55 protein-coding genes, 1 tRNA gene and 1 pseudogene (2 of these 57 cut by a window edge) are annotated in these 55,772 nt (G+C 61.7%); 26 read left to right on the plus strand and 31 right to left on the minus strand.

Annotation, left to right across the window (positions count from 1 at the left end; all coding sequences use genetic code 11):
• From CKW24_RS13355 to CKW24_RS13375, 5 genes are all read right to left on the minus strand, one after another.
• On the minus strand, nt 1-767 hold the 5' portion of the coding sequence (locus CKW24_RS13355; RefSeq protein ID WP_095168622.1) for an OprD family porin. Its footprint begins 580 nt before the window's first position; 767 of the gene's 1,347 nt are visible here — the first part of the coding sequence; its start codon is at nt 765-767; the stop codon falls past the left edge of the window.
• Nucleotides 768-968: 201 nt separating this feature from the next.
• The gene (locus CKW24_RS13360) at nt 969-1,991 is read right to left on the minus strand and encodes a histone deacetylase family protein (RefSeq protein WP_095168623.1); all 1,023 of its coding nucleotides are present in this window, start codon (nt 1,989-1,991) and stop codon (nt 969-971) included.
• An 88-nt stretch (nt 1,992-2,079) separates the two neighbouring features.
• On the minus strand, nt 2,080-3,012 hold the full coding sequence (locus CKW24_RS13365) for a glyoxylate/hydroxypyruvate reductase A (protein WP_095168625.1): 933 nt from the start codon (nt 3,010-3,012) through the stop codon (nt 2,080-2,082).
• Nucleotides 3,013-3,014: 2 nt separating this feature from the next.
• Complete coding sequence (locus CKW24_RS13370) at nt 3,015-3,767, minus strand: class II aldolase/adducin family protein (protein ID WP_095168627.1); 753 nt, start codon at nt 3,765-3,767, stop codon at nt 3,015-3,017.
• The gene (locus CKW24_RS13375) at nt 3,767-5,077 is read right to left on the minus strand and encodes an MFS transporter (protein WP_095168628.1); all 1,311 of its coding nucleotides are present in this window, start codon (nt 5,075-5,077) and stop codon (nt 3,767-3,769) included. The genes CKW24_RS13370 and CKW24_RS13375 overlap by 1 nt, the downstream gene beginning before the upstream one ends.
• Nucleotides 5,078-5,237: 160 nt before the next feature.
• Here CKW24_RS13375 and CKW24_RS13380 point away from each other — a divergent pair, with 160 nt between their 5' ends.
• The 5 genes from CKW24_RS13380 (at nt 5,238) to CKW24_RS13405 (ending at nt 10,893) form a co-directional block, all read left to right on the plus strand.
• Complete coding sequence (locus tag CKW24_RS13380) at nt 5,238-6,212, plus strand: LysR family transcriptional regulator (protein ID WP_095168630.1); 975 nt, start codon at nt 5,238-5,240, stop codon at nt 6,210-6,212.
• A 304-nt stretch (nt 6,213-6,516) separates the two neighbouring features.
• The gene (locus tag CKW24_RS13390; RefSeq protein WP_095168634.1) at nt 6,517-7,860 is read left to right on the plus strand and encodes a gluconate:H+ symporter; all 1,344 of its coding nucleotides are present in this window, start codon (nt 6,517-6,519) and stop codon (nt 7,858-7,860) included.
• 38 nt (nt 7,861-7,898) lie between these two features.
• A complete protein-coding gene (locus CKW24_RS13395) occupies nt 7,899-9,251 on the plus strand; it encodes a D-serine ammonia-lyase (RefSeq protein ID WP_095168636.1) in 1,353 nt (450 codons plus the stop codon).
• A 56-nt stretch (nt 9,252-9,307) separates the two neighbouring features.
• The gene (gene dsdC / locus CKW24_RS13400; RefSeq protein ID WP_095168638.1) at nt 9,308-10,255 is read left to right on the plus strand and encodes a DNA-binding transcriptional regulator DsdC; all 948 of its coding nucleotides are present in this window, start codon (nt 9,308-9,310) and stop codon (nt 10,253-10,255) included.
• Between the two features lie 134 nt (nt 10,256-10,389).
• Nucleotides 10,390-10,893, plus strand: a complete 504-nt coding sequence (locus tag CKW24_RS13405; RefSeq protein ID WP_095168640.1) for a signal peptidase II — start codon at nt 10,390-10,392, stop codon at nt 10,891-10,893.
• Here the strand turns inward: CKW24_RS13405 and CKW24_RS13410 are convergent.
• From CKW24_RS13410 to soxR, 6 genes are all read right to left on the minus strand, one after another.
• Nucleotides 10,890-11,330 (minus strand): hypothetical protein, encoded by a 441-nt coding sequence (locus CKW24_RS13410; RefSeq protein WP_095168642.1) that lies wholly within the window; start codon nt 11,328-11,330, stop codon nt 10,890-10,892. The genes CKW24_RS13405 and CKW24_RS13410 overlap by 4 nt on opposite strands.
• A gap of 119 nt (nt 11,331-11,449) precedes the next feature.
• Nucleotides 11,450-11,740, minus strand: coding sequence for a hypothetical protein (locus CKW24_RS13415; protein ID WP_095168644.1), 291 nt, complete (start codon nt 11,738-11,740; stop codon nt 11,450-11,452).
• A gap of 48 nt (nt 11,741-11,788) precedes the next feature.
• On the minus strand, nt 11,789-13,066 hold the full coding sequence (locus CKW24_RS13420; protein WP_095168646.1) for a flavohemoglobin expression-modulating QEGLA motif protein: 1,278 nt from the start codon (nt 13,064-13,066) through the stop codon (nt 11,789-11,791).
• 152 nt (nt 13,067-13,218) lie between these two features.
• Entirely contained in the window at nt 13,219-13,653 is a 435-nt protein-coding gene (locus tag CKW24_RS13425; RefSeq protein WP_095168648.1) for an HIT family protein, read from the minus strand.
• Between the two features lie 96 nt (nt 13,654-13,749).
• Nucleotides 13,750-15,924 carry a TonB-dependent siderophore receptor gene (locus CKW24_RS13430; RefSeq protein ID WP_177440640.1) on the minus strand — a complete coding sequence of 725 codons (2,175 nt, stop codon included), beginning with the start codon at nt 15,922-15,924 and terminating at the stop codon, nt 13,750-13,752.
• Between the two features lie 142 nt (nt 15,925-16,066).
• A complete protein-coding gene (soxR, locus tag CKW24_RS13435; protein WP_095168650.1) occupies nt 16,067-16,531 on the minus strand; it encodes a redox-sensitive transcriptional activator SoxR in 465 nt (154 codons plus the stop codon).
• 108 nt (nt 16,532-16,639) lie between these two features.
• Here soxR and CKW24_RS13440 point away from each other — a divergent pair, with 108 nt between their 5' ends.
• Nucleotides 16,640-18,097, plus strand: coding sequence for an MFS transporter (locus CKW24_RS13440; RefSeq protein ID WP_095168651.1), 1,458 nt, complete (start codon nt 16,640-16,642; stop codon nt 18,095-18,097).
• 101 nt (nt 18,098-18,198) lie between these two features.
• Nucleotides 18,199-18,633 (plus strand): GFA family protein, encoded by a 435-nt coding sequence (locus tag CKW24_RS13445; RefSeq protein WP_095168653.1) that lies wholly within the window; start codon nt 18,199-18,201, stop codon nt 18,631-18,633.
• On the opposite strand, the gene CKW24_RS13450 is transcribed toward CKW24_RS13445, so the two are convergent.
• Complete coding sequence (locus tag CKW24_RS13450; RefSeq protein ID WP_095168655.1) at nt 18,589-19,155, minus strand: AAA family ATPase; 567 nt, start codon at nt 19,153-19,155, stop codon at nt 18,589-18,591. The two genes, CKW24_RS13445 and CKW24_RS13450, sit on opposite strands and share 45 nt — an antisense overlap.
• A gap of 240 nt (nt 19,156-19,395) precedes the next feature.
• Between CKW24_RS13450 and CKW24_RS13455 the strand changes: the two genes are divergently transcribed.
• From CKW24_RS13455 to CKW24_RS13465, 3 genes are all read left to right on the plus strand, one after another.
• Complete coding sequence (locus tag CKW24_RS13455; protein ID WP_095168657.1) at nt 19,396-20,133, plus strand: hypothetical protein; 738 nt, start codon at nt 19,396-19,398, stop codon at nt 20,131-20,133.
• Nucleotides 20,130-20,555 (plus strand): hypothetical protein, encoded by a 426-nt coding sequence (locus CKW24_RS13460; RefSeq protein ID WP_095168658.1) that lies wholly within the window; start codon nt 20,130-20,132, stop codon nt 20,553-20,555. The genes CKW24_RS13455 and CKW24_RS13460 overlap by 4 nt, the downstream gene beginning before the upstream one ends.
• 170 nt (nt 20,556-20,725) lie before the next feature.
• A complete protein-coding gene (locus tag CKW24_RS13465; RefSeq protein WP_095168660.1) occupies nt 20,726-21,364 on the plus strand; it encodes a LysE family translocator in 639 nt (212 codons plus the stop codon).
• A 23-nt stretch (nt 21,365-21,387) separates the two neighbouring features.
• On the opposite strand, the gene CKW24_RS13470 is transcribed toward CKW24_RS13465, so the two are convergent.
• The gene (locus CKW24_RS13470; protein WP_095168662.1) at nt 21,388-22,863 is read right to left on the minus strand and encodes an L-lactate permease; all 1,476 of its coding nucleotides are present in this window, start codon (nt 22,861-22,863) and stop codon (nt 21,388-21,390) included.
• Nucleotides 22,864-22,992: 129 nt separating this feature from the next.
• Between CKW24_RS13470 and CKW24_RS13475 the strand changes: the two genes are divergently transcribed.
• Nucleotides 22,993-23,481: an Lrp/AsnC family transcriptional regulator gene (locus tag CKW24_RS13475; RefSeq protein WP_095168664.1), complete on the plus strand. Its 489-nt coding sequence runs from the start codon at nt 22,993-22,995 to the stop codon at nt 23,479-23,481.
• 75 nt (nt 23,482-23,556) lie between these two features.
• Here the strand turns inward: CKW24_RS13475 and CKW24_RS13480 are convergent, their stop codons facing one another.
• Entirely contained in the window at nt 23,557-24,012 is a 456-nt protein-coding gene (locus CKW24_RS13480) for an isoprenylcysteine carboxylmethyltransferase family protein (protein WP_095168666.1), read from the minus strand.
• Nucleotides 24,013-24,346: 334 nt separating this feature from the next.
• Here CKW24_RS13480 and CKW24_RS13485 point away from each other — a divergent pair, with 334 nt between their 5' ends.
• Nucleotides 24,347-25,252 (plus strand): LysR family transcriptional regulator, encoded by a 906-nt coding sequence (locus tag CKW24_RS13485; RefSeq protein WP_095168668.1) that lies wholly within the window; start codon nt 24,347-24,349, stop codon nt 25,250-25,252.
• Between the two features lie 39 nt (nt 25,253-25,291).
• On the opposite strand, the pseudogene CKW24_RS28415 reads toward CKW24_RS13485, so the two are convergent.
• The 3 genes and pseudogenes from CKW24_RS28415 to CKW24_RS13500 form a co-directional block, all read right to left on the minus strand.
• A pseudogene (locus CKW24_RS28415) lies at nt 25,292-25,496 on the minus strand (VOC family protein); the annotation flags it as partial.
• 96 nt (nt 25,497-25,592) lie between these two features.
• Nucleotides 25,593-26,315, minus strand: coding sequence for a hypothetical protein (locus CKW24_RS13495; protein WP_095168669.1), 723 nt, complete (start codon nt 26,313-26,315; stop codon nt 25,593-25,595).
• A 71-nt stretch (nt 26,316-26,386) separates the two neighbouring features.
• The gene (locus CKW24_RS13500; RefSeq protein WP_095168671.1) at nt 26,387-26,893 is read right to left on the minus strand and encodes a DMT family transporter; all 507 of its coding nucleotides are present in this window, start codon (nt 26,891-26,893) and stop codon (nt 26,387-26,389) included.
• A gap of 342 nt (nt 26,894-27,235) precedes the next feature.
• Here CKW24_RS13500 and CKW24_RS13505 point away from each other — a divergent pair, with 342 nt between their 5' ends.
• Nucleotides 27,236-28,144 carry an MBL fold metallo-hydrolase gene (locus CKW24_RS13505; RefSeq protein WP_095168673.1) on the plus strand — a complete coding sequence of 303 codons (909 nt, stop codon included), beginning with the start codon at nt 27,236-27,238 and terminating at the stop codon, nt 28,142-28,144.
• Here CKW24_RS13505 and CKW24_RS13510 read toward each other — a convergent pair.
• Nucleotides 28,138-29,034: a LysR substrate-binding domain-containing protein gene (locus tag CKW24_RS13510; protein WP_095168675.1), complete on the minus strand. Its 897-nt coding sequence runs from the start codon at nt 29,032-29,034 to the stop codon at nt 28,138-28,140. The two genes, CKW24_RS13505 and CKW24_RS13510, sit on opposite strands and share 7 nt — an antisense overlap.
• 190 nt (nt 29,035-29,224) lie before the next feature.
• Entirely contained in the window at nt 29,225-30,322 is a 1,098-nt protein-coding gene (locus CKW24_RS13515; RefSeq protein ID WP_371917592.1) for an NAD(P)/FAD-dependent oxidoreductase, read from the minus strand.
• A 171-nt stretch (nt 30,323-30,493) separates the two neighbouring features.
• Between CKW24_RS13515 and CKW24_RS13520 the strand changes: the two genes are divergently transcribed.
• Nucleotides 30,494-30,961 carry an acetyltransferase gene (locus CKW24_RS13520; RefSeq protein WP_095168679.1) on the plus strand — a complete coding sequence of 156 codons (468 nt, stop codon included), beginning with the start codon at nt 30,494-30,496 and terminating at the stop codon, nt 30,959-30,961.
• Entirely contained in the window at nt 30,954-31,457 is a 504-nt protein-coding gene (locus CKW24_RS13525; RefSeq protein WP_095168684.1) for a hypothetical protein, read from the plus strand. Before CKW24_RS13520 ends, CKW24_RS13525 begins: the two co-directional genes overlap by 8 nt.
• A 176-nt stretch (nt 31,458-31,633) precedes the next feature.
• On the opposite strand, the gene CKW24_RS13530 is transcribed toward CKW24_RS13525, so the two are convergent.
• The 3 genes from CKW24_RS13530 to CKW24_RS13540 form a co-directional block, all read right to left on the minus strand.
• On the minus strand, nt 31,634-34,120 hold the full coding sequence (locus tag CKW24_RS13530) for a TonB-dependent siderophore receptor (RefSeq protein ID WP_095168685.1): 2,487 nt from the start codon (nt 34,118-34,120) through the stop codon (nt 31,634-31,636).
• Nucleotides 34,121-34,236: 116 nt separating this feature from the next.
• A complete protein-coding gene (locus CKW24_RS13535; RefSeq protein WP_095168686.1) occupies nt 34,237-35,187 on the minus strand; it encodes a FecR domain-containing protein in 951 nt (316 codons plus the stop codon).
• A gap of 1 nt (nt 35,188) precedes the next feature.
• Nucleotides 35,189-35,698, minus strand: a complete 510-nt coding sequence (locus tag CKW24_RS13540) for a sigma-70 family RNA polymerase sigma factor (RefSeq protein WP_095168763.1) — start codon at nt 35,696-35,698, stop codon at nt 35,189-35,191.
• Between the two features lie 239 nt (nt 35,699-35,937).
• On the opposite strand from CKW24_RS13540, the gene CKW24_RS13545 reads away from it, so the two are divergent.
• A tRNA-Phe gene (locus CKW24_RS13545) sits at nt 35,938-36,013 on the plus strand.
• Between the two features lie 148 nt (nt 36,014-36,161).
• On the opposite strand, the gene CKW24_RS13550 is transcribed toward CKW24_RS13545, so the two are convergent.
• On the minus strand, nt 36,162-36,968 hold the full coding sequence (locus CKW24_RS13550; protein ID WP_095168764.1) for a glycosyltransferase: 807 nt from the start codon (nt 36,966-36,968) through the stop codon (nt 36,162-36,164).
• Between the two features lie 58 nt (nt 36,969-37,026).
• Nucleotides 37,027-37,488 (minus strand): helix-turn-helix domain-containing protein, encoded by a 462-nt coding sequence (locus CKW24_RS13555; protein ID WP_095168687.1) that lies wholly within the window; start codon nt 37,486-37,488, stop codon nt 37,027-37,029.
• 79 nt (nt 37,489-37,567) lie between these two features.
• On the opposite strand from CKW24_RS13555, the gene CKW24_RS13560 reads away from it, so the two are divergent.
• The gene (locus CKW24_RS13560; RefSeq protein WP_095168688.1) at nt 37,568-38,074 is read left to right on the plus strand and encodes a DUF2938 domain-containing protein; all 507 of its coding nucleotides are present in this window, start codon (nt 37,568-37,570) and stop codon (nt 38,072-38,074) included.
• Between the two features lie 118 nt (nt 38,075-38,192).
• Nucleotides 38,193-39,062, plus strand: a complete 870-nt coding sequence (locus CKW24_RS13565; RefSeq protein ID WP_095168689.1) for a sensor domain-containing diguanylate cyclase — start codon at nt 38,193-38,195, stop codon at nt 39,060-39,062.
• A 15-nt stretch (nt 39,063-39,077) separates the two neighbouring features.
• Here the strand turns inward: CKW24_RS13565 and CKW24_RS13570 are convergent, their stop codons facing one another.
• Nucleotides 39,078-39,992, minus strand: a complete 915-nt coding sequence (locus CKW24_RS13570) for a LysR family transcriptional regulator (RefSeq protein WP_095168690.1) — start codon at nt 39,990-39,992, stop codon at nt 39,078-39,080.
• Nucleotides 39,993-40,184: 192 nt separating this feature from the next.
• On the opposite strand from CKW24_RS13570, the gene CKW24_RS13575 reads away from it, so the two are divergent.
• From CKW24_RS13575 to CKW24_RS13590, 4 genes are all read left to right on the plus strand, one after another.
• Nucleotides 40,185-41,360 (plus strand): M20 aminoacylase family protein, encoded by a 1,176-nt coding sequence (locus tag CKW24_RS13575; RefSeq protein WP_095168691.1) that lies wholly within the window; start codon nt 40,185-40,187, stop codon nt 41,358-41,360.
• Nucleotides 41,361-41,408: 48 nt separating this feature from the next.
• Complete coding sequence (locus CKW24_RS13580; protein ID WP_095168692.1) at nt 41,409-42,188, plus strand: ABC transporter substrate-binding protein; 780 nt, start codon at nt 41,409-41,411, stop codon at nt 42,186-42,188.
• Between the two features lie 10 nt (nt 42,189-42,198).
• Nucleotides 42,199-43,053, plus strand: a complete 855-nt coding sequence (locus CKW24_RS13585; protein ID WP_095168693.1) for a phytanoyl-CoA dioxygenase family protein — start codon at nt 42,199-42,201, stop codon at nt 43,051-43,053.
• A gap of 76 nt (nt 43,054-43,129) precedes the next feature.
• On the plus strand, nt 43,130-43,459 hold the full coding sequence (locus tag CKW24_RS13590) for a hypothetical protein (protein WP_095168694.1): 330 nt from the start codon (nt 43,130-43,132) through the stop codon (nt 43,457-43,459).
• Nucleotides 43,460-43,502: 43 nt separating this feature from the next.
• Here the strand turns inward: CKW24_RS13590 and CKW24_RS13595 are convergent, their stop codons facing one another.
• Complete coding sequence (locus tag CKW24_RS13595; protein WP_095168695.1) at nt 43,503-44,015, minus strand: PaaI family thioesterase; 513 nt, start codon at nt 44,013-44,015, stop codon at nt 43,503-43,505.
• A gap of 176 nt (nt 44,016-44,191) precedes the next feature.
• Between CKW24_RS13595 and CKW24_RS13600 the strand changes: the two genes are divergently transcribed.
• The 3 genes from CKW24_RS13600 to CKW24_RS13620 all read left to right on the plus strand — a co-directional run bounded on the left by CKW24_RS13600 (nt 44,192) and on the right by CKW24_RS13620 (nt 48,751).
• Nucleotides 44,192-44,701, plus strand: a complete 510-nt coding sequence (locus CKW24_RS13600; protein WP_095168696.1) for a sigma-70 family RNA polymerase sigma factor — start codon at nt 44,192-44,194, stop codon at nt 44,699-44,701.
• Complete coding sequence (locus CKW24_RS13605) at nt 44,698-45,648, plus strand: FecR domain-containing protein (RefSeq protein WP_095168697.1); 951 nt, start codon at nt 44,698-44,700, stop codon at nt 45,646-45,648. Before CKW24_RS13600 ends, CKW24_RS13605 begins: the two co-directional genes overlap by 4 nt.
• A gap of 727 nt (nt 45,649-46,375) precedes the next feature.
• A complete protein-coding gene (locus tag CKW24_RS13620; protein ID WP_371917590.1) occupies nt 46,376-48,751 on the plus strand; it encodes a TonB-dependent siderophore receptor in 2,376 nt (791 codons plus the stop codon).
• Between the two features lie 9 nt (nt 48,752-48,760).
• On the opposite strand, the gene CKW24_RS13625 is transcribed toward CKW24_RS13620, so the two are convergent.
• The 4 genes from CKW24_RS13625 to CKW24_RS13640 all read right to left on the minus strand — a co-directional run bounded on the left by CKW24_RS13625 (nt 48,761) and on the right by CKW24_RS13640 (nt 54,813).
• Nucleotides 48,761-49,747 (minus strand): helix-turn-helix domain-containing protein, encoded by a 987-nt coding sequence (locus CKW24_RS13625; RefSeq protein ID WP_095168701.1) that lies wholly within the window; start codon nt 49,745-49,747, stop codon nt 48,761-48,763.
• A gap of 97 nt (nt 49,748-49,844) precedes the next feature.
• Entirely contained in the window at nt 49,845-51,935 is a 2,091-nt protein-coding gene (locus tag CKW24_RS13630; RefSeq protein WP_095168702.1) for a hydantoinase/oxoprolinase family protein, read from the minus strand.
• A 37-nt stretch (nt 51,936-51,972) separates the two neighbouring features.
• A complete protein-coding gene (locus CKW24_RS13635) occupies nt 51,973-53,718 on the minus strand; it encodes a hydantoinase B/oxoprolinase family protein (RefSeq protein WP_095168703.1) in 1,746 nt (581 codons plus the stop codon).
• Between the two features lie 810 nt (nt 53,719-54,528).
• Nucleotides 54,529-54,813, minus strand: coding sequence for a hypothetical protein (locus CKW24_RS13640; protein ID WP_095168704.1), 285 nt, complete (start codon nt 54,811-54,813; stop codon nt 54,529-54,531).
• A gap of 193 nt (nt 54,814-55,006) precedes the next feature.
• Between CKW24_RS13640 and CKW24_RS13645 the strand changes: the two genes are divergently transcribed.
• The gene (locus CKW24_RS13645) at nt 55,007-55,594 is read left to right on the plus strand and encodes a LysE family translocator (protein WP_095168705.1); all 588 of its coding nucleotides are present in this window, start codon (nt 55,007-55,009) and stop codon (nt 55,592-55,594) included.
• 3 nt (nt 55,595-55,597) lie between these two features.
• Here CKW24_RS13645 and CKW24_RS13650 read toward each other — a convergent pair whose 3' ends face one another.
• A protein-coding gene (locus tag CKW24_RS13650) for an AraC family transcriptional regulator (protein ID WP_095168706.1) crosses the window boundary here: on the minus strand, nt 55,598-55,772 show its end. It continues 659 nt past the right edge of the window; only the last 175 of its 834 coding nucleotides appear in the window; its start codon lies beyond the right edge, outside the window; its stop codon occupies nt 55,598-55,600.

The following is a 55,772-nucleotide window of genomic DNA, read 5'->3' on the forward strand; positions in this document are numbered from 1 at the left end:
GGCAGGCGGTAGTCAAGCGAGGCGAACTGCTGATTCCAGATGTCATCGAGTTCGGAGCCAAATAGCTTGATCTTGAGGTTGTTGACCCCCGTGTAAATACCGCCGTAATAACTGACGAACTCGCTGTCGGCCTGGCGCCCGCTGTAGGCCGTGCCCAGATGCCCACCATGATTGGGTTGCGCGCGGTCGCTGCTGGAGACAAAACGCCCGGCATTCAGGGTCAGGCCGTCGAGCGAGCGATCCGTGGCGTTGAAACCCCTTAATGTTTGCGGCAACAGACGAATGTCGCCGTATTTGAGCACTGGCGAATCGGGAAACAGATCGCCGTAGGCCAACTCGGTATGGCCGACCCGCATCTTCACCGCGCCACCGGCCTTGGAGTAGCCACTTTTAGGCTCTCCTTGATTGTCCCGTGCAACGATGCCGCCATTGCCGATGCCATCCCCGACGCGTCCGTTGCCGCCGTCGAGTTTGAGCGCCCCCATGTAATGCAGATCCATGCCGAAGCCAATCAGCCCCTGGGTATAACCTGAGTTGAACTTGGCCAGAACCCCTTGCGCCCACTCCTGACGATAACTTTGGCGTTCGCCTTCGGGGTTGCGGTAGCTGCCGCTACGGTTGTCGGCATTCCAGTAAAAGTTACGCAAACCTACCGACGTCGTGCTGTCTTCAATAAAGCCGCTGGCCGACTCTGCCGCGCCCACTACGGTACTGCTCAGGCAGACGCTGGCGCCGGCCATCCCCAGGGTGAAAAGTTTGAACCACATGGTGCACTTCCTTTTTGCCAACGTTTAAGAGTGGCAGCGTGAATTTTTATTGTTCTGGACCAGGTGTGTTTGCTGCGGGCAAGGTCAAGCCCGACCGCTAACTTGCGCCGAGGCGTAAGTTGCACCCTTGTTGTTTTAGGTATTGCTCGGTAAGCCCAGGCTGCAACCCTTGGTGGGTTAACCAGCCCGGGCGATTGAGGCTCAGCGCGAGGCGGTCAAGCCGTCGAAGAACCGCGCAGCGTTTTCGTCGAGGGTGGCGATGTCGTAACCGCCTTCCTGCACCACCACGCATGGCAGGCCCAGCGCCTTGATTCGCTGGCCCAGCACCCGGAAACCTTCATGGGTTACCGCGACCTTGGACTGCGGGTCGTTTTCGTAGATATCAAAACCCAGTGACAGCACCAGTACGTCTGGGGCGAAGGCGCGCAAGGCGGCCTCGGCCTGGTCCATGCACGCGAAGAAATCCGCCTCGCTGGAGCCGTGGGCCATCGGCAGGTTCAAGTTAAAACCTTCACCGCGGCCAGTGCCGGTTTCGTCGTCGAAGCCGGCCACCACCGGGTAGAAGTTGGTGGGGTCGCCATGGATCGACACGTAGAGCACGTCGTCGCGGTCGTAGAAAATCTCCTGGATGCCCTGGCCGTGGTGCATGTCGGTATCCAGCACCGCGACCTTGGCGAACGTGCCCCGCAACGCCTGGGCAGCAATTGCGGCGTTATTCAGAAAGCAGAAGCCGCCAGCGCCTTCGGCACGGGCATGGTGTCCTGGTGGACGGCACAGGGCGTAGGCCGCCTCATCGCCCTGGATAATCGCCTGGGCGGCGGCCACCGCACTTTGCGCTGACCAGTAAGCAGCCTGCCAGGTGTGTTGGCCAATCGGGCAACTGCCGTCGGCCAGGTAGCGGGCGGTCTTGCCCAGGATCCCGCGCAGCGGATTGCCTTCGCGGATAAAAATGTTCGACATCACCTCATCGCCCCAGTCTTCCGGCACCTCGTGCCATTGCTGGTACGCGCTGCTCAGGTATTCCAGGTAGGCCGGGCTGTGCACCGCGGCCAGTGGCGCCTGACCGTAGTCGAGCGGTTCCTGCAGCGGGTAGCCGAGCTTCTTGATCACCGCCAGCAGTGGGTCGATACGCGCGGGCACCTCTTGCGGCTCGCGCATCTGCCCGCGCGAGAGGTAGGAACGTGGATGGTGCAGACGTTGTGCCGGGTGGAAAAATGTTTTCATGGATGACCTCATGCCAAGACAATTCGGGTTGCATGTGCGTTGGCCGATAACGCGGCACACAACGCGCAGTGATTAATTCGTGGTCCGCTCAATATCCCTGTTCGGGATCGACCAGATTGTTCAATGCCAGTCCCGCCGCGAGCCGCGAAACGTTGTCGGCGACCTGCTGGGCGATGCATTGGTCCGAGGCGGCGGACGCCATGTGCGGCGTTACCCAGACCCCAGGGGTGTGCCACAGCGGCGAGTCCACAGGCAACGGTTCCTGCTCGAACACATCCAGCAAGGCGCCACGCAATTGCCCGCTCGCCAGGGCTTGTTGCAAGTCCGGATGATTGAGGTGCTGGCCACGCCCGCAATTGATCAAGGCACTGCCTCGCGCCATGTACTGGAACACCTCGCGACCCAACACACCTTGAGTGGCGGCGGTCAGCGGCAGCAAGTTGACCAGTACATCCAACTCCGAAAGAAACCCCTGCAGTGCACACGCTCCGCTGAAGGTGCTCACGCCATCGATTGCTCGCGGTGTGCGCGCCCAACCGCGCACGTCGTAGCCGGCCTCGGCGAGCCGCATGGCCACCGGTGCCCCGATCGCTCCCAGGCCCATCACCCCGACCCGGAACCCTTGCGCACGGCGCTGCAGCGGACGCTGCCAGCGTTGTGCAGCGTTGCCGGTTATCACTTGGTCGAAGCCGCGGTGAAAATGCAACACCCCCCAGTGCACGTACTCGCTCATACCCTGGGTGTGATCCGGGTCGACCACCCGGCATACCGGCAGCGCCGGATCACGCGAAGGATCCTGGGCCAGGTGGTCGACCCCCGAGCCAATCGAGTACACCAGGCGCAAGTTCGGCAAGGCGCCGAGGCTGCCCGCTGGTGGGAACCAGCACACCGCAACCTGGGCCTGCTGTGCGCCTGAATCTTCAGGACGCAGCACCTGCAAGTGCGGAGCATGGCTGGCGAACAGCGCGGCCAGCCAATCGGTCAGCGCAGGGTTCTGGCACAACAACACGAGACTGGCCATGGTCAACGGCACCAATCGGCGCGCTGCTCGTCGATCAGACTGAGCGCGGCCTGCCAGGCCAGATCAATGATCCCCTCGATACCCTCACGGCCAAACTGCGCGGCGGTGTGCCGGCACACGGCTTCGTCGGGGATGTTCAGCGCTACCCCGGCGGACATCGCCTGGATCTGCGCCTGGCAGGCGCGCTCCAGGAAGTAGATTTCGTGGAACGCTGCCGCCACGCTGTCACCGGCCGCAAGCAGGCCGTGGTTACGCAGGATCATCGCTTTGTGCGAGCCCAGGTCAGCCACCAGCCGCTCGCGCTCGTGCATCGACAACGCGATGCCTTCGTAGGTGTGATACGCCAGGTTGCCGTAGAACTTCAGCGCGTGCTGGGTCAGCGGCAACAACCCGTCGCGCTGGGCAGCCACCGCCATACCGGCAGCGGTGTGGGTGTGGATGATGCAGTGCAGATCCGGGCGAGCCTCATGAATCGCCGAATGGATGACGAACCCGGCCGCATTGACGTGCCCACCGTGCTGACCATCGACCACGTTGCCCTCGAGGTCGATCAGGACCAGGTCACTGGCGCGCATTTTCTCGAACGCCACGCCGTAGCGATTGATCAGGAAATGCCGCTGCGGCCCGGGCACACGCAGGGTGATGTGAGTGTCGATCAGGTCGGTCATGCGGTAGTAGGCGACCAGCCGATACAGCGCGGCTAACTCGCAGCGCGACTGCCACTCGATGTGCGACATAGCGCTTGGCTTGCTCATTAAACAACTCCTTGGGAAAGGGGCAGCCCGACCGGCTTGGCATTGACGCCGCGCAAATAAGCCAGGCCCAGTACACCGATCAACGACATCAGCGCCAGCCCGCTGAAGAAGACTGCCAGCGGCCACCATTGACCGGCGAAATGCCCCGCCAGGAAGGTGCCGATCAGTGGCGTCAGGCCACCACTCACGCCGCTGCCCAACTGATAGGCAATCGAGATGCCCGAGTAACGCACCCGCGCCTGGAAGGCTTCAGCCATGTAGCCGGCGATCACCGCGTACAGTGCTGCCAGCAGCAGTACCGCCAGGGCAATCCCCGCGGTCATGTAGAACAGGTTGCCGGTCTGCACCAGCAGGAACATCGGGTACGGCACCAGGATGCACAGCGACGCCACCCACTTGAGGAAGCGTCCCTCGCCCAGGCGTTCGGCCAACAGCGCAGAACAGGGTTGGGAGAGAAATTGCAGCACGGTGACCACGAACAGACAGTCGAGGATCGTGGTCTTGGCGATGCCCTGGTACTGCGTGACGTAGGTGATCATGAAGGTGTTGGTGAAGAAGAAACCGCCCGAGCCGATAGTCACTGCCAGGGCCGCGAACAGAATGCTCTTCCAGTCCTTGCGGATAACTTCCAGCACCGGGTTCTCGGCGGTCTGGCCGCTGTCCTGGACCGCGGCAAACTCCGGCGACTCAGGCACGCCGAAACGAATCGCCAGGCCGACCATCATCAGCACGCCGCTCATCAGGAACGGAATACGCCAGCCCCAGCTCATCAGTGCGTCCTGCTCCATTTCACTGATGCAGCGGAATGCGATCAGCGCCAACAGCAGGCCCGCCGGGCTGCCCCATTGGGCGAACGAGGCGAAGAACACCTTGCGGCCCTTGGGCGCGTGTTCACTGGCCATCAGCACCGCGCCACCCCATTCGCCACCGACCGAAATCCCTTGCAGTAAGCGCAGGACCACCAGGCCGATCGGGGCCCAGATACCCGCCTGGGCATAAGTGGGTAGCAAGCCGATGCAGGTGGTCGCCACCCCCATCAGCACGATGGTCACCAGCAACATTTTCTTGCGCCCCAGGCGGTCGCCCAGATGGCCGAAGACCATGCCGGCGAACGGGCGGGCAATAAAGCCGACCGCGAAGCTGCCGAACGCCGCCATGGTGCTGAGCATCGGGTTTTCACTGGGGAAGAACAGCTGGCCGAGGACCAGCGCTGCCGCGAAGGCATAGATGTAGAAGTCGTAGAATTCGATGGTGGTGCCGATAAAGGCCGCTGCCGCGGCACGTCGCGGACTTGAGGTAGTGCTCGTCATCTGTAGCTCCTGGACGTCATTGTTATAAGCAGGAGGAAATGTGTGTCATGCGCAGGCACGACGTTCGCACTCTGGCGGTGCGTTGCTGGATCTTGCGCCAGCCCCTATGCTAGGAAAAGCTTCTAATCTAAATACTCAAGTATAAGCACCAGGAATAATGATGATCCCTGCCGGCCCTTCGTTACGCGATCCCGACGCCAAGCGCTTCCTCAACGACCGCCTGGACTGGAATCTGTTGCGCACCTTCCTGGTGATCGGCCAGGAAGGCAGCATCAGCCGGGCCGCCGCGCGCCTGCACTTGAGCCAGCCGGCCATCAGCCAGGCCCTGCGGCGCCTGGAGGAGCAACTCGACAGCGCGCTGGTGGTGCGCCGTGGGCCGCGTATCAGCCTGTCCAAGGCCGGTGAAGAAGTCATGCAGATCGCCGCCGAACTGTACGGCACGGTCTCGCGCCTGGGCCCAGCCCTGGATTCACCCGCCGAGACGGTGGTGGGCAAGATCCGCATGCTGACCATCAGTCGTATTCAATCACGCTGCTACGATGAGTTCCTCGCGCAATTTCACCTTGAATACCCGCAGGTGGAGTTCGAGGTCGATGTGCTGCGTAGCTCGGATGTGGCCAGCGCACTGCTGCAAAAAACCGCCTCGTTCGGCCTGAGCCTGTGCCGCACCCCACAGCCCAAGCTTGAGCAACGGGTGTTGCTGCAGCAGCGCTATGCGTTTTTCTGCGGCAAGCGGCACCGGCTGTTCGGTCGCACGAACCTGACCCTGGCGGATTTGCAGAGTGAAAACTTCGTCAGTTTTACCAGCGACCAGATTGGCGGCAACCTGTCGCCGCTTACGGTGTTTCGTGATCAGCAAGGGTTCACTGGGCGCATTGTTGCTTCGTCTCCGAGCCTCGATGAAATCCGCCGGCTGGTGGGCGCCGGCTATGGCATCGGTTGCCTGCCGGAGCACATCGTCGCGGCTGATGTGCTGGCTGGAGAAGTCTGGCGCTTGCCGCCATGGGAGGGAGTGATTGACGTGAATGTCTACTTGCTGTGGAACCGTGAACAGAAACTGACTCAGGCTGAGTCGGTATTTCTCGAGAGGTTCCAGCAGATGCTCATGACCACGGATCTGGCTGAGCGGTTTTAGGTTCGGTACTGCGCGTTATCGTAGACGGTCATTGCGAGCAGGCTCGCGATGGTCGCCAACGATAACGCGCACAACCTGATGCACCGCGCCGTCCTTGCAACCATCGCTGGCAAGCCAGCTCCCACAGGTCCCTGCATACACCAGACCCTGTGGGGCTCGGCAAGCCAGCCCTCCCATAGATGACCCCACGTCATCCATCCATTGAAGAACCATCCTTTGTAAGCCCCCAGACCCCTGGCGCTTAATCGCCGCGGACCGCGATCCGCGCGGTCTCATGCGCTCACTACAATAACAAGGGGATGTCATGCACGAAGAGGCGGGTTTACTACTGATTTTGATGGCGGCTATCGGCTTGATTGTAGTGCTGGTGGTCAAGTTTCGCGTCCATTCCTTCCTGGCGTTGATGCTCGCCAGTTTTGTCGTCGGGGCGGGTGCGGGCATGCCGCTGTCGTCCATCGCCGACTCCTTTGAAAAGGGCATGGGCGGCACCCTGGGGTTTCTTGCGGCGGTGATTGGCCTGGGGAGCATCCTGGGTAAAATGCTGGAAGTGTCCGGTGGCGCCGAGCGTATTGCCCGCACGCTGCTCAGCACCTTGGGCGAGCAACGTGCCTCCTGGGCGATGATGCTGGTGGGCTTCATTGTCGGCATTCCGGTGTTCTTCGAGGTCGGCTTTGTGTTGCTGATTCCGCTGATCTATGTGGTCGCCCGGCAAACCCGCTTGAACATCCTGTATGTCGGCCTGCCCCTGGCGATTTCGTTGATGACCGTGCACTGCATGTTGCCGCCGCACCCGGCAGCCATGGCGATCACCCAACTGCTGGGCGCTGACGTCGGCAAGGTGATTATCTATGGGCTGATCGTCGGCCTGCCTACCGCCATCGTGGCGGGACCGGTGTGGGTCAAGCTGGTGTGCAAGCGCCACGAGCCGGCCAGCGGCCAGAGCTTCGCCGCGGCGCCCACCAGCCTGGCAGACACCCGCGTGATGCCAGGCCTGGGGCTGACGTTGTTGGTGATCCTGCTGCCGTTGTTGCTGATGGTCGGCAAGACCCTGGTGACCATGAGCCTGCCCCAGGGCAGTGGCTTCTATCAACTGATGAGCTTTCTCGGCAATCCGCTGACCGCGCTGGCCATTGCGGTGGTGTTCGCCTACGGTTCCCTGGGCCTGTATCGCGGGCTGGGCATGGCCGAGCTGCAGCGCCTGACTGAGCAGTCCTTCACGCCGTTGGCCAATATCCTGTTGATCATCGGTGCCGGCGGGGCCTTCAATGGCGTGCTGATCGACAGTGGCGTAGGCAAGGTCCTGGCCAGCACGCTGTCGCAATGGGACCTCAATCCGATTCTGCTGGCCTGGTTCGTCGCCGGCCTGATGCACCTGGCCGTGGGCTCGGCCACCGTGGCGATGATCAGTGCCGCGGGCATGGTCCTGCCGCTACTGGATGCGATGCCCGGGCAGAACCGCGAAATCGTGGTGATTGCGATCGGCGCCGGCGCCATTGGCTGGACCACGGTGACCGACTCGGCGTTCTGGGTGGTCAAGGAATACCTGGGGGTGTCCCTGGGCGAGGCGCTGAAAAAATTTACCGTTGGAACCTTGCTGGCCTCGGTCGTGGCCCTGGGTATGACGTTATTGGTATCGCAGTGGGTTTGAGCACACCCGCGATGCTGTCCACTGTCTGGAGTAGAACCATGATTCACAACAAATCCCTGGCTGACTGGTGCCAGAGCCATCCCCTGATTGGACCGTTGACCCGGGTCGAGCCCGTCACCTGGTTCAACCCGTCCCTGGCGCCGACTGCGCAGGCCTTGAGTGATGTGCCCCTGGGCTTGGCCGACGTGGATGACGCCAGCGCCCGGCTCGAGCGGTTTGCCAGCTACATTCAGTCGGCGTTCCCCGAGACCCAGGCGAGCGCGGGCATCATCGAGTCGCCGCTGATCGCGCTGCCGCGCCTGCAGGCTACCCTCTGTGCCGAGGCGCAACTGCCGGTGCAGGGCGCACTGTGGCTGAAGGCCGACAACCTGCTGCCGATTTCCGGGTCGATCAAGGCCCGCGGCGGCATCTATGAGGTGCTCAAGCACGCCGAGGACCTGGCGCTGGCCGGCGGCCTGATTCAACCGGGCGCTTGCTACAGCAGCCTGGACAGCGATACCGCCCGGGCCTTTTTTGGCCAGTACAGCATCGCCGTTGGCTCCACCGGCAACCTCGGCCTGTCCATCGGCATCATGAGTGCGCGCCTGGGGTTCAAGGCCACCGTGCACATGTCCGCCGATGCCCGGCAATGGAAGAAAGATCGCCTGCGCGCCTGCGGAGTGACGGTGGTCGAGTATCAATCGGACTACAGCGTCGCCGTCGAGCAGGGCCGGCAGCAGGCCGAGAGCGATCCCAAGTGCCATTTCGTCGACGACGAGAACTCGATCAATCTGTTCCTCGGTTACGCGGTGGCGGCGCGTCGCTTGCAGCACCAACTGGTGTCCGCGGGGATTACGGTCGACGCGCAACACCCGCTGTTTGTCTATCTGCCGTGCGGTGTCGGCGGCGGCCCTGGTGGCGTTGCCTTTGGCCTGAAGCAGATTTTCGGCGACGCGGTGCACTGCGTGTTCGCCGAGCCGACGCACTCGCCATGTATGTTGCTGGGGGTCTACACCGGGCTGCACGACGAGGTCAGCGTCTATGATTTTGGCATCGACAACCGCACCGCCGCCGACGGCCTGGCGGTGGGGCGGCCGTCGGGGTTTGTCGGGCGTTCGATGCAACGCTTGCTCGACGGCTACTACACCCTCAGCGACGAGCAGATGTACCGCCTGCTGGCCCTGCTGCATGCCGAGGAAGGCCTGAAGCTGGAGCCCTCGGCGCTGGCTGGATTGCCCGGGTTCCTGCGGGTGCTGCAAGAGCAACAGGGCTATCGTCAACGCCTGGGTCTCGATGCACAGCGCCTGGCCAACGCCACGCACCTGGTGTGGGGCACGGGCGGCAGCATGGTGCCGGCGCAAGAAATGGACGCGTACCTGGAGCAGGGACGTACACTGTTGGCCGCACACTAGCCATTGCACCCGGGGCCGCGCGGCCCCGGGTTTCTCGCCCGCGGAAAAACGCCCCGATGCTGAACCTGCCTCCTCGATTGAGCTCCCGGCTCAACAGCTCACAGTTTGCCAACCTGCACACCTTTTTGGTCGCCGCCCGGCACCTGAGTTTTGCCTTGGCTGCCGAAGAATTGTGCGTCACGCCCAGCGCCGTCAGCCATCGCATCGCCCGCCTCGAACAAGCCCTGGACCTGCGCCTGTTCGAGCGCCTGACCCGTCGGGTGCGCCTGACGGGGGAGGGCGAGCGCGTGTTTGCGATCCTCGAAGGGGTGATGGAGCAGTTGTCCGAAGCCCTGCAACAGTCGCCCCAGGCCGAGCTGTGCGGGTCGGTGGCGCTGTATGCCCGTCCTTCGGCTGCGCAATGCTGGCTGGTGCCACGCCTGGCGGACTTTCACCAACGCTACCCGAACATTGCCCTGGACATCCGCGTCGGCAACGACGCCATCGATTTTCGCACGCAAAACGTCGACCTCGCGCTGCTCTACGCCAATGGCGAATTCCCTGGGCTGGCCAGTCATGCCTTGATGAGCGAGACCATCGCGCCGGTCTGCAGCCCGCTGTATGCCGAGCGTCATGGCCTGCTTGAGGCGCCGCACAACCTGCGCCATTGCACGCTGTTGCACGATGCCCTGGCCTGGGACAACGCGGTCTACGATGCCGAGTGGCAACTCTGGGCTCGGCAGCAGGGTCTGCTCGAGGTCTTGCCGCAACGCGGGCTGACCTTCGATCGCTCCGACTTGTGTGTGACAGCGGCCATCAATCACGCGGGCATCGCCATCGGCCGCCAGCGCCTGGTGCAGAGCCGCATCGACCAGGGCGAACTGATCCTGCCCTTTGGTGGATTTTCCCAGCCGGGGCGCTACGACTATTTTCTCGTCCACCCCCATCGCGATCCCATGCCCCCTCGGGTGCAGGTGCTGATCGACTGGCTCAAGGAAAAGGCCGGTGCAGGCATGGCGGATTGAGTCGCCAGCGGAACCGACCGCTCCCGGTTGGCGGTGGATGGACGACACTCGTCAGCTGCGCTATCTTGCCGCCGCTGCCAAAACGGCGGTGCGTGCCTCCTGTCCAGGCATGAGAGTCAGCCCAAGGATTGTTCATGGAACGAGTCACAACGAGTCGCTGGTTTGCCGTACTGCTCGGCCTGGTATTTATCGCGTTCGACCAGTGGATCAAGGTGCTCGCGCTGCTGTCTCTGGCGGCGCAGAGCTTCAAGATCGGTGGCAGTTTCGCCTGGCTGGATATCGCCCTGAGCCTCAATCCGGGTGCGTTCCTGAGCCTGGGGGCCGGCCTGGCACCGGCGGTCAAACAACTGATTTTCATCGTCGGTGTGGGCGCTGTGGTGTGCTGGGCGATCGGCTGGGCGTTGTCGCGCTGGGCCAGTTCGCCAGGCAAGGCGCTGGCGGTGTACTGCGTCGCACTGGGTGGGGCGTCGAACCTGATCGACCGGGTGCTGCGTGACGGGCACGTGGTGGATTACCTGGTGCTCAACCTGGGATCGCTGCATACCGGGGTGTTTAACCTGGCCGATATCGCCATCATGGCCGGGGCCGCGGCCTTGCTGGTGGCGGAATTGCGCAAGCCGCGCCAGGCCCGAGGCTAGTCACAGGTCACGCTGACGGCCTTCGCCGCGCGCTGCAGTTCCTGTTTCACGTCCACGGTGATGCGCTGTTCCATGCGGCGTTGTTCGAGGAAGACCTGGTCGCCCCGGGTGTCCACCTGCGCATCGATCGCCGCCGCCTCGGCCTCGATGGCGGCAGCATGCGCGGCAATCACCGCATTCACCTCGGCCTCGTTGCTGGCGGCGTCGAGCGCCTTGATCAGCGCCGCCACTTTGGCTTCCTCCTCCTGGCTGTAAGCGTCCAGCGACAAACCGGCCGCCAACGCGCGCGCCCGAATCTGCACATCCTTGAGCGCCTGCCGGGCCTCGGTGCACTGCACCTCGCGCTTGTGCTGGTTGACCATCTGCCACTGGACCAGCACGTAACTGGTCACGCCGATAAGCGCCACGGTGAGGCCAGCCATCAGCCGACGGCTCATGGCCGCGTCCAGGCAGATGATGTGGGGAGGGGGATACACCAATACATCGTATTAATCCATTCGGAGGAGATCAAAGCGTAGCAGCAGAATCGATCCACTCCGTTTGCTGGCCGTCGGTGTTAGCGGGTTTTGCACTGGGCCAGCACCACTTTGCAGGTGCTCGGCGTGCCGCCGGATCGACCGGCGTATCGTTGACAACTCACCATGGATTTTTGCCGCGCCACACCCAAGGTCGAGCCCCAGGCCAGGCCGCCTTCCCCGGCAGTGGGCAGCGCCTTGGCATAGCAGTTGGAGCCCTGGCTGCTGCTCGCATAGGTGCTCCGGTTGGGTTTGCTGCTGCATCCCGCCATCAGCAGCAGTTGCAGGGCGAGCAGGCAGGTCGCCCATTTCCCCACGGTTGTCGCGTTCATCTGGCTTCCCCTGAATGGACTTTGGTTGCCGCCCAATACGTGCATGGTTCACATGGCGCTGGCATCGCTTTCGTGTTCGTCGGCGAAGGCCATCAGCACCTGCAGATCCAGCACCTCAAGCTTTATCCGCGAGATGAAGGCTGAAAACGCCAGGTTCGCCGCCAGTCGCCGCAGATCACTGGCCCAGGCGGGCAGGTAGGTCGGTCCCTGGAGCCAGCCGGATTCGAACAGCGGTGCCAAGCGTACGGTATCACCGAGGGTCAGGCGCCCGGCAAATAAATGTCCGACCAGGTCCGGGCGGTTGTCGCGGATGGCGATGCGCAGCAGGGTATGCACACCGAGCAATCCGGTCAGGTAGGCCGCGTCCTTGGTGAACGCCGCGCCGCCACGCAGGTCGGCCCCGCGGAACACCCGTTGGGTTGAGCGGAACGATTCCTCCTGCGATTGGCCGGCCGCCAGGAACCCTTCGAATACCTGGATGAAATCGGCGCCATCCAGCGCTTGCTGGACCGCCAGCACTCGCAGGGCCAGGCGGCGCAAACGGTTGATGTCCATGCTGGCGGTGAATAGCTCGGCGAGGGTAGCAATGCCTTCCTGGGTCTGGGTGGTGCGAGGGGCACCGAGGCCGAGGCTTTTCAGATTGGTCTGGCGGGCGCCGTTCTGCGCCGTGGCGACATGTACGAAGGCCTCGTGTTGCAGCAACTGCTGTTTGTCCAGGTCCGAGAACAGCGCGCTGGCACGCAGGCGGATCCGGCTTGCGCCGGCAATCGCCTTGGCGGCCAGGCTCGGGTCGAGCACGACGCTGATCTGGCCGGCGCCGAAAAAGCTGTCCAGTTCCGGTTGCATCCAGGCGGCGAAAGCCTCGGCCGGGATGTCGGCCTGGCTTGGGGGAATCCGCGCGCCGCCCAGCAGCGCGTCGGTGGTCTTGAGGAAGAACTGGGCCGCGTCGAGCATGCTCAAGTGCAGGTTCGTGTAATAGAAGTCCGGACGCCGGTACAGCGCCGAGGAGTAACGGGTGAAATCGGGAGTCCCGATGGCGCCCAGCATGCGCCCGGCCGTGGCGTAGCTGCGGGCGGTCATGGCCAGGTAATTGCCGGCCGGATGGCCCTCGTCACAGCGTCCGGCAAAGCTTTGCAGGGCGGCAATCTCGGCGCTGTGCTCACGCGCTTGTAACTCGACTCTGGGCAACGCCGCCTTGCCGGCGCGCCAATCGGCCAGGAACACCTGTTCAATCCCGACCGGCCAGGACAGCGCGTCCAACACACGGATCCTGCGGGCCAGACCAGGCAGGGCAGCATCGAGTTCTGACAGCGCAGCCGTGCTCATGGCAGTCACCTGGGCAGTGTCGGGTGTTCAATAAAAGCGTAGCAGCTGCCGAGCCCGCGAGGCTGCGTTCGAGGACGCAGTCCTCGCCGGGGGGGCGTGGGTCCTTAGCGTCTGCTACGCAGCCGAACGCAGCCTCGCGGGCTCGGCAGCTGCTACGGGGTAGTCAGCAGTTCGGCAATTTTGCGGCGCAGCTCACCGTGGGTTTCTTCGGCGTAGGGTGGGGCGGTTTTCCAGTCGTAGAACCAGGCGGGCATTTTGCGATGTTTTTCCGGTTCTGAGGCGTAGCGCGGGAATAGGTGGCAATGCAGTTCTGGCTCGGAATTGCCGAGGATCTCGTAATTCATCCGTAGCGCCCCGGTAGCCTGCAGAACGGCGTCGCCGATGCGGGCCATGTCGAGCAGGTAGGTGGCCCTGGCCTGGGCATCCAGATCGTTCAGGCTGGGCACCACAGGGTCGGGCAGCAACAAGCAGTATCCCGGCAGGAACTGCACGTCGCCCATCACCACCCAGCCAGATGCCAGGCGACAGATAACCTTGTCGTTGGCGCCGTTGCGCGCCATTTCTACTCGTTGCGAGATCAGAGCCATGTGCCTGTCCTTGGAGTGGGGGAGAAGAAGTACCGTCAATCCGTGCGCTATTCAAACATGCATCAGCAATCGTGCGCGTCCCTGCGCCCGGGCTATCTAGAAGCTGTATTTGGCGGTCAACATCATGTTGCGCGGAGCGCCGTAGGTGTCGCCACCGTAGCTGGTGGAGTTGGAGATGGACGAGTAGTACTCGCGGTCGAAGATATTGTTGGCGTTGAGTTGCAGGTCCAGGTTCTGGTTGACCCGGTAGCCGGCCATCAGGTCAGTAATGGCGTAGGCACCTTGCTCCAGGCGGTAGGTGCTGCCATCTGCCAGCGCGACGTCGTTGTACATGCGGCTCTGCCAGGAGATGTTGCCGCCGACCCGCAGTTTTTCCAGCGGGCCCTGGAAGCGGTAGCTGGTGGTCAGCTTGAACAGGTGCTCCGGGGTGTCCGTGTCGAAACGCTGGTTTTCGTTCTGCGGGTTGGCCGCATCCTTGAGGGTGTGCAGGCGTGCATAGGTGTAGCCGCCGCCTACCTGCCAGTTCTCGGTCAGTGCACCTTGCAGTTCGAAGTCGATACCCTGGCTGCGAATCTCACCGGAGGCCTCATAGCAGGTAGCTTGCGGGCAGTTCGGTACGTACACCTGCACAGCGCGGTTTTCCTGGTCGATGCGGAACACTGCCAGGCTCGCATTCAGCGCACCGTCGAAGTATTCGCCCTTGATGCCGATCTCGTAGTTCTTGCCGACGATGGGCTTGAGCGGAGTACCGGAGGTGCCCTTGGAACTCTGGGGGGTGAAGATGTCGCTGTAGCTGACGTAGACCGAGTGATGCTGGTCCAGGTCGTAGATCAGGCCGGCGTAGCGGGTGACGTTGCGGGTGACCTTGTAGTCGCCGTCGCCATCGCGGTTGTCGTAGTCGTACCAGTCCAGGCGGCCGCCGAGGATCAGCTTCAACGGGTCGGCCAGGCTCAGGCGGGTGGTCATGTACAGACCGTCCTGGGTGGTCACTTCGCGGCTGTTGTCGGTGTGCACGAAGTCCGGTTTGCCGGCATTGATCGGCCAGTTGGTGTCGTACGGGGAGTAGTTGTGGGTGGTCATGTCGTAGATGCGCTTGCTGGCGCCCACCACCAATTCATGGCTGCGCCCGAGCGCTTCGAACGGACCACTGAGAAACGCATCCACACCGGCCTGGTTTTCATCGTGGCCGGATTGGTAGACGGTACGGGCCAGGGTGTTGTTGACCCAACGCGACTGGTAAGACCCGGTGAACATTGCGTTCTGTTCGGCGTAGTTGGCGTTGAACTGCAGCTTCCAGTCATTGGCCAACTGCTGGCGGACTTCGGCGAACAGGGTGTTGATCTCCTGGTCCTTGTTTTCCCAGTCAGTCCCGGGGTTGTAGGAGCGCGGCAGGTCCAGATGATGACCATCCAGGCCGATCATCGAAGAGCCCCAGAAGTAGTTGGTCTTGTCCTTCTGGTTGGAGAAACCGAGGGTCAGGGTGGTGTCTTCGCCAAGGTCTGCTTCGGTGACCGCGTAGAACAGGCCGTGCTGTTCATCGACATCATCGACGAAGCTGTTGGTGTCGCGGTAGGACGTCACGACCCGGCCGCGCAAGGTGCCGTTGTCGTTGAGCGGGCTGGAGGCGTCGACTTCGCCGCGGTAGTTGTCCCAGGTGCCGGCGGCGCCGGTGAGGGTGACTTGCTGCTCGGCCAGTGGCCGCTTGCGGACCATGTTGATGGCTGCCGAAGGGTTGCCGGCACCGGTCACCAGGCCGGTGGCCCCGCGTACCACCTCGACCCGATCGAACATCGCCAGGTTCGGCTGGGCGCCGACCACCGCGCCTCGATAGCCGCTCGGGATGCCGTCATACATCAGGTTGTCGATGTCAAAACCGCGTGCCGAGTAGGACTGCCGGCCGGGGCCACCGGAGTAATCGAGGAACAATCCAGGGGTCGCATTGACCACATCGTTGATGCTGGTCATGGCCTGGTCGTCCATGCGCTGGCGGGTAATCACGGTGACGGCCTGGGGCGTTTCACGCATGGTCAGCGGCAGTTTGGTTGCCGTGGACATGGCGCCGGTGGTGTAGGAACTCGTGCCTTCGGTCGTGCTACCCAGTTGGGTGCTGGTAATTTCGGTAGCGCCCAGTTCCAGGGTGGTCGGCCTGGAGGTTTCTGGCATAGCGCTGCTGTCATCGGCACAGGCTGGCGCCAGGGTAGCCATGCAGATGGCCATGGCCAGCAGATTTCGGGGCGCATTCAAATAACGCAGCGGGGTAACGCGCGGCATAAGGTAGGTTCCTGGTTGTTAATGATATAAATAGGGCTATTGAGAATCATTAACAAACATTCTCTCAGGTATTGCAGCGGCGAAGAAGCCTGCCATGAAAAAAATCTATGGGAGAGCTACAGCGTGGGGCAGGTCGCGGTACTCAGTTGTTGGCCGGCGTGTCCTGGTCGAGCAGGACCGCACCGCTGCCCAGTTGGCCCAGGCGATCACCGGGATTGCGCAGCGGGCAGTCGTCGATCGACAGGCAGCCGCAGCCGATACAGCCGTCGAGTTGATCGCGCAGCTGGGTGAGGCTGTGAATCCGCTCGCTGAGCATGTCGCGCCAGATCGTCGACAGGTGTTGCCAGTCGTGCGCGGTCAAGGCGCGCCCGGTCGGTAGTTGGTCGAGCGTCGCCTTGATGGTCGCAAGGGGGATGCCTGCGCGCTGGGCGATCTTGATAATGGCTACCCGGCGCAGCACTTCGCGCGCATAACGCCGCTGGTTGCCGGCACTGCGCTCGGCGTGGATCAAGCCCTTGGCCTCGTAGAAGTGCACGGTGGCAACCGTCACACCGCAGCGCCGGGACACTTCCCCTACCGATAGAGGCACGCGAACATCGATCGACATGGCAGCTTTCTCTTGACCTCATCTATGGATGAGGTTTTATAAGGAGGTCGGCTTGCCGTTGCAAGCGCCCATTCGCGGTGGCGAGTGGGATCATTGACTGGAGCTGACATGGACACGTGTGAAGGACCCACTGACGATCATCTGCAATCTGTGGCACCGGCAGGCACCGGCTGGGCCGACCTGCTATCGGGGGCCAATGGCGTGCGCTCGCTGGCACTCGCCGGTGGCGTGGTGCTCCATGCGATCAATGTCTATATCGCTACCACCATCCTGCCCTCGGTGGTCAAGGACATCGGCGGCCTCGACTACTACGCATGGAACACCACGCTCTTCGTCGCGGCTTCGATCCTCGGCTCGGCGCTGTCGGCGCGCTGGCTGACTGGCATGGGACCTCGTGGCGCGTACATTGGTGCGACTCTGGTGTTTGCCTGTGGTGCGCTGATCTGCGCATTTGCCCCGTCAATGGCCGTGATGCTCACGGGCCGGCTTGTCCAGGGGCTGGGCGGCGGGTTGTTGTTCGCCTTGTCCTACGCGATGATCCGGCTGGTTTTCGCTCAAGCCTTATGGCCGCGGGCGATGGCCCTGGTCTCCGGCATGTGGGGGGTGGCCACCCTGGTCGGTCCCGCCGTCGGGGGGATCTTTGCGCAACTGGGCGTGTGGCGGGCGGCGTTCTGGTCGTTGATCCCGGTCGCCATTCTGTTCGCCCTGCTGGCGGCACGCATACTGCCCAAACGCAGCGCGGACCAACCGTCGCGCGTGCCATTGCCGTTGGTCCAACTGGTGCTGCTGACAGCGGCGGTACTCTGCGTGTCGGCGGGCAGCGTTGGGTCGATGCTGTCGTGGAATATCCTCGGCCTTGGCGCGGCCGCGATCCTGACAGCCCTATTGATCTGGAGCGAAAGTCGCGCCTGCCAGCGATTGCTTCCGGCCGGTGCATTTTCCATGACCTCGGCGCTCGGTGTGCTCTACGCAACGATGTCGTTGCTTGCGGTCGCGGTCACCAGTGGCGAGATCTTTGTGCCGCTGTTCCTCCAGGTCCTCCATCAGCAGTCGCCGCTGATGGCCGGTTACCTCGCGGCGCTCATGGCGGCGGGTTGGACGCTGGGATCGATTGGCAGTTCAGGCGCGAGCGGCAGGGCAGTGGGCCGGGTGATCCTCGCCGGTCCACTGCTTGGATTCACCGGCATGGCGGCGCTGGCCGTTCTGCTGCGCAGTGAAAGTGGCGGCGACTGGCAGGCACTCCTGCCAATCTGCCTGGCGCTGGTGATCATCGGCTTGGGCGTCGGCCTGGCCTGGCCCCATCTACTGACCCGGATATTCCAGGTGGCACCGGCGGGAGAGCAAGACCTGGCATCGGCGTCTATCACCACCGTGCAATTGTTCGCGACCGCGCTCGGTGCGGCGCTGGCGGGAATGGTGGCGAACCTCGCCGGCCTGACTGTTCCCGGAGGTGTCGCTGGTACGGCGAATGCCGCAAGCTGGCTGTTTGGCGTGTTCGCTCTCGCACCGCTGCTGGGCATCCTGACGGCCCGGCGGGTGGTGCGGGGGATCGGCGCGAACTCGTAGCGCAGGTGCAGGACATCTCGTTGCCGACTGGTGTTTTTTCTGGTCCTCGGCCAGTCCAGCCTGTAGAAATGCCGAACTATCGTTGTACAAAGGAGCTATCCATGACATCCGGGCAGTGCCTGTGCGGGGCCGTACGTTTTACCCTGGAGGTAGAACCGCGCTATTTCTATCGCTGCCATTGCACCCTGTGCCGCAAGCAAACCGGGGTCGGCCATAACCTCGCGACGCTGGTCAAGGCGGCTGATTTTCGCTGGGTCGCAGGGCAGGAGCAGATCAGCAGTTGGCAAAAACCCAGCGGCTACCGCAACGACTTTTGCTCGTCATGTGGTTCCACGGTGCCGAATCCTCTGCGCCAGACCCCGTACTTCTGGATTCCCCTGGGGCTGCTGGAGGCTGAGCTGAGCATCGCGTGCATCGGCGATTTTTGCACCGATGACGCCATGCCCTGGGACCAGCACCGCTCGCCGAACAATCACCGTGCGGCCCCGGAATCACTCGGGTTTATCCTGCAGGCCCTGCAGGTCGACGCTGATTGATTGCGGCGTTGCCGGCAAGCTGTCGACAAAGGCGCGGATCTGCCGGGAACCGCGCAAGTGCAGGGTAGGGATGTGGGGCCCGATGGCCTGGCGCACCATCTCGATGCCTGGACGGTAGCCACGGTCGAAGTTCCACACGAAGTTCAGGAAGGTCAGGAACGCCCGGTCGATCTTCTCGCTGCAGCCTGCGGGAAGGTCGGGGCGAGGGCGGTTCATGACGCTGCGCCGGATCACTCGGGTGAAGCAGGTGAGCCGCGGTGTATCGAGCCAGATGATCAGGTCGGCACCGGGCAGGCGCAGGTCGAAGGTGCGCCGGGCATAGTTGCCTTCACAGACCCAGGCCTTTGGCGCAACCGCGGCCTTGACCCGGGCGCGGAATTGCTCGGCGTCTGGCTCGACCCAGCCAGGCTCCCAGAACAGCCTGTCCAAATGCACCACGGGCAGGCCAAGGCGGCTGCCGAGGGCGCGGGCCAGGGTAGATTTGCCGCTACCGGCGTTGCCGAGAATTACAATCCGTTGCATGGTCGCACTGCCTGTCGCGAAAAAAGCCGGCGATTGTGCCTAATGCCGATCAGTTAAGCGACAACAGGAACCTGTAGCAGCTGCCGAAGGCTGCGTTGGGTGGCGCAGCGACCCCAGCAATACCAAGTCAAGCGAGCGTCCTGTGGACTTTGACGCAGCCTGAGTGGTACGGGCTTGAGCTTGCAGGTATCTTGCGCTCCATCAGGAATGGTTCAGCAGAACCCCCAACCAAGGAAGACCATGAACAACAGTACGGTGCGCTTTGCACCTTGGGTCGGCCCGCACTACGAGCGAGGATGTGGCGGGTTACGCATTCTCCTGGTGTGCGAGTCTCACTATGGCGCCAAGCAGCACGAGCGCCCCACCGTTACACCCGAAATCATCAAGGCACTTGCCCTAGGCCAGAGGCACCCTAAAGCCACCGGTAAACTTCGGCGCCATCCCCATTTCACGAAAATCATGACGGCGGTGCAGAACGTTCGGCAGGCCTTCACCGGCGCGCAAAAAGCAGACTTCTGGAGCAGTGTTGCCTATTACAACTTTCTGCAGGAGTTCCTGCCAGACAGTCGAGTTCCGCCGCCGCAAGGCGCTTGGCAGCGGGGTGAGCGAGCATTCAGCGAAGTCTTGGCGGTGTTGGCACCGGATCTGATTGTCTGCTTCAGCGTACGTAACGGTAAGTTGATTCGCTCGCTTGCCGGTGATGTGCCGGTGGCCGTGGTGAACCATCCCTCTTCGCGGTTTACCTATGCCAAAGTCAATCCAGTAATCGCTGAGCAAAAAGACCAAGCCTTGGTGCGCAAGACCCAAGGCCCCGCGTTCGTTGCCACTGCGGCCTTCGACCGCTGGAGCGAGGCCACCGCTTGTGCCTTGCCGACCCCCGGCCAACATCTTTGCGCGCAGGACAAAGCCGCACTCATTGCGCAGCGCAGGGAAGCAATGGCAGCACTTGATCAATCTTCAATGGCCTGGACCCAATGACAACCAACATCGCTAAACATACGCAAGCAGAGCAGAAACAGAGAGCCATCAAGCGACTTGCACAAATATTCCGCGATCATTGGGAAGAGGGCAGGGTTGGTAGTACGCGGATTTTTGAGCACGTCGTTCCTGATGCGTGGCTGATATGCGCCAGGTCATCCAGCGGCGGCAGGTATAGAGAACACATCGTGCCCTGTGTCCTGATCCGCGACCAAAGCATGAAGATGTATCAGGCCGGCGAGTTGGTCGAAGCTGTGGCAATGATGATTGAGCGCCATCTGGCGATTGTTCTGATCTCGGAAGAAGAAAAAAACCGGATGGATAAGCAGCGTGGCTGGAAAACCACCATGCCTGAAGGTTGGGAGTTCGGCTCGGGAGATCCCTTTGCGCGACTCACCTCATGTGGCATTGAGTTCTCCTGATCAAACGCCTGGATGGATGGCTGCGTTCACCCGCAGCCTTTTAGGCGCACTCGAGCTAATCCCGCAAAAAACCGGATGAACCGTTGGGCGCTTGCTCCCGAAGATGATTTTTATCATCAGGCGATGAAACATTCGGTAGCATACCCGCCATTCTCAAGGAGGCTGGAACCATGGACCCGAACACAATGTTGGCTTTTACCCTGGTCGCTGCGATTGCCATCGCCAGCCCGGGGCCTGCGACCTTGATGGCGATCAACAACAGCCTGGCCCATGGTCAACGCAGCGCAATCTGGTCGTCGCTGGGCAATGCCAGTGGGCTGTTCTGCCTGTCGGCGGCCGCGATGCTGGGGTTGGGCGCGCTGCTTGCCAGTTCGGAATGGATGTTCAATATGGTCAAGATCGCTGGCGCCGGGTATTTGTTCTACCTGGGGGTCAAGCAGTTGCTCAACAAGACGCCATTGCTGGCTGATGGGATTGAGCAGGGGCAGAGCGTTCGCCCCAGCCCCTTTAAACTGTACCGGTCAGCGGTGGTGACCGCGCTCGCCAACCCCAAGGCGACGCTGTTCTTTACCGCGTTGTTCCCGCAGTTTATCGATCAAGGCGCAGCCCTGTTTCCACAATTCCTGATCCTGACCGGGATATTCATGGCGCTTTCGTTGCTGTCGTTGAGCCTGTATGCCGCGCTCGCCTCGCGCGCCAAGGGCATGTTGGCGCGACCTGAGTGGTCGCGCTGGGTCAGCCGCGTGGTGGGGGTAACTTTCATCGGGTTTGGTGCGGCGATTCTCGCGATGCGCCGGCAAACCGCCTGATCGTCTGGCGTTGGCACAAAGGCTCACCACACCAGCGCCCAGCTGAACCAGCCGCTGAGCAACGCGGCCGCCAACGCCACCAGCACCGTATTGAGGCAAGCGAGGGCGAAGCCGAACCTGATCAGTTCGCCTTCTTCCTTCGCCTGAGTTTTTGCCAGCCCCACGATCAGCATGACAATCGATATCGAGCCGAGTGCGGCATGCCCTGCCGAACTGTTCTGCACCGCTGCCAACAATAGGCGCGCGGATTCGGGCAGCAGGGCGATGGCCGGCATGAAGATCGCGTTGCCGCCCACGTTCGAGCCGGTCATGTAGCCCGAGAGTGCACCGAACATCGTCACCAACGGCATCGCGGCGGCGGGTGAAAGGCCGGCCAGCAGTTGCATCAATCCCGCCAGGAAGCCGGCCTTGACCATGATCTGCGACATCGCCAGGAAGAAAAAAATCGTCAGCAACGGCCGCTTCGCCCGCGCCATCAGTGCCACCGGCAGACTGCCGTCCGACCCCACCTTGTGTGGTGTGGCCCGCGCATGCAGCCACACGCCGACCAGCACCAGCAGCAGGGCTACGCCAGGGGAGGCCAGGGGTTTCCAGGTGACCTGGGCACCAGACACCAGCCATTGATCCTGCCAGGAAGTCAGGGTCAGGATCAGCTTCAAGGAGACGATGCAGACAATCAGCACCAGGTACGGCCATGCCTGACGCGGCCAGTGCACGGCAATGCGCGGACTGGCGCTGCGTCGCACGCGCCACACTCCGCCAGCCAGCACCGCCAGGGCCGTCACCAGGGCCGCGGCAACACCGGCCACTTCCGGGCCCAGCCAGCGACTGGCGCTGTACAGCGCCGCCATAAACAACAGCCAGTAAATCCCCAGCGCCGCCCATGCCCGCAACTCACGCACACCCGCCAGATACAGCGCCAATCCACTGAGCAGCAAAAACACCGGCGCGCTGGTCAGTGCCGAGGTCGATGACAGTGCCCGGGCATCCAGGTGCGCCAGCGAAGCGCCTATCACCGAGGCCAGGCCGAGCGTGCCCCACGGCATGATCGCCATGCCCACCAGCGCAATGCGCAGCGCGACCCGGCGCTCGAAGAGGCTCAGCAGCAAGGGCACCGTGGCGATCAAGGACACGCCGAACCCGGTCATGGCTTCCAGCAGCGGCGCCAGGCCGAGCACGATGAACACCACCTGATCGCCGCTGCCCAGGCCCAATGAACGCACCCATTGGCTCAGCGCCAGGTTGACTCCCAGGCGTTCGATCACGATCACGAAGGCCAGGCCCGGCACAATCACGAAGGCGGTACTGGCAAACAGCACCGCCGTGTCCTTGAGGGCGGCCACCATGCTGCCCAGGTGCCAGGCATCGGCTGCACCGGCGAGCCACAGCAGCAGTACCAGCAGAGTGCCGGCGACGGCGGCCTGCACAGGTGGCCGCCGCAGCACGACGAGCATGGCGGTGACCAACAGGAACGGGGACAGATGAAACAGCGCGACCATGCCAATAATATCCTGTGTGGGTGCCCGGACAGCCGCGGGTGCGGCGTGTGGCCAAGATAATATTTCGCGGCAGTGGATAAAGGGTCGCGGTTTTCTGCTAGTTTTCGAGAAAATTTCTCGCGAGCCAGCATGATAAAAACCACTGCAACAAGCCAAGCCCTGGACAAATTCGACCGCGCGATCCTCGACCTGGTCCAGCGCGACAACACCATGGCGCTGCGCTTGATCGCCGAGCAGGTCAACCTCTCGACCGCCGCTGTCCAGCGACGCCTCAAGCGCATGGAGGAGGGTGGCGTGATCACCGGCAACGTCGCCATCGTCGACCCAACCGCCGTTGGCCGACCGATTACCATCATTGTCGAAGTGATGGCCGAGCGCACCAGCCTGGAGGCTCTGGAAGCCATGAAGGCCCACTTCGCAGTGCCCGAGGTGCAACAGTGCTATTACGTCACCGGGGAAGTGGACTTTGTCCTGGTGCTGACCGTCGCCAGCATGCAGGAGTACCAGGCCCTGGCAAGGCGCCTGTTTGCGGAGAACACCAACGTCACCTGGTTCAAGACGATTGTGGCGCTGGATCGGGTGAAGGTTGGGTTGGATGTGCCGAGTGGGGGTGGGTAATGGGTGGTTTGGTTTCTGGCGGCCTGTGGCTTATTGCGCTGGGCTGCTATTGGCCAGAAACCGAGGTTCTCTGTTCTAGAGCCAACGTCTGACCTGGCTGCAGTATTGCGTGAACTCTCTGCCGAAAAGGCTGGCGAGGGCTCGCTCCTCCGGCCCGATCTGGAAGCGGTTCATGTACATCACGAAGCCCAGCACGCCGAGGAGTGCCGGCGGCCAGGCGAGGAAGATTGACCAGGCTATCAGGACTGTGGCGAAACCTAAGTACATCGGGTTGCGTGTGTATCTGTAGACGCCCGAGCTGACCAGGGCCGAAGCGGTTTGCGGCTTCAGCGGGTTGACCGTGGTGCGGGCACGGCGAAACGACAGTACGCCGGCTAGACAAATGGCTACGGCTGCCAGCGCCACCACCAGCGCCAGGGCAATGCGCCACTCGATAGTCAGCTCCAGGGTGCCCGGTGAGTGTCGAGCTGCGAACCACATCAACAGACCGAACAGGGCAGCAACCAGCGGCGGAGGGATGCGGTTGTCCATGAGCAATTCCTATTTGAGACGAACTGGCTACTAGCGTGAGGGTTATAGCCGCTATAGGGTCAAGCCCCTTGAGTGCGATGGAGACTGCGGGGCACGTTGGAAGTCAGGCACGGGCAAACGCATCAGGACGATCACTATCAATATCGCAGTACAACCGATACTGGGCGCGACAGCGGCTCTTCATAAAGGCTGTCAGCATCGGTAAAAAAGATAAAGCGCTGTTTCGCCCACCCTAAATCTCTCCGTTAAACAGCTCGCTCAACGCTCGGTATACGGGCCTGTTCATGTGTTAAATTTATTGAATTCACTATCTAGCGACTCGAGTATTCATTCCATGGATGAACTGCGCAGGATTGACCTCAATATGCTGGTAACGCTTCATGCGTTGTTGGCTGAGAAACACGTCACGCGAGCATCAGTACGTCTGCATAAAAGCCAGCCGGCAGTCAGCCACGCGCTCGGTTTGCTCAGAGCACATTTCGATGACCCTTTGCTCATTCGTCGCAATGGGGCGATGGTTTTGACAGCGAGGGCACAAGCGCTGGCTCAACCGCTTCAGGATGCCTTGGGCCACCTGAATTCGCTGTTGGGCGCTCCGTCATTTGAGCCATCAACAGCAAGAGGCCGTTTCAGATTGTCGCTATCGGACTATGCCGCGCGAATCCTTCTACCACGGCTTGCCCAGAAGGTTCGTCGAGAAGCTCCAGGTATTGATTTGGCTATCAGCCAGGCCAGTCGAGAAATGATGATTTCTCAGCTGCTGGATGGTGAACTCGACCTTGCACTAGGCATCTTTCCCGAGGTTGCGGATGCCATTGCGCTTCAAGATCTGTTTTGCGAAGGATTCATCAGTCTTGCAGATAAGCAAGTACTGCCAGCGAAGGGTGGCCTATCACTGGACGATTGGTTGTCGCGCCCGCATGTGATGCTCGCACTACGCCCCGATGCGAACGATGAGATCGAGCAGGCGTTAGCCGCCCAGGGTTTGAAGCGTCACATTGCGTTGGCTTTGCCGCACTGGAGTGCGGCGGTTGAAGTACTGGCGGGCACTGATCTGATTCTTACGGTTGCCAGTCGCGCGGTGGGCTCGATGCGCAATCACAAATCGCTACGGCAATTCGAACCGCCCATTGATATCCCGCGATTCGCCTACCAGCAGGCCTGGCATACCAGGAAAGAGGGTGATGCCGCACACCGCTGGCTGCGGGAAGCCGTTTTCGAGTGCTCTCAGCCAAGCTGACATCAAACTGAAGCATTCAGGTGCGTTCCATCACGACTAGTGGCGGAGAATGGCCTGTTCATCAAACGGCTCAACCCGAAGGCAAAAGTGATCGACGTTGTGTCTTTGCTTACCCGCCGGTTGACCACCCTGACGGCCGATAGGCCCATTCACATCAACCAGGTCAATCATGGATGTCCCTGCGCTCAATGTCCTGTACCCGCAGTACAACATGGTCGATACGTTGAATTGAAAAACTGCGCATTACGATCACTCCTGTCGGATCACTGATTTGAGTCCCCATCCAGTTTCGAATCCTCAGTTGGGCACTCTTCATAGTGCGGGCACCCAGTTCGACGACTCAGTTAACCTTCGAAAACAGTTGAGGCACCTCACCCGAGAAGTCGACCCATGGGTTGGTATCGAGCAACTCTGCATGCGCTACGCTGGGTTCATCGAAGCGAATGGTGAAGCTTTCCGGCCCATGGGCGTAGGCAACAATCAAGCCCTGGTGCGGGTCCATGTAGCCGGCGTGTATGCCGAAACCAGGATAGCTGAGGCGCACGGCAGGCCCTTGAGGATTGATTTCATGCACAGTCAGACGCGCAAGGACGCCATCTGGCAGCACAAACATCCAGGTGAAAGCACCTCCAGATACCACTGTCATCACCTCATCAATGCCCGCGCCATTGTCCGAAGTGTTTACATGAAGACGACCATAACGATTCAGAGCCCAAGTTCGCATCTCTGGAGTCATGGCCTTCATGTCGTAAACTTTTGGATAGGGCGCTGTATCTCCCTCACGGGTACCCAGGTAGCCACCACGGTGCAGCTCGGGAGTCCGGCCTGCGAGGTGGATTTGCTCCAGCAGTTCAGCACGGTTGAGACTGAATATTGACAGCAACTGGTTTTGGTCTTCTTCACTGATGGCGTTAGTCAGCGATGCTTTGAGAATCCGCTTGGCCTCTTCGGGAATAGAAACAGTGCTGGCGCGTACTCCCACGCTGCGCAAGACAGCGTTGACGCTATCAATACCTTCAACATCGGGACGGCCATCGCTGAATTGAAGTTTTACGAAGTTCATCTTTGTATCTCCTATCGTGAGTCAGAAAGTTGCGGTTGCGTTGCGGGTTTACATAAAGCGGGTAGAGCGGGTTACTTGCTGGTTTGGGTAGCGCTGTTATCAACTGTTGGAGTGTTGATACCCTGAACCATCAATACACCTCCAAAGATGAGCACTACCCCTGCCAGTCGAGTGAAGGTGACCGGTTTGTTGGGAAGTCCCATCAATCCGTAATGGTCAACCAGGATGGAAGCCGAAATCTGTCCTGCGACGACGAGCAGTAGAAATCCGCTAGCCCCTAGCTGAGGGGTGATGGCCGTTGCGCTGCCTACGTACACGGCACCCAAAATGCCGCCGATCCATAACCACCAGGATCCCTGCAAAGCCTTGCCGACATCCGGCGCAGATACCCGCATGACTAACAGTGCAATCACCACCACAACGGCGCTGACGAACAGCGACGTTAACGCCCCCCAAAGCGGGTGCCCTAACGCTCGGCCCACGGCTGCGTTACTGGCGGCCTGGAAGGGCAGGACTGCGCCTGCCAGCAATGCGGTACCCACCGGGATAAGTGCGAGAGCTACTGCCTTACTGAACATGGCATTCCCCTTTGGAGATGGCTGGTTTCGATGGGTAAATGCTCTCCAATCCATAGAGATTATGGAAATCACATGTTTGCACATGCATTATTCATATGGTGGATAGCTATGGAGGCAAGGCCTCCTAGCACAACCTGCGCTCAGTAGATTGAAGGGGAATGATTTTCGGCTTTTACTTCCTGGAGTCGAAAAGCTAGCTGACTATTTGACGCATGCTTTAGTTGAGCTGAAGTGTCCTGCTTTAAAAATCATCCATTGATGTGCGCACCGACAGCCAGTCAGATAGGCATTGCCAAAAGCACACTGCCTTCCGCTGACAATAAGAGAAAAGGTTCGCACGCCATGCACAAACTCGTAAAAGTCCTGACCCTGGTTTCCTCCGTTATCCTCTGCGTGCCATTTGCCATTCAGGCCCAGGAAGCCTCCACTGCGCAAAGCCCGGCGTTTGTGGTGCACAAGTTATCGAACTTTCTATACGCGATCGGTGAGCCCAATTACTACCAGAAAAATTTTTCGTATTTGCTGGTGGGCGAGGATCAGGCATTGATGTTTGATTCCGGGGCCAACCAGAAAGAAGACATCACGTCGGTGGCGCGTAAAATCACCAACAAGCCGCTGTCTATGCTGCCCTCACACCTGCATTTCGATCACCTTGGCGGCCTGCACAATTTTAAAAGCATCTACTTAGTGGATACGCCCTTCATTCGTCAGTTCAGGGGAGAGGATGACTTCTACCGTGTCCCCGAGCCGGTTTACCTGGGCAACTTCGATCACATGGTCGTGCCGCCCTTCAAGGTCGCGCGGCTGATAAAACCAGATGAGACGATCGACCTTGGCGGTCTCAAGGTGCGTCTGATCAGCGTGCCCGGTCACACGCAGGATGAAGTGGCACTCTTCGATGAGACGCACAATATTTTGCTGGCAGGGGATCACGTCTACCCGTCCTGGCTATTGGCAGGGAATCTTAACGACTACGTTGCTTCTCTCGACGCCACGCTGAAGGTGATCAACGAGCAGACGGCCATCTATGGCGCTCATGCTGACGAGGATCCAACCAAGGTTCCGGCCATGACATACGCGGACGTACAGGCGATCCGCGACAAGATGGCTCTGATTCTGGCGGGGCGCGCCAAGGGTGAAGCGTTCAGCGATCCGGAACTGATCAAGAGTTCCGAGCTCTATAAGGTGGAGAAGGGCATCAGCATTCTCACCAACATCCAGTTTACTGATGGTCGTGGCTACGGTTACTGATCGGGCTGCCCGGCTGTAGCGAGCAACCAGTCGATGAATGCCCGGATTTCCGGGCGTTCGCGCGTCCCTTCGGAGCAGGCAACATAGTAATTGTGCAACGCAGGTACGGTGATCGACAGCGGACGTACTAATCGGCCTTCGTCGAGATCGCGAGCGGAGACGAGTTCATCGCTCAGCGCCACGCCGAAACCGTCCCGTGCTGCCTGCAAGACCATACCGAAATCTTCAAAGAAGATATCCTCTTCGCCGATACGGCTGAAGCCAACGTCGACCAGCCATTGCTGCCACTGGCGGCCATTATCTTCGTGTAGCAGGCGGTGTTGAGCCAAGTCAGGCACTTCCCGAATGGCTTTAGGCCCTCGCAAGAACTGCGGGCTGCAGACTGGCGTCATGCGAATGCCGTGCAGCAGACGCCACCATAAGCCTGGCCATGGTGGCGAACCGTAGACCACCGCGATATCGGCGCGGCGCCAGTCCACTTGCGGCATGCTCGGAGCGGTGATCACGCTCACCCGCACCGAGCGGGACGCCTCCATGAAGCGTAGCAGCGGCGTGGTCAGCCACTCCACTCCTACCGCAGGAGGAATGGACAAGGTGATCCCGACGACCTCCTGCTCTGCAGCGGAGTCGGTCTGCAATGCTGCCACCGCGTCGCTGATTTCGCTCATTGCGTTCGCTACGTGCTTTTGTAGCAGTCGGCCGTTGTCGGTCAGCACAAGCTGTCGACCGCGTTTGGTGAACAGCGCCACGCCAAGGCTGGCCTGCAACGTTTTGACTTGCTGGCTCACCGCGCCGGTGGTGACGTGCAACTCAACCGCGGCTGCTGCCAGACTGCCCAAGCGGGCTACGCTTTCAAACACTTTAAAATTGTGCAAGGGGGGAAACGTCATTTCATCTCCGTAGCAACAGCACTGCGGTCAGAGCAGGAACCCGACGAGGGTGAGCGTGTGTACATACATCGTCTCGCAATTTGCCATGACATAGGTACCCTGCTGGGACTGACTTTCTGTGCCGTGGCCTCGTCCCGATATGGAGGCAGCTGTCAGCTATTGGCCGACAGTTGCCTCAGAAGAGCATCCACTACGCTCGCAAAAACCGATCGGGCCGGCATGGGCCAAGGGCGCTGGACGCTTTGTCGTCGACGATCTCCTCGCTGGCAAGACGTCCCACTATCGCCGCCAAAGTAACTCCGGGGTGCATTGCACACACATAGACGCCGCTGACTTTTGGTAGATAACCGATGATGGGGATGCCATCGGCGGGCATGGGCCTGAGCCCGACACAAGCCCATTGCGGCTCTATGGAAACAACCCCATGGAGTTCGTTGCGGATGGTCTTGGCAGTGCGGAGCGCTATCGCTGCTGGCTGATTCTCCATGGTGTTGTCCAGGTAATCTTCTGCCGCCAGCAACGCACCATCCGAACTTTGCCTCACTTCCATTTCAGGGCTGGAGATGAGGGTGTGCACGAGGTCGGGTTGGGCCTTGTAACGGATGAAAATGGCAGGCGAGGCCTCTATTGGAAGGGGCACTTCAAGCCTATCTGTCAGCTTCGTGATACCTGTCCCGGCGGCCAATACCACAACATCGGCATCGATGATGCCCTGTGTTGTTTCGACTCCGGTTACCTTTGCACGCTGGGTTACGAAACCAAGAACTCGCGTCTGAGTGAGAATCTTCGCCCCAAACGCCTTGGCACCGGCGATCAACGCATGGGTAGCTGCCACTGCATCCAGCGCCCCTTCTTCAGCCGCATACAAAGCAGACTGAGGGGGATTTTTTAGATTGGGTTCAAGGTCGAGAATCTGCGATCGAGACACCTGGTTAGCTGAAGCCTGCAGCGCTCCATTCGGCATCGCGCTATAAGACAAAGCGCCTGTCCACCGTATCTCGAGATCCGGCAGCTGCGTTTCGAGGCGGCGGTACTCCTTGATTGCAGCACCGCGCAGTTGCGCAATGGGGTCAGGTTCACGGTGTGAGGTGTTGATCCATGCGAATGAACTTCCCGTCACTCCCGACGCTATACCTTCAGCCTCGACCACGGTGACATTCGCGCCTTTACTCGCGAGGTGGTACGCCAGTGATGCGCCCACGATACCTGCACCAACGACTACGACTCGTTTGCCCTGAGTATTGCCCATATCAACCTCCATTCTGTCGACGCGCTGATGGTACGACAGCTGGACGAATTCATGGCATGAGAAACTGATCGCTCAGGACATCTTCCGAGTGTTTGCTTCTGGCCGATCGACCCAAGGCAGGCGTTAGCCAAGGTCTGCTTTCAGTCAATATTTGCTTTCCTGTAAAAGTGCGATTGATTAGGATAACTTTCCACTTAAAGAATGACGTCCATGAATATTCGCAAAAAAGCAGCGCACGATAATCCTGCTCTAGGTGCACTGTGGGAGAGGTCGGTACGTGCCACTCATGATTTCCTGAGTGAGGATCACATCCAGCGCTTGCGGTGCCTCGTCCAGGAAAGTTACCTGCCCATGCCTGAACTCGAAGTCTGGGTTTGCCAGGACGCTATTGGAATTGCAGGCTTCATCGCCACCAGTGGTCACAATGTAGAAATGCTTTTTATCGACGCAGATCGGCGCGGCCAAGGCATTGGTCGAATACTGCTGGATCATGTACGTGCTCGGCACCCGACCCTAAGTGTCGATGTGAATGAGCAAAACCCGCAAGGCGTGGGCTTTTATGAGCATTATGGGTTTATCCAAACTGGACGCTCGCCTTTGGATAACGAAGGCAACCCTTTTCCGTTATTGCATATGGCGTTGAGAGCACGGGAAATAGAGACGGTTGAAAATGCTTGAGTTAGTGAAAGGGGAGAGTCAAGGCATAAGGGTTGGGCCTCGCTGGCCATCATCAAAGGTGTTGATCGAACAAAACACGTTCAACAAGATGGTCGAGACTCAGTCAATGCTGCCTCCGTCAGTTCGTTTGCTTATCGTTCGAGGGTATGAAAGCAAAAGCAGTAACCTTGGTGTGTTTCGACTATTGTCGCGTTGGTTCGGTGTCAGGCTATTTTGCACCTTGTATCCAAAAAGGAAGAATGAGGTAACGGATATATTTGGATCTAACGGGCATGACGTGGACGGCACGCATGTCGATGTGTCTGTTGTGCTGAATGGAAAAAGATTGCGCTTTCTACCCTTTGGCGTATTTACCTCGTTAACTCGACAAGAGGCAGTTGCCGCGCAGCACCTTGTAGTTATTAACAAGGTCAAGGATGCATTGAGGCAATGCGGCTTTGAAATTCATCAGAATCAAACAGAAAGCATGCAGATTCACTGCGACTACAAAGGATAGAGCAACACCATCAACTCCCGAAGGACTGCAAACGGCTTGAAACGAACCTTCGCCAAGGCCTGCTTGCGCCCCACATGCACCCGGCCTCGCCAATAGATTGCGTGGGTGCAGGCGTTGCGCAATCGGACACCGAAGTGTTGTGCACCTGGCGAAGGCTGCCTCGTTGCCCTACGGGATCACCAGTCGTAGGTCAATTCCACCGACGCCACTCGCTCCTGGCCGTAGTAGCAGCCGAACGAATAGTTACAGTCCGAGACGTACTCTCGGTCGAAGACGTTCTGCACGTTGAGGCTGGTGCGCACGCCGCGCAGGCCGGCGTCCAGCTTGCCCAGGTCATAGCTGACCGTGGTGTCGTAGACCACGAAGGCCGGCACGTCGAAGGAGTTGGCCGAGTCACCCGGCTTGCGTCCGGTGTAACGGGCGCCAGCACCGAAGGTCAGGCCATCGATGGTCGCCTGGGTGAAATGATAATCCACCCACAGCGAGGCCGAGACCGGTGCCGTGGCTTCGCTGCGGTTGCCCTGATCGCCATAGGTGCTTTTGGTGTAGAAGGAGTCGATGTAGGTGGCCGCGGCCATGACGTCGACATTATCGAGACTGGACTTGGCTTCCAGTTCGATGCCACGAGAGCGCACTTCGCCATTCTGCGCCGAGTATTGCGGGTACTCGGTGTCGCCCGTCAGCACGTTTTTCTGTTTGACCTGGAACACCGAGGCAGTGATCAGCGTCTTGTCGTACGGCTGATATTTCACCCCCATTTCGTACTGCTCGCCTTCGGTTGGATCAAAGGCTTTGCCACCGCGCTCGGGCGCCGCAGTGCCCAGGGTTGGCAGGAAGGATTCGGAATAGCTGACATAGGGCGCCAGGCCGAAATCGGTGACATAGGTCAGGCCCACTCGCCCCGTGAACTGGTTGTCCCGTTGTGACGTGACGGTATGGGCCAGCAGGTCCTTGTTGTCGATTTCCGCCCAGTCCTGGCGGCCGCCGATGGTGAGGATCCACTTGTCCAGCCTGATCTGATCCTGCAGGTACGCACCCGTCTGGCGAATGGTGTTGTCCCACTTGGTATCGAGCACCGGGGTTACGCTTGCGGTGTCGTAGTTGTTCTTGCCGTAAAGGTCGACCGGCAACACGTTGTAGGCGTTGTAGCCGTCGTACTTGCGGCTGAAGTGACGATAGTCGACCCCGGCCAGCGTGGTGTGCTCCAGGGCGCCGGTGTTGAATTTGTATTCCAGGTTGTTATCGACGGTGTAGGCGATGTTGTGCTGGCGCCAGTCCAGCTTGACGCGATTGGCCTGGGTCTGATCAACCACACCGGCATCATCGGTGACGAAGCTGCGCAGGTAGAAGCCTTTGTACTGGTCACGTACGTCGGTGTAGCGCGCAGTGGACCGGTACGTCAGGTCTTCGCTGAGGTTGTGGCTGAAGTCATAGCCCAAGATGTACTGGTCGCGCTTGTAGTCGTTGTAGCGCGAATCCCCGGAGAAAAAATCCCGTTTGATTTTCTGGCCAGTCGGACCGCGATCCAGGGAGCCGACCCGCGGCAGCGCCTGATAATCGGCCAGGCCATCGTCGCGCTGGATTTGCGCCAGCAGGGTCAACGACGTGTCGTCAGTGGGCGTCCAGGTCAGGCTGGGCGCCAGCAGCATGCGTTCGGTATTGGTGTGCGCGACCTGCTCATTGCCTTTCTTCGCCAGGCCCACCACGCGATAGGTGAATGCCTTCTGGTCGTCGAGCGGGCCGCTGGTGTCGAATGCACCATTGACCCGGTTGTAACTGCCCGCGCCGAGCTTGACCTGGCTGCGCTGTTCGCTGGTGGGTCGCTTGGACACCAGGTTGATAAGGCCGCCCGGCTGGTTCTGCCCGAACAGCACGGAGGAGGGGCCCTTGAGCACCTCAATGCGCTCCAGGGTGTAGGGGTCGATTTGCGGAGCCCCGCCCAGGCTGCCGGCATAAGGCACGTAGGCGCCATCGAAGTACAACGGGGTCGGGGCAAAACCTCGGCTGGTGATCTCGTCGGCGATAACATTGCGGTCGGTGAAACCGCCGGTGCTCAAGCCCGGCGTATAGCGCAGGGCCTGGGTCAGGTTGCGTGCGCCCTGCACGGCAACCTGATCGGCCGTCACCACGTTGATCGCCTGGGGGATTTCCAGGATCGGCGTATCGGTCTTGGTCGCGGTGGCGCTGCGGGTGGCGACATAACCGTCGACCGGTCCATAGGCCGACTCGATGGCCTGGCCGGAAATATTGGTTGCACCTAACTGCAGCGCAGCGCCCGGGACCCTTGGCAGCAGCGAGTAGCTGCCGCTCGGCAGGAGAACCGCTTGCAAGCTGCTACCGGCCAGCAGCTTCTGCAGGCCGGCATCGGTGGTGTAGCGGCCGCGCAGCCCGGCGGTCTTCTGCCCGCTGGCGTGGGCCGGATCGAACGAGACCGTCACACCAGCAGTCGCGGCGAACTGGGTGAGTGCCGAACCCAGGGCTCCGGCCGGAATATCAAAGCTGGTTTCAATGTTGGTCTGTGCCCAGGCAGGCTGTGCAATCAGTACCGTACCCAGTGGCAAGGCGAGCGCCATCCCCAGCAGCGCGATATGCACCGCGCGGTTCAGGGGTTTGACGGCAGACTTGCGGAAGACTTTGCGCGGCTGGGGGGTGCGGGGGATCATGCGGTTTCCTTTCGCCCGATGGCAGTAAATGGCGGCGTCTATTTGCGCCTCTATCTACAAAGTCGAACGAGAATCAAAATCAACAACCCCCTTCGATAAATTTTCTGCAAAAACCCTCAAATGGCTTCGACGCGCGTCCAATAACGGCTGAAACGCCGCAGCCGCACGGGCAGGGTCGAGGTCAGGTTATCGAGGATGGCGTCGCTGCTACCGAGGTGAAACGCGCCGGAAATCCGCAGGTCGGCGACCGCTGGAGCGCAGCCCAGATGACCTGGACGGTAACGCTGCAACTCGGTGATGAAATCGCCCAGGCGCCAGTCATCGATCACCAGCATGTCGCGGGTCCAGGCGTCGACCTGGGGACTGGAGCGCTGCACCGCGCCTGCATCATTGCTGTCGAAGTCGAGCTGCTGCCCGGCATCCACTCGCACGGCCGGACCGAGACTGTTTGCGCTGCGCACCTCGACCGCATGTTCCTGCACGCTGACCCGCGTGCGCTGCGCGTCGTAGCGCACCACGAAGCGGGTACCCAGGGCGCGAATGCTGCCCGATGGGGTATGCACGATAAAGGGCCGTGCCTGTTGGTCTGGCGCAGTCTCGATCTGGATCTCACCGCTGAGCAGGTGGATTTCGCGCAAGCTCGCGCTGTAGCGAATGTCCACTGCGGTCGCGGTATTGAGTCGCACCAGGCTGCCGTCATCCAGGAGCACCCGACGCCGTTCGCCGGTGGCGGTCCGCTGGTCGGCCATCAGGGTCGGCAAGGGTGTTGTGTTCCAGGCCAGCGAACCAGCCCCGCCGGCCGCCAAGACAATCGACAGGACCTTGAGCACGTCACGGCGTTTGGCCCGGGCACTGGTCAGTGTCGGCCGGGCGATACCTGGTGCGACTTGGCCAAGTTTGTCTTGCAGGCGGGTCAGGCGCTCCCATGCCTGGACATGGCGAGGGTCACACTCCAGCCAGCGTCGGTGTGCTTCTCGGATGGCGGCGTCGGGCACTTCTGTACGCAAGTCGACGTACCAGCGCGCTGCGGCTTCGAGTGTCGCGTGATCCAAGGCGAGCGGGCGCACTTCAGTCGTCTGCCAACAGCAGGCAATGCGTGAGGGCGCGCACCGCGTGTTTCTTGACCGTGTTCACCGAGACGTTCAGGCGTCGGCCGATCTCCACGTAGCTCAGCCCGTCAAGCTGTGCCAACAGGAAAATCTCACGGGTGCGCCCACCCAGGCCATCGAGCAGGCGATCGATTTCCATCAGGGTTTCGATGATCAGGGTGCGGGTTTCAGGCGAGATGTCGATCGGTTCGGGGCTGAGCGCGAGGGTCTCCAGGTACGCCTGTTCCAGGGACCGACGGCGGAACATATCGATCATCAAACTGCGCGCAATGGTGCTCAAGTAGGCGCGAGGCTCACGCAATTCAGGCGCCTTGCGTTGCGTCAGTACCCGGATGAACGTGTCCTGGGCCAGGTCCGCCGCGTTGTCGACACAGCCAAGCCGCTGGCGTAACCAGCCACAGAGCCACTGATGGTGATGCTCGTAGAGCGTCTGCACGGCATGTTGTTGAGAGTGGTCGACAGAGGACATGGGGGTGGCCCGCAACGAAGATATTTGATAATGACTCTCATTTTCTTCTAAGGTTTGCTGACTTGGCAATACCCTGACGCAATGAGTGCCTGTCGCAGCCAAATCCCACCTTTATCTAGACACTCCGCGGCCGTTGACTTTTTTCGTCCTCAAGGACAGTCGTAAGCATAGGTATTCGTTAGTTTTTTTTGATTTCGTGGTTGACGCCGCGGGGGTAAAAAACGTTTAATTGCGCCGCGGCCCAGATAGCTCAGTCGGTAGAGCAGGGGATTGAAAATCCCCGTGTCGGCGGTTCGATTCCGTCTCTGGGCACCACCTTTTGTTTTCAGGTGCTTGCAATACCACCTGAAACAACCAAAAAACCCGCCTAGTGCGGGTTTTTTGTTGTCTGCGGTTTCCTACCGTAGCCTTGCAAGCCACTGAATTCAGATCCCGCAGAGCCTATGGCCGGCATTAGCCATGTTCAGGCTGTGGGCGTGTTCAACGTATTGAAGCGTTTGAGAATATTTTCGTACATCTTTGTGCGTCGGTGATGTTGACCATAACCACCGCCGGCAGCGACCGTTCCCGCCTGGATGTGGTCCAGATACTTGAAGATTTTTCGCGGTGAAAGAAACACAACCTTGTAGCCGATATCGATCAGCCCGTCCTGCAATGCATAGCCAGGTACTCGCTCATCGAGCTGAAAACGCAAGCCGTGCTGCTTGATGATTTTGCTGTTCCAAAGCGTACAAAAGCTCTTCAGGTGGGTTTCCCTGTAAGGTTTCGGATCTCTGGAGCGCAGACCTAGCGACAGCTTCAGGCGCCTGAAATGATGTTTCGCCAGGCGCGAAGTGAATCGCCAAAGTGTCCTGGGCACTCCTCGATTGAGTTGCTCAGTACAACCGACGGCGGCGACTGTCGGATTTTGACGACAGTGCTCCAGCATCATCGTAAATACCTGTGGATCGAAAACGAATGTATCTGTGTGCAGTAGAAACACGTAATCGGTATCGACCTTTTCCAGCGCCATATCCAGGGCGTTGCCGTGGGCAATGTGGCCTGGCTCTGGGGTGAGCGACTTGCGTTCAATCAAGTTGATCCAATCGAGTGAGCGCAAATACTCAGTGCTGGCATCCGCAGATCCGTTATCGACTACCCATACCGCAATGCCGGCTTTTTGTGCATGTGCAGATAAAAGATCCAGGCATACCTTGGTCAAATCCAGGGTCTTGTAATTCACCAGAACGATACTGAAAAGGGGTTTCGACTCCGCGTTAAAGGTGCACATGCTCGAAATGCTCAGATCCAAAAAAACCAAAAGATAAGGTTCCTACCTTATTTCAAGCTTAATTTTCTCCGAGTGCGGGTTGGCGAACGTTAGGCAGCGACCTTCCTTTACCTGCTCTATTCCTGGTCTCCAGTTTCCCAGCAGCACTCAACATGTCCTGAAACTTTGGACATTCAATATGCCGCGGAGCAGGGCAGGATGCTGCACGGCGAAGCTCGTCGCGTATGGCGCTAAGGCGTTCGATGGTGCGGTCCAGTTCGTCGGCCTTTTGTGCCAGGCGCTGGTGATCAATGGCGGGCTGGCCGTCGGCGTCCAGCATGGTGGCGATGTCGTCCAGGGAAAACGCCGCTGATTGCCCGAGGGCGATCAATGACAACTGCTGGAGTACATCCGCGGCAAACACGCGGCTCAAGCCACGGCGGCCGATCGAGCGGATCAGGCCTTTTTCTTCGTAGTAGCGCAGGGTTGAAGCCGGCAGGCCGGAACGACGTGCCACTTCACCGATTTCCATCTCTTTCATGCTTGACCTCAAGTCGACTTGAACTTGCAGACTGCCCGGATCAAATCGCTAAAACAGACTGAAGGCAAGGGGAGATGACATGGGAGTAGGGGAGGCGGTACTGCGCATTCTGTTGGTTGGCATGGGGGCGACGTTGATCATGGACTTGTCGGCGTTTATCCAGGCGCGGTTGTTGGGCTTGGCGTCGCTGGATTACGGGCTCGTCGGGCGGTGGTTGGGGCACATGGTGCGAGGCCGGTTTTGGCACGCCTCGATTGTGACGGCGCCCCGAGTCAGGCATGAACGCCTGCTGGGTTGGGTGTTTCACTACCTCACCGGGTGTTTCTTCGCCATGTTGTTAGTCGGTGTCCAAGGGCTCTCCTGGCTCCACAACCCCACGCTGTTGCCTGCACTGGTGGCGGGCCTGGTCAGTGTGATTGCGCCTTTTTTCATCCTGCAGCCCGCGTTCGGCCTGGGCATCGCCGCTTCGCGAACCGCGGCGCCGAACGTGGCGAGGCGCAGGAGTGTGATCGCGCACCTGACGTTCGGCGTTGGGCTCTTTGTGGCGGGGTGGTTGTTGCTGTTGGGGTTTCCTGCGGGGTACTAGCGCGGGGTGAGCGAGTAGTTCGTGGATCAGTGATTGATTGCGCCTGCTCAAGGAATTCTAGCCGTCGCCCCGGGTGATCGGGCATGATCAGGCGATTCGAACCAGATTGCACTGACCTATGCCCGTAGACCTGCAAGCGCTCTATCCCAAACTGATCCATCTGATGCTGGACACGGTGTTTGTCGTCGACCGGGATAACCAGATTGCGTTTGTCAGCGATGCCTGCGAGACGCTGCTGGGTTACCGCGCCGATGAGCTGATCGGCACCCCGATCACCGACTATATGCACCCTGACGACCTGGCGGCCACCCGGGCTTCGATTGTCCGGGTCATGAATGGCCGGCCCCATGTCGATTTCCGCAACCGCTATCTGCGCAAGGATGGCGCTATCGTGCACATCCTGTGGGCGGCGTTCTGGTCCGAGGAGGTGGGCGCGCGGATCGGCGTCGCTCGGGATGTGACGGCCCTGTGGCAGGCCGAGGAGGAGTTACGGTTCCTCGCCCATCATGATCCGCTGACCCAACTGACCAATCGCTCGCTGTTCAATGATCGGCTGGACTCAGCGCTGCACGCCGCCCACCGGCACCAGAGCACGCTGGCGTTGCTGTTTCTGGACATCAACGATTTCAAGCAGATCAACGATATCCATGGCCACGCCGCCGGCGATCGGGTGCTCTGTGCGATCGCCCGCCGGCTGCAAGCGTGCGTCCGCGAGACGGACACGGTGGCGCGGATGGGCGGTGATGAGTTCACGGTGCTGTTGACCGATATCCAGTCACCGGACGCGGTGTCGCACAAGGTGGAGCAGATTCTCGCGGCCATGGCTGAGCCGCTGGGGGCCGAGTTTGGTGCGATCAGCACGCCGTCGTGCAGCATCGGCGTGGCCTGCTATCCCGCCGACGGCCAAGATGCCGATACGCTGCTCAGCCATGCGGATGGTGAGATGTACCGGGTCAAGAGGTACAGGTCTGCAACGGCGAGATCCTGACTACCGCTAGCCACCTCAAACCAGCAAATCGACGGTCTGCAACATACGTCGATACGGCGAGTGGGCGTGGCCCATCTCGAAGTGGATGGTTTCGATCAGGCATTCCAGGAACCGCTCTGCCGCTGGCCGCAGGGGTTGTCCGCTGCGGCTGATGGCACCGACCGATGCGCTGCCCACCGGCTCGCGCAAGGGCAGGGCGCACAGGCCTTCGCGTTGTGCGCAGAGCTCCACCAGCGGCCAGGGAAAGACGCTGAGCATATCGGTTTCGCGCAGCAGGCTGAGGATGATCGACAGCGAATGGGCGAAGTGCACATGGCCCTGGGTGGAGATCGTGCCGTCTTGCTGCGACGCCATGATCCAGTCGGCCGCCGCCAGGTCCTCCATGCGCCGGCTGTCCGCCAGCGGGTGTTCCCGGCGGGCCACCACCGCACAGTCGGCGGTGAACAGCGGCAGGTAGGTCAGGTCGGTGCTGGAGAAACGCGTGTCCAGGCGCCCGATGAACAGGTCGACACTGGCGTCGCGCAGCAGCGGGCACGCTACCGATGACAGCCCCTCATACAGTTCCAGTTGCACCTGCGGGAACAACTGGCGAAAGCGCACCACCGCCTTGGGCATCAGCGTCATCGCCAGCCAGGGGGTCACCGCCACCGACAAACGTCCCACCAGTTCGCCGTTGTTGTCGGCCAGCACCTGGCGTGCGTTGAGCATCTGCGCCACCAGCAGGCGGGCCTGGATCAACAGCTTCTTGCCCAGTTCGGTAAACACGATCCCCGAGGTGTTACGGATCAGCAACTGGGTCGCGGTGTCGGCTTCAAGCTTCTGGATCGCCTTGGTCACCGCGGCCGGCGAGGTGTCCAGGCGCTTGGCGGCGCCACGGATGCTGCCCGCGTCGGCTACGGCCACCAGTGCATTGAGTTGATAGAACTTCATGGTGTCACCGCTGTTAACCCTGGGTTGCCCTGTTGACTTTCGATTGCCTGTCGGCGCCGGCTCCCTGCCTCTAAGCTCGGACCCATAGCGCCCAAGCCCTGCACCTGTGCCAGGGAGCAGCAGAACCTGGCAGAAAACGCCTTGGCACTGTGCGCAATCCCGGCCTGACGTTCAACAAGGAAATTGCTGACCATGACCCAGTCCCTGCCGTTGTTGCAAGAAATCGAACAGGAGATGCGCGCACTGCGCCATCAGATCCACGCCAACCCCGAACTCGGCTACCAGGAAGTCGAGACCAGCGCCCTGGTCGCCGAGCGCCTTCGCCAGTGGGGTTATCAGGTGACGCGCGGGCTGGCGGAGACCGGGGTGATCGGCACCCTGAAAAAAGGCACCAGCAAACGGGTGATCGGCATCCGCGCCGACATGGACGCGCTGCCGATCCTGGAGAAGACCGGCCTGCCGTATGCCAGCCGGATCCCGGGGAAGATGCACGCCTGTGGGCACGACGGGCACACAGTGATGCTCTTGGCGGCGGCCTATGCCCTGGCCCATGACCACCCGTTCGATGGCACCGTGCATTTGATTTTCCAGCCGGCCGAGGAGGGCTTGGCGGGTGCCCGGCGGATGATTCAGGAGGGGGTGCTGGAACAGTTCCCCTGTGACGCGGTGTTCGCGGCGCACAACATGCCCGGCTACCCGGTGGGCAAATTGGGTTTTCGCGCCGGACCGTTCATGGCCTCCGCCGACCAGGTCACGGTGACCATCCACGGCGTGGGTGGCCACGGGGCGATGCCCCATCTGACCGTGGACCCGGTGGTGGTTTGCGCGAGCATCATCATGGCCTTGCAGACCATCGTCTCGCGCAATGTCTCGCCCCAGGACATGAGCGTGATCACCGTCGGCTCGATCAACGCCGGCAAGGCCTCCAACGTGATCCCCGACAGCGCACAGATGCTGATTTCGGTGCGGGCGCTGAACAACACCGTCCGCGACCGCCTCGAAAGCCAGATCAAGCAACTGATCCACGCTCAGGCCCAGGCATTCGGCGCGACCGCCGATATCCACTACAGTGCCGACTACCCGCTGCTGGTCAATGATCCCCAGATGACCCGCTTCGCCAGCCAGGTGGCCACCGACTGGCTGGGTGAGGACGAGGTCCTGAACGACATAGTGCCCTTCAACGGCAGCGAGGATTTCGCCTACTTCCTGCAGCAGGTCCCTGGCTGTTACCTGATCATCGGCAACGGCGACGGGGAAAAAAGCTGCATGGCCCACGACCCGCGCTACGACTTCAACGACGACATCCTGCTTCGGGGTGCCGGTTTCTGGGTCAAGCTGACCGAGGCCTTTTTACCGCTCAACCCTTGAGAATGACGACCTGCCCAACCGTGAAAACCAATAAAAGACGAGGTCTACATGCAACTCTTGAAACTTCGCTACCGCGCCCTGTTACTCGGCGTACTGTTCGCGCCGCTGGCCCAGGCCCAGCCGGTGATCAAATTTGGCGTCGACCCGAGTTACCCTCCGTTCGAACAAAAGCAGCCGGATGGCTCGCTGAGCGGTTTTGATATCGACCTGGGCAACGCCCTGTGTGCCGAATTGCAGGTCAAGTGCATCTGGGTCGAGCAGAATTTCGACGGCATGGTCCCGGCCTTGAAGGCACGCAAGTTCGACGCCATCCTGTCGGCCTTCAGCGCCACCGCCGCGCGCCGCCAGCAGGTGGACTTCAGCGACAAGATCTACACCGCGCCGTCGTCGCTGGTGGCCAGGAAAAACAGCGGGCTGCTGCCCACCGCCGCCTCCCTCAAGGGCAAGTCCGTGGGGGTGGTGCAAGGCACCTTGCATGAAGCCTTCGCCCGCGCGCAGTGGGGCAACCAGGGCGTCAACATCCATACCTACCAGACCCAGGACCAGGTGTTTTCCGACCTGATTAACGGGCGCCTGGATGCCACCTTCCAGGCTTCGGTGCAGGCCGATGCCGGGCTGCTGCAAAAACCCCAAGGCCAGGACTTTGCCTTCGCCGGCGAGCCGATCACCGACAAAAGCATCATTGGCGACGGCGTGGCCATCGGCATCCGCAAGAACGAACCCGAGCTCAAGCAGCAACTGAACACCGCCCTGGCCAGCATCCGCCAGTCCGGCGAATACGAGCAGATCGCCAAGAAGTACTTCAACTTCGACATTTACGGTGAGTGAGGCCAACGTCATGAACGAAATGATCCGATTTGCCGACGCCGGCTTTACCTGCCCCATTAGCGCAGAGGCGGTGCAGGCCTACCAGACCCAGGGCGCCGTGTGCATCCGCAACGCTTTTACCCCGCAACAAATCAGCCAGTTGACCGCGGGCATCGAGGCCAACCTGGCCGCTCCCAGCCCACGGGCCAAGGTCGCCAGCAGTGCCAGCGACCCGGGCTGGTTCTTCGAGGACTTCTGCAACTGGCAGGAAAACCGCGACTACCGCGACTTCATCTTCAACTCGGCGCTGGGGCCGATCGCCGGAGCCTTGCTCGGCAGCCAGCAGGTGCGCTTGCACCATGACCACTTGCTGGTCAAGGAGCCCAACACCCGCCAGCGTACCCCCTGGCACCAGGACCAGCCGTACTACAACATCAGCGGTTCGGACACCGTGAGTTTCTGGATTCCGGTCGACCCGGTGCCCAGGGCCGCGACCCTGGAATTCATCGGTGGCTCGCACAAGGGCCCGTGGCTGATGCCGCGCTCGTTCATGGACAGCCAGGCCAAATGGTTTGCCGAGGGCACCCTGGGCGAATTGCCCGACATCGAGAATCACCGCGAGGACTTCCCGATCCTCGGCTGGGAGCTGGCGCCGGGGGATATGGTGTGCTTCAACATGCTGACCCTGCATGCGTCTTCAGGGGTGGGTGGAAAAAATCGGCGGCGGGCGTTTTCGGTGCGGGTGATCGGTGATGACGTGCGCCATGCCCCGCGACCCTGGGCGACGTCCCCGGATTTTCCGGGACTGCGCGAGGCACTGGCCGCCGATGTGCCGATGGAGCACGAACTGTTTCCGCCCCTTTGGCAGCGCCAGCTGCAGCGATAAGGCAATTTGCTGGCCCCTGAGCATTCGATGTGTCGTCAAAATCGCCGGAATTTCAGGTGGTTAAACGGAATATTTAATGCGAAATCTACTCAGCGCGCTGATCCCGGTTGCCCTGGTCAGCGTCGTGGCGTCTGCACAGGCCAAGGAGTTGCCGGCCAACGACCGGTATGTCTGCAGTTGGGGCGCCGGTACTGCGGCCAGGGCCCAGGAGCTCAAGCTGTCGGGGGTTTCCCTGTATGCCGCACGGCAGAAGATCCAGACCTACAAGTTCAACAAGTCGTGGATGCGCATGATGGCCCTGGGTATTACCGAGCAGACCTACGACAGCCCGTCGCGCTTCAAGCCGGCGGCGGTGCGCGAGAGCTTCTACAAGGATTGCCTGCGCTACAAGGTGGCGCGCAAGTAGCGCCAGGGGCGGGCAGCGTCATGGCGCTGTCCGCCCATCATCCTTAAGTGTCCGAAGCGGTCTCGCGGCCGTGGGCGGCAGCGGCCAGTTGTCCGGTGTCGACCCGCACGAACACCGAATCGCCGACGGCGGTGAGCACCTCGCCGGCATACACCTCGCAGATCACCCGGCTCTTGCGCCCGACTTCACCTTCGACCCGCGCGCGCAAGGTCAGCGGCACGCCCATGGGGGTGGGCTTGATGAACTTGATGCCCAGGTTGCCGGTGACGCAGTTGATGCGCGGCAGGCTGCCGGGTTCGCGCTGTTCGGCGCGGTAGTGGTAGGCCATCACTGCCCAGTTGGAATGGCAGTCCACCAGCATGGCAATCAGCCCGCCATAGACCAGGTCCGGCCAGCCGCAATACTTGGCATCGGGCAGGTGCTCGGCCACCACGTGCACACCATCCTCATGCCAGCGGCTCTTGATGTGCAAGCCATGGGGGTTGCGGCTGCCGCAGCCATAACAAACGCCCTCGGGGGCGGCGGTGTCTTGCAGGGAGGTGTCGAGCACGGGCATTCCTGGGTCCATCCTGAAGAGAAAAACCAAGCCTAGCGGATTTCCTCCTGAAGCAGAACCGGGGGCGAACTCAAGCCGCGGTAATCGCTGAATGTGCAAAAAGGACATGGTGAAGTGACAAGGTATTAATTAGAATCACTCTCATTTGAAATATCCTTCGCGCAGGGCCTCTTGACATGATTGACGCAGCGACGCCTCCGGAGCATGCCCTCCACGCCTTGTACCGTGACCATCGCAGCTGGCTCGAATGCTGGTTGCGGCGGCGCATGGGCAATGCCTGGGATGCCGCGGACCTGAGTCAGGATACCTTCCTGCGGGTACTGTCCAGCTCGCAGCAGATTGCCGAGATGCGCGAGCCCCGTGCCTACCTGCTGACGGTGGGTAAGCGCCTGCTGAGCAACTTCTACACCCGGCGCCACCTGGAGCAGGCCTACCTGGATGCCCTGGCCCGATTGCCGGAGGACAGCGTGCCTTCGCCGGAGCAACGCTGGCTGCTACTGGAAACCCTGCAGGCCCTCGACGAATTGCTCGATGGCCTGCCGGTGCTGGTGCGCCGGGCATTTCTCTGGAGTCAGCTCGACGGCCTCGGCTATCGCGAGATCGCCGAACGCCTGCAAGTCAGTGAACGTACGGTCAAGCGCTACATGGCCCATGCCTACGAACATTGCTTGCTGGTGGAACTGTGAGTCGTGCCGTGCCTTCCAGCGAAGCCCGCGAAGTGGCGCGCGCGGCGGCCCAGTGGCTGGCACTGATGGAATCGGGCAGTGCCAGTGAAGACGATCATCAGCGCCTGCAGCAGTGGCGCAACAGCCATGGCAGCCACGAGAGCGCCTGGCAGCGAGCGCAGGCGTTGCGCCAACGCTTTTGCGACCTGCCGTCGGCGCTGGCGCTGGCCACCCTGGACCGCCCGGATGCGGGTCGACGGGCCGTGCTCAAGCGTGCCCTGGGGGTGGCGGTGCTGGTTCCCAGCGCCTGGTTGCTGAGCCGGCAGTTGCCGCTGGACGTGTGGCGCGCCGACCTGCACACCGGCACCGGAGAACAGCGGCGGCTGCCCCTGGCGGATGGCAGCTGGTTGCAGTTGAACAGCGCCAGCGCGGTCAACCTTGACCTGGGGACCCGCCACTTGAGCCTGGTACGCGGCGAGGTGGCGCTCAAGGTTCCTGGCCCGGCGCCCCTGACCTTGCAAGCGCCCTATGGGCAGATCAGCGTCAGCCGCAGCGAAGTGTGCGTGCGCCTCAATGACGGCCATTGCCAGGTCTCGGTGGTCAGCGGTGCGGTGCAGTTGCAGCCCTTGCATGGGCCGCTGCTGGTGCTCAATGCCGGGCAGCGGGTCGACCTGCAAGCTTCGGGCGCTGGCCCGGTGAGCGCCTTCGACCCCTCCGTGGCGGATTGGCGCAGCGGGGTGCTGACGGCGCAGGACCAGCCATTGGGGGATTTTCTGCGGGAACTGAGCCGCTATCGTCCCGGGTTGCTGCGCTGGGAGCCGGCCCTGGCAAAGCTGCGGGTGACCGGCAGCTTCCGCCTCGACAACACCGACCGGGTACTGGCCTTGCTGGCAGCCAGCCTGGCGCTGGAAGTGCATACGCGCACCCGCTATTGGGTGACCCTGGTTCCCCGCAACCAGTTGGGCTGAACCACTGTAGGAGCGAGTGCCCGCTTGCGGCTTGCTCGCGAAAACCTCAAGGGCGACACGGACATCCAGGCAGTGTGCGTCATCGTTGACGACCATCGCGAGCAAGCTCGCTCCCACAGGTTTGGCGGCTGCCTGCCGGATCTGTGGGCTTCCGCAACCACTGTAGGAGCGAGCTTGCTCGCGAAAACCTCAAGGGCGACACGTGCATCCAGGCGGTACACGTCATCGTTGACGACCATCGCGAGCAAGCTCGCTCCCACAGGTTTGGCGGCTGGCTGCCGGATCTGTGGGTTCGCGCAACCACTGTAGGAGCGAGCTTGCTCGCGAAAACCTCAAGGGCGACACGTGCATCCAGGCAGTGTGCGTCATCGTTGACGACCATCGCGAGCAGGCTCGCTCCCACAGGTTTGGCGGCTGCCTGCCGGATCTGTGGGTTCGCGCAACCACTGTAGGAGCGAGCTTGCTCGCGAAAACCTCAAGAGCGACACGGACATCCAGGCAGTGTGCGTCATCGTTGACGACCATCGCGAGCAAGCTCGCTCCCACAGGTTTGGCGGCTGCCTGCCGGATCTGTGGGCCCCCGTGGTGGGTGTGCGCAGTGGCAGGGCGATTTATTTATTTTTTCCAGAATTTCCTGCAAGCCTGTCCCTTTTCTGCGTCTCGCCGGTCATTCCTGGCAAGTGAACAAAAACCAGAGACTCTTCCAATGCCCGCAGTGCCAAGCCGTATGCGTCCTTTGTTGCACCTGAGCCTCATGCTGAGCCTGAACGCCAGTCCGTTATTGATCGCCAGCAGTTGGGCCGAAGACGCCGCCCGGCGCAGCTACCAGGTGCCGGCCGGGAGCCTGGGTGCCACCTTGACCCGGTTTGCCGGGCAGGCCGGGGTCAACCTCGCGGTGGATCCGGCGTTGGTCGGCGGGCGCACCAGCCAGGGGTTGTCCGGCGAATTCGCGGTGCAAGAGGGCTTTGCCCGATTGCTCCAGGGTTCCGGTCTGCAATTGCAGGCAGTGGGTGAGCAGGCTTATATCCTGGTGCCGGCGCCGGACGCCGGCAGCCTGCAACTGCCGGCCACCGCCATTGTGGGCGCCACGGCGGAGCAGGGCGTGGCGCCCTACGCCGGTGGCCAGGTCAATCGTGCCGGCTCCCAGGGCATGCTGGGTGACCAGGACTTCATGGACAGCCCGTTCAGCGTCACCTCCTACACCCAGCAGGCGATCAAGAACCAGCAAGCCCGGACCCTCGGCGACGTGGTGGCCGCCGACCCGTCGGTGCGCACCACCAACCCGGCCAGCGGGCGTTTCGAGCAGTTCACCATCCGTGGGTTCAGCCTGTTCAACAGTGACGTGGTTTACGGTGGCCTGTACGGCATCCTCCCGACCTACGCCATCGACATGGAAATCGCCGAGCGCGTCGATATCCTCAAGGGTCCGAGCGCGGTGCTCTCTGGCATTGCCCCGCGTGGCAGTATCGGTGGCGGCATCAACATCGTGCCCAAGCGCGCCACGGATGCACCGGTCACCGAGATCACGGCTAACTATGCCTCTGCCGGGCAGTTCGGCGGTGCCCTGGACATTGGCCGGCGCTTTGGCGAGGACCAGCGTTTTGGTGTGCGCTTCAACGGTGTACAGCAGTCCGGCGACACCGAGTGGGACCACCAGGCCATCGAGCGGGAAACCGGGGTGCTGGGCCTCGACCTGCGCGAAGAGCGGGTCCGCCTGTCGTTGGACATCGGACACCAGCAGCGGCGCGCCGACGCCCCTCAGGAGCGGGTCGAACTGGCACCCGGGGCCAAGGTGCCGAAGGCCGAAGATATCGACCGCAACTTCGCCCAACCCTGGACCTATGCGCAATCGAAGGACTCCTTCGGTGCGCTGCGTGGCGAGTTTGATGTCAGCGACTCACTGATGCTCTACGCCGCTTATGGCGCGCGCAAAGGTAACTACGATTTCCTGCGCCATGGCGTGCAGAACACCCAGGACAACGGCAACTTCACCCTGGTACCGCGCACCTTCCGCCGCGATGAAGACGTGCAGACCGCCACCCTCGGTGCCCGCCAATGGTTCAGCACCGGCGCGGTCAACCACACCCTGAACCTGAGCCTGAACCGCTTCGACATGGACTTCGACAACGCCGGTGAGCGCTACTTACGCAGCATCGGCAATATCTACCAGCCGGTGGAGGTGGCCTATCCGGGCCAGCCCAATCGCATCGATACCAGCACCCACACCGAAGACCGCTTCACCAGTGTGGCCCTGGCCGACACCCTGGGGCTGTTCGAGGACCGTCTGCTGCTGACCCTTGGCGCGCGCCTGCAACGGGTCAAGGTCACCTCCTGGAGCAATGGCGTGCGCGATGAGCCGGTGAATGACGAGACCGACACTTCACCGGCCCTGGGCGTGGTGTTCAAGGCCAGCGATCGGCTGTCGGTGTTTGCCAACTACGTCGAAGGCCTGACCCAGGGCGAGACCGCGCCGAGCACGGCGAACAATGCCGATACGGTCTTCGCGCCGTACCGCAGCAAGCAGGGCGAGGTCGGCATCAAGTACGACCATGGCACCTTCGGCCTGACCAGCAGCCTGTTCCGCATCGAGCAGCCGGCCTACCAGTACGATGACCAGAACAACTTCAAGCCCAACGGCCAGTTGGTCAACCAGGGGTTGGAGTTCAACGTTTTCGGTGAACCGCTGCACGGTGTGCGCCTGCTGGGTGGGGTAATGCTGCTCGACAGCAAGCAGAGCGATACCACCGATGGCCAGTACGACGGTAATCGTGGCACCGGCGCACCGCAGGTCAACGCCAACCTCGGTGCGGAATGGGACATTCCTGCGGTACAGGGCCTGACCCTCACCGCACGGGCCATCCACACCAGCTCCCAGTACCTGGACCCGGCCAACGACCAAGAGATCGATGCCTGGCAACGCTACGACCTGGGCGGCCGTTATGCCTTCAAGGTTGGCGACAGCCCAGTGACGCTGCGCGCCGCCGTGGAAAACGTCCTCGACAAGACCTACTGGGCCTCGGCCGCCACCTCGTCCGACAGTGCGGCGGGCCTGACCCTGTCGACCCCGCGCACCTGGCTGCTGTCGGCCACGGTGGGGTTCTGAGGCCGGCGTCTATTGGATCAACCGTGCCCCTGGATCCCGGCCGTGCCGGGCGCTGGCGCGGACTTCGCTGGCGGTGCAGGCGAAATGCTGGCGGAAGCTGCGGGTGAACTGCGCCTGGTCGCTGAAGCCCCAGCGCATCGCCAGGGCGCCGATCGACAAGTAGCAGTTGGGATCGAGCAGGCCACGGTGCACGGCCTCGAGCCGGCGCCGGCGTATCCACTCACCCAGGCTGTAGGGGGTGCTGCTGAAGAGTTTATGCAGGTAGCGCACTGACACCCCGCAGGCCTCGGCGATCTGCTGCGGGTTGAGGTCGGGGTTACCCAGCTGTTGTTCAACGTAGCGTTCGATGCGTTGCAGGTGCAGGGCGGCGAGGTTCGAGCTCTCGCTGCTGAGCACGCGCTCATCGTCGCGCAGGGCCATCAGCAGGGTCGAGAGGGCCTGTTCCAGCAACATGTGGCGCGCGCTGGGAGCGCACTCGTCAAAGCGTGCGGCGCACATTGCCAACTGATCGACGAAGATCCGCCCCAGGGCTCGCCGGGCGTCGAAACAAAAGCGTGTATAGCGTTCGGCGCCGCGCAGCTGGCCGTGCAGCGCTTGTTCCGGCAGCTTGAACACCCACAGGTCGTTGTCGCTGGCGTAGTGAAAGCGATAGGGCGCGTCACCGCGCTCGAAAATGAACCCGCCGGGCTGGCAATGCAGGGCGCGGCCGTCCTGCTCGAAATGCACTTCACTGCGCCGGGGCACGGTCACCAGGTAGCAGGCTTGCTGGTCTTCGCTGACCTGGGCCTTGCTGCGCGAATAGCCGAGCTGACTGGAGCGCAGGCGCGACAGGGTCAGGGGGGTGCTGGCGGTTTCCCAGATCTGCAGGTTGCCGCTGAAACGGTCGCTGGCGGCAAATTCCAGCGACAACGGGAAGTAGGCACTGCCGATCGCTTGCGCCCAGCGGGGCTGGCGTTCGCTGTCGGACCAGTGGCGGGTGGAGACGGTGTGTGCCATGGCTGCCCTCGTGTTGTTGTTTTTCTGAGGGCGGCGCCGCCGGTCAAGGACTGGCGGCGCCGCTGGGAGGCCATCATTTGCCAATGTCTACAGGGGGTCAACCGCCACGCGTCAGCCGGTAGGTGGCAGACGGCGCGAGCGTCGCGCGCCAGCCTGGCGGCACCACGATGTTGGTGGTCGCTTCCTCGATCACGCAGGGACCCTCGACCGTCTGCCCGGACTGCAGGTGCTCGCCGTTGTACACCGGGGTCTGCTGCCAGGCCGCCTGGGCATCGAACAGCATCGAGCGGTGGCTACTGGCCTGGGCCGGGGCGTCGCTGGTGGCTGGCGGCAACTCGGGCATGGGTGGGCGTTGCAGGCGCGCGATCACCGAGCACTCAAGGTTGACCAGTTCGATCGGGCTCTGCGGTTCGCTGTAGGAGAACAGCGCCTTGTGCCGGGTGTGGAAGGCCTCGCGCAAGGTCGCCAGGGCGCTTGGGTCGAGTTGGTCGCAGGACAGTTCGACGCTGCATTCGTGAATCTGGCCCAGGTAGCGGATTTCCAGGTTGTACCGGCACTCGACATTGTTGCCGGCGCCGAAGCCGTCTTCACGCAGGTTATCCATGCCCCGCTCGCGCAGCTCGCATAGCGTCCGGTTGAGCAGGGGCAGGTCGACCCGGTCGTCGTCCAGGCGCATGGGCAGGGTGGTCAACTGGTCGTAGCGGATGTCCGAGAGAATCTGCCCGTAGGCACACAGGCCCGAGGCAACTTTGGGGATCAGCACCACGTTGCTGCCGATCTCCTCGGCCAGGCGCATGACGTGCATGCCCGCTGCGCCCCCGGCGCCGATCAGGGCGAAGTCCCGAGGATCGTAGCCGCGTTCCACCGAGACCCGGCGGATGCCGCTGACCATGTTCAGGTTGACCAGGGTGATGATGCCGGTGGCCGCCCGCTCCACGCTGATGCCCAAGGGCTCGGCGATCTTGCTGCGGATCGCCTCGATCGCCGCCTGGCGGTTCAAGCGAATGCTGCCGCCAAGCAATGCGCCATCGGCCAGGTAACCGAGGGCCAGGTTGGCGTCGGTGACCGTTGGCTCGACGCCGCCCTTGCCGTAGCACACCGGCCCAGGATTGGCCCCGGCGCTGCGTGGGCCGACCTGGAGCATGCCGAAGTCGTCGAGGAAGGCAATCGAGCCGCCACCGGCGCCGAGGGTTTCGACCTGGATCATCGGCACGCCGATGCGGTAGCGCAGGAAGTCGGTGTCCTTGCTGAAGTTGGTACGCCCGGCCTTGCTCAGGGTGATGTCGAACGAGGTGCCACCCATGTCGACGGTGATCACGTTGTCGATGCCGAACGGTTGGGCCACGCACAGGCCGGCCTGGGGCGCGGAGGCAGGGCCGGAGTTGATGGCGTTGACCGCGCGCTCGCGCATCACGAGGCCGGGGGCCAGGCCACCGTTGGACTGGAAGTAGCGAGTCGGCTGGCGTGCTCCCAGTTCCTCGAACAGCGCGTCGATGCGCTCGATGTAGCGGCCCATCACCGGGCTCAGGTAGGCGTTGACCACGGTGGTGGAGGTGCGGGTGTATTCGCGGATCTGCGGGAACACTTCATTGCCGGTGCAGACGAACACGTCCGGCAGCGCCGCGCGTACCAGTTCGGCGGCGCGTTGTTCGTGGCTGGGGTTGCGCACCGACCAGACGAAGGAGATTGCCACCGCCTTGACCTGTTCTTGGCGAAAGTATTCGATGGCCGCGTGGATTGCCTGCTCATCCAGCGGCGTATGCTCGCGGCCATCGCTGATGATCCGGCCGCTGATCGGCCGGCGCAGGTGGCGCGGCACCAGCATGTAGGCGGGCGGGTAGCTGGCGTCGTAGCGGTGCCCGTCCTCCTTGTGGCCGAGGCGGATTTCCAGGCTGTCCTCATGCCCTTCGGTGCACAGCAGGCCGACCTTGACCCCGGTCTTTTCGATCAGGGCGTTGAGGGCCACGGTGGTGCCGTTGATGCACAGGTCGCAGTCGGCAATGATCTGGGCCGGGGTGCGGCCGATGGCATCGGCGATCTGCGCCAGGCCGTTACGGATTGCCAGCGTGCCGTCCTGGGGCGTGGAGGGCGCTTTGAACAACTGCACGTTGCCCTGGCGATCGGCGAGGATGAAGTCGGTGAAGGTGCCGCCGGCGTCGATGCCCAGGCGATATTGTGGTTGGCTCATGGTGTCGGATTCCAGATGGCTCAAGGGGCTGGCGTGATCAGTGCGCGGTGCGCAGGGCATGGGTCGCGGCGTCGTCGACCTGGCCGTTGCCGTCGATGGCCACGCCGTATTCGCGACGCGCGCCTTCAAGCGACACCAGGCCGTTGCGCACGTCCTCGAGCACACTGCTTACAGGTCGGCGCAACGGGTTGCCGTAGCCGCCACCGCCGGGATTGATGTTGATCACCCGTTCGCCGGGCTGGGCTGTCAGTTGTGCGTTGTAGGTGAAGTGGTCTTCTGCTTCATCGACCTTGCGGTGGATCAGCCGCCCCAGTTTCGGTTCCAGCAGGACGTTGCTGGCACCCGCCGCACCCGCCGTGGGCAGTTGCCGGCCTTCACCGAAGCCGACCACCGTCATCGCGTGGTCCAGCGGTTCGATTTCGATACGGGTGCCTGAGCCACCACGAAATTCACCGGCACCGCCGCTGTCGGTCATCAGGCTGTAGCGGTGGATCAGGATCGGGTAGGAGTACTCGAGCAACTCGATGTCACCGGACATCAGCGCGCCGAAGCAGCACAGCGGTCCGCACGCCGGCCAGCCGTCCATGGCCTGGTTGGCACCCGCGCCGGAGATGATCGAGGCGAGGACCATGGTCACGTATTCGGCGTTGCCGTTGCGGGGGTCGTGGCCAGCAATGTTGATCCCGCTGGCGTGGCCCCAGGACGCGGTGACCCGCTCTGGCGCGGCTTGCTCCAGGGCCTGGCGTACCGCATCGGCGAGGGTTTCCATCGGCGTGGTGGTGCTGTTGACGTGGGGCGCCGGTTCGGAGGCGTTGCACAGGGTGCCGGGTGGCCCGAGGTCGACCGACACGCAGCGGTACAGGCCTTCGTTGTAGGGCGGCGGTACCTGGGCAAACATCATCAGCCCCAGGTACACCCCCGACACCGAGTTGCCGGCATAGGAGTTGATGAAGTACGGCACCTGCGGCGGGCTTTCGATCAGCACGTGGGCCTCGTCGCCGCGAATCTCCACCCGCGCGGTGATCGCCAGTTCGCCCAGGCCGTGGCCGGAGTCTTCCAGTACCGCGGTGCCGCTGTAGAAACCGTCGGGGACTTCACGCAGCAGCGCGCGCATGTGCCGGTCGGCCATGTCCTTGAGTTCGGCGATACAGGCCCGCACCTGCTCCACGCCATAGCGCTCGAGCAGTTGCAGCAGGTGCCGCTCGCCGACGGTGCAGGCGCCGTATTGGGCGTTGAGGTCACCTTCCTGATAGGCCCGGGCGCGCATGTTGGTCAGCAGCAGGTTGATCACGTCTTCGCGGCGCTTGCCCTGGGACCAGAGCTTGACCGGCGGTATGCGCAGGCCTTCGGCGTAGATCTCCTTGGCGTCGGGGTTATAGCCGGCGGGCACAGGGCCACCGATGTCGGTCAGGTGGCCTTTGCAGACGGCCCAGAACACCAGTTCGCCTTGGTAGAACACCGGTTTGTACATGCAGCAGTCGAGGATGTGGCTGCCTTTGTAGGCCGGGTCGTTGTGGTAAATCACATCGCCTTCGAGGATGTCGTCGCCGAAGAAACCGGCGACGCATTTCATGGCCGGGATGAGGGAGCCGAGGTGGATGGGGATGTCCTGGCCTTGCAGGATCATTTCCGGAAGATGATCGAACAGGGCATTGGAATAGTCGTGAGCGAGGTTGAACACGCTCGAGCGACCGGTTTTTTCCAGGGTCAGGGTCATTTCCCGCTGCGCAGTCTCGAGCGCGCCGCGCACCACCGCCAGGGTGATCGGATCTACTGTACTCATGGGTCACCAGGGGTCTTGTTGTTATTGAGGTTGGAGCGCATATCGCGTCGTTCGCCCACGCCACCAAGCTACGCCGACGCGCGGGTGGCTGGCTTGTCAGCCAGTGCACTGGGATTTGACGGGGAGGGTACCGGCAACATCGGTGGCGCCTGACATACCGCCATCGCGAGCAGGCTCGCTCCTACACAGGTTTGGTGGGTGTATGCGCAATCTGCGGGCAGTTGAAATCACTGTAGGAGCGAGCTTGCTCGCGATGAGGCCAGCACAGGCGACATCTAGTAACCTGACACACCGCCATCGCGGGCAAGCCCGCTCCCACAGGTTTTGTGGGTGTATGCGCAATCTGCGTGCAGCCGAAATCACTGTAGGAGCGGGCTTGCCCGCGATCAGGCCGGTACAGGCGACATCTATGGCGCCTGACACACCGCCATCGCGGGCAAGCCCGCTCCCACAGGTTTGGTGGGTGTATGCGCAATCTGCGTGCAGCCGAAATCACTGTAGGAGCGAGCCTGCTCGCGATGAGGCCAGCACAGGCAACATCGATGTAGCCTGACATACCGCCATCGCGGGCAAGCCCGCTCCCACAGGTTTTGTGGGTGTATGCGCAATCTGCGTGCAGCCGAAATCACTGTAGGAGCGGGCTTGCCCGCGATCAGGCCAGCACAGGCGACATCTATGGCGCCTGACACTCCGCCATCGCGGGCAAGCCCGCTCCCACAGGTTTTGTGGGTGTATGCGCAATCTGCGTGCAGCCGAAATCACCGTAGGAGCGAGCCTGCTCGCGATGCTCGTCAACGATGACGCCGCGCGTTAAACGAACGGCTGGCCGCTGAATCCCCGTGGCAGGCGTTGGCGGCCGGGCAGGTCGCTCAGGCGTTGCAGCCAGGCGGCGCGCCAGTCGAGGGCGGCATGGGCCACCTTGGCCTTGCGGGCGGCGCGGTGGGCGGCGTTGCGCGCTTCTCTGCGGGCGTCCTTGAATGCATCGGTGTTGCGGCAGCTGCGGCATTTGACCCGGGCGAACTCGGTGGTGGAAACCAGGTTCTTGCCGTGATGACCGCAGGCAAGGTGCCCGGCGGTCTTGTAGTGAGTCACCATGGGTGGCCCTCCTTCGTGTGACAGTATCCCCATACAGTTAGTGACAGCGCGCAGCTACCCGGGTTCTGTTCCCTATGGGCCCGCAACCAATTTCTCGATGGGTGAGTGGTTGGGTGTTTTTCTTCAATACAGGCGTTGGCCGGGCTTTTACCTTGCACCCAGGGATGTTCCCCAGTTGCTGGAGAAAAGTGCAATGAGTCTGATTATGTCCATGGCCGCGTTTGCGCTGGCTGCGTCTATCACGCCGGGGCCGGTGAATATCGTGGCCTTGAGTTCGGGTGCGCAGTATGGCTTTCGTGCCAGTCAGCGGCATGTGCTGGGTGCCACTTTGGGCTTTGTGCTGTTGCTGGTGTTGATGGGGTTGGGGCTGCATGAGTTGCTCAAGCTCTGGCCGGGGTTGACCCGGGTGGTGCAACTGGCCGGGGTGGCATTCCTGTTGTTCATGGCCTGCAAGCTTGCCACCGATGACGGACGCCTGGGCACAACCGCTGCCGCACAGGCGCCAACCCTGTTCTACGGCGCCTTGATGCAATGGCTCAACCCCAAGGCGTGGCTGGCCTGTGTCGCGGGGATGGGGGCGTTTGTCGCGGACGGCGATACGCGACTGGTCTGGCAGTTTGCCGCGGTGTACCTGGTGGTGTGCTATCTGTCGGTGGCCTGTTGGGCCTATGCCGGGACGTTCCTGCGCCAGTACTTGAGCAACGCTGGAGGCCTGCGCCTGTTCAATCGGGTGATGGCGTTGCTGTTGGCGGTGAGTGCCGGCTACCTGCTGTTGCCCTGAGGGTCAGCCGCGATACTGCCCGGGTGTCGCGGCCAGGTGCTGTTTGAACGCCCGCTGGAAATGCGCCTGGTCGGCAAACCCGGCGTCCAGCGCCACGTCGGCGATCAGCCTACCCTGGCGCAATTGCTGGCGGGCGAACTGGATGCGGCGGTTGACCAGGTACGCATGGGGCGTCATG

The sequence above is a fragment of the Pseudomonas sp. Irchel 3H3 genome (assembly GCF_900187635.1).
In the GTDB taxonomy this organism is placed as follows: domain Bacteria; phylum Pseudomonadota; class Gammaproteobacteria; order Pseudomonadales; family Pseudomonadaceae; genus Aquipseudomonas.

Coding starts and splice junctions, on each gene's coding strand:
- CKW24_RS13360 (WP_095168623.1), bottom strand. CDS start 1,991: ATGAAAACATTTTTCCACCCGGCACAACGTCTGCACCATCCACGTTCC.
- CKW24_RS13365 (WP_095168625.1), bottom strand. CDS start 3,012: ATGGCCAGTCTCGTGTTGTTGTGCCAGAACCCTGCGCTGACCGATTGG.
- CKW24_RS13370 (WP_095168627.1), bottom strand. CDS start 3,767: ATGAGCAAGCCAAGCGCTATGTCGCACATCGAGTGGCAGTCGCGCTGC.
- CKW24_RS13375 (WP_095168628.1), bottom strand. CDS start 5,077: ATGACGAGCACTACCTCAAGTCCGCGACGTGCCGCGGCAGCGGCCTTT.
- CKW24_RS13380 (WP_095168630.1), top strand. CDS start 5,238: ATGATCCCTGCCGGCCCTTCGTTACGCGATCCCGACGCCAAGCGCTTC.
- CKW24_RS13390 (WP_095168634.1), top strand. CDS start 6,517: ATGCACGAAGAGGCGGGTTTACTACTGATTTTGATGGCGGCTATCGGC.
- CKW24_RS13395 (WP_095168636.1), top strand. CDS start 7,899: ATGATTCACAACAAATCCCTGGCTGACTGGTGCCAGAGCCATCCCCTG.
- dsdC (WP_095168638.1), top strand. CDS start 9,308: ATGCTGAACCTGCCTCCTCGATTGAGCTCCCGGCTCAACAGCTCACAG.
- CKW24_RS13405 (WP_095168640.1), top strand. CDS start 10,390: ATGGAACGAGTCACAACGAGTCGCTGGTTTGCCGTACTGCTCGGCCTG.
- CKW24_RS13410 (WP_095168642.1), bottom strand. CDS start 11,330: ATGAGCCGTCGGCTGATGGCTGGCCTCACCGTGGCGCTTATCGGCGTG.
- CKW24_RS13415 (WP_095168644.1), bottom strand. CDS start 11,740: ATGAACGCGACAACCGTGGGGAAATGGGCGACCTGCCTGCTCGCCCTG.
- CKW24_RS13420 (WP_095168646.1), bottom strand. CDS start 13,066: ATGAGCACGGCTGCGCTGTCAGAACTCGATGCTGCCCTGCCTGGTCTG.
- CKW24_RS13425 (WP_095168648.1), bottom strand. CDS start 13,653: ATGGCTCTGATCTCGCAACGAGTAGAAATGGCGCGCAACGGCGCCAAC.
- CKW24_RS13430 (WP_177440640.1), bottom strand. CDS start 15,924: ATGCCGCGCGTTACCCCGCTGCGTTATTTGAATGCGCCCCGAAATCTG.
- soxR (WP_095168650.1), bottom strand. CDS start 16,531: ATGTCGATCGATGTTCGCGTGCCTCTATCGGTAGGGGAAGTGTCCCGG.
- CKW24_RS13440 (WP_095168651.1), top strand. CDS start 16,640: ATGGACACGTGTGAAGGACCCACTGACGATCATCTGCAATCTGTGGCA.
- CKW24_RS13445 (WP_095168653.1), top strand. CDS start 18,199: ATGACATCCGGGCAGTGCCTGTGCGGGGCCGTACGTTTTACCCTGGAG.
- CKW24_RS13450 (WP_095168655.1), bottom strand. CDS start 19,155: ATGCAACGGATTGTAATTCTCGGCAACGCCGGTAGCGGCAAATCTACC.
- CKW24_RS13455 (WP_095168657.1), top strand. CDS start 19,396: ATGAACAACAGTACGGTGCGCTTTGCACCTTGGGTCGGCCCGCACTAC.
- CKW24_RS13460 (WP_095168658.1), top strand. CDS start 20,130: ATGACAACCAACATCGCTAAACATACGCAAGCAGAGCAGAAACAGAGA.
- CKW24_RS13465 (WP_095168660.1), top strand. CDS start 20,726: ATGGACCCGAACACAATGTTGGCTTTTACCCTGGTCGCTGCGATTGCC.
- CKW24_RS13470 (WP_095168662.1), bottom strand. CDS start 22,863: ATGGTCGCGCTGTTTCATCTGTCCCCGTTCCTGTTGGTCACCGCCATG.
- CKW24_RS13475 (WP_095168664.1), top strand. CDS start 22,993: ATGATAAAAACCACTGCAACAAGCCAAGCCCTGGACAAATTCGACCGC.
- CKW24_RS13480 (WP_095168666.1), bottom strand. CDS start 24,012: ATGGACAACCGCATCCCTCCGCCGCTGGTTGCTGCCCTGTTCGGTCTG.
- CKW24_RS13485 (WP_095168668.1), top strand. CDS start 24,347: ATGGATGAACTGCGCAGGATTGACCTCAATATGCTGGTAACGCTTCAT.
- CKW24_RS13495 (WP_095168669.1), bottom strand. CDS start 26,315: ATGAACTTCGTAAAACTTCAATTCAGCGATGGCCGTCCCGATGTTGAA.
- CKW24_RS13500 (WP_095168671.1), bottom strand. CDS start 26,893: ATGTTCAGTAAGGCAGTAGCTCTCGCACTTATCCCGGTGGGTACCGCA.
- CKW24_RS13505 (WP_095168673.1), top strand. CDS start 27,236: ATGCACAAACTCGTAAAAGTCCTGACCCTGGTTTCCTCCGTTATCCTC.
- CKW24_RS13510 (WP_095168675.1), bottom strand. CDS start 29,034: ATGACGTTTCCCCCCTTGCACAATTTTAAAGTGTTTGAAAGCGTAGCC.
- CKW24_RS13520 (WP_095168679.1), top strand. CDS start 30,494: ATGAATATTCGCAAAAAAGCAGCGCACGATAATCCTGCTCTAGGTGCA.
- CKW24_RS13525 (WP_095168684.1), top strand. CDS start 30,954: ATGCTTGAGTTAGTGAAAGGGGAGAGTCAAGGCATAAGGGTTGGGCCT.
- CKW24_RS13530 (WP_095168685.1), bottom strand. CDS start 34,120: ATGATCCCCCGCACCCCCCAGCCGCGCAAAGTCTTCCGCAAGTCTGCC.
- CKW24_RS13540 (WP_095168763.1), bottom strand. CDS start 35,698: ATGTCCTCTGTCGACCACTCTCAACAACATGCCGTGCAGACGCTCTAC.
- CKW24_RS13550 (WP_095168764.1), bottom strand. CDS start 36,968: ATGTGCACCTTTAACGCGGAGTCGAAACCCCTTTTCAGTATCGTTCTG.
- CKW24_RS13555 (WP_095168687.1), bottom strand. CDS start 37,488: ATGAAAGAGATGGAAATCGGTGAAGTGGCACGTCGTTCCGGCCTGCCG.
- CKW24_RS13560 (WP_095168688.1), top strand. CDS start 37,568: ATGGGAGTAGGGGAGGCGGTACTGCGCATTCTGTTGGTTGGCATGGGG.
- CKW24_RS13565 (WP_095168689.1), top strand. CDS start 38,193: ATGCCCGTAGACCTGCAAGCGCTCTATCCCAAACTGATCCATCTGATG.
- CKW24_RS13570 (WP_095168690.1), bottom strand. CDS start 39,992: ATGAAGTTCTATCAACTCAATGCACTGGTGGCCGTAGCCGACGCGGGC.
- CKW24_RS13575 (WP_095168691.1), top strand. CDS start 40,185: ATGACCCAGTCCCTGCCGTTGTTGCAAGAAATCGAACAGGAGATGCGC.
- CKW24_RS13580 (WP_095168692.1), top strand. CDS start 41,409: ATGCAACTCTTGAAACTTCGCTACCGCGCCCTGTTACTCGGCGTACTG.
- CKW24_RS13585 (WP_095168693.1), top strand. CDS start 42,199: ATGAACGAAATGATCCGATTTGCCGACGCCGGCTTTACCTGCCCCATT.
- CKW24_RS13590 (WP_095168694.1), top strand. CDS start 43,130: ATGCGAAATCTACTCAGCGCGCTGATCCCGGTTGCCCTGGTCAGCGTC.
- CKW24_RS13595 (WP_095168695.1), bottom strand. CDS start 44,015: ATGCCCGTGCTCGACACCTCCCTGCAAGACACCGCCGCCCCCGAGGGC.
- CKW24_RS13600 (WP_095168696.1), top strand. CDS start 44,192: ATGATTGACGCAGCGACGCCTCCGGAGCATGCCCTCCACGCCTTGTAC.
- CKW24_RS13620 (WP_371917590.1), top strand. CDS start 46,376: ATGCGTCCTTTGTTGCACCTGAGCCTCATGCTGAGCCTGAACGCCAGT.
- CKW24_RS13625 (WP_095168701.1), bottom strand. CDS start 49,747: ATGGCACACACCGTCTCCACCCGCCACTGGTCCGACAGCGAACGCCAG.
- CKW24_RS13630 (WP_095168702.1), bottom strand. CDS start 51,935: ATGAGCCAACCACAATATCGCCTGGGCATCGACGCCGGCGGCACCTTC.
- CKW24_RS13635 (WP_095168703.1), bottom strand. CDS start 53,718: ATGAGTACAGTAGATCCGATCACCCTGGCGGTGGTGCGCGGCGCGCTC.
- CKW24_RS13640 (WP_095168704.1), bottom strand. CDS start 54,813: ATGGTGACTCACTACAAGACCGCCGGGCACCTTGCCTGCGGTCATCAC.
- CKW24_RS13645 (WP_095168705.1), top strand. CDS start 55,007: ATGAGTCTGATTATGTCCATGGCCGCGTTTGCGCTGGCTGCGTCTATC.